Annotated in this window: 51 protein-coding genes and 1 riboswitch (1 of these 52 running past the window's edge); of the genes, 27 read left to right on the top strand and 24 right to left on the bottom strand. The window is 44.0% G+C overall.

The window, feature by feature from the left end; translation table 11 throughout:
• Positions 1–1,230, bottom strand: the 5' portion of a protein-coding gene (locus ACED60_RS14295) for a PLP-dependent aminotransferase family protein (RefSeq protein WP_371727832.1). Its footprint begins 201 nt before the window's first position; 1,230 of the gene's 1,431 nt are visible here — the first part of the coding sequence; its start codon is at positions 1,228–1,230; its stop codon lies off the left edge, out of view.
• A gap of 122 nt (positions 1,231–1,352) precedes the next feature.
• Between ACED60_RS14295 and ACED60_RS14290 the strand changes: the two genes are divergently transcribed.
• Positions 1,353–2,252 (top strand): DMT family transporter, encoded by a 900-nt coding sequence (locus ACED60_RS14290; protein WP_371727831.1) that lies wholly within the window; start codon positions 1,353–1,355, stop codon positions 2,250–2,252.
• 264 nt (positions 2,253–2,516) lie between these two features.
• Here ACED60_RS14290 and ACED60_RS14285 read toward each other — a convergent pair whose 3' ends face one another.
• Complete coding sequence (locus tag ACED60_RS14285; RefSeq protein ID WP_009846243.1) at positions 2,517–2,942, bottom strand: DUF3010 family protein; 426 nt, start codon at positions 2,940–2,942, stop codon at positions 2,517–2,519.
• 258 nt (positions 2,943–3,200) lie between these two features.
• Between ACED60_RS14285 and ACED60_RS14280 the strand changes: the two genes are divergently transcribed.
• On the top strand, positions 3,201–4,838 hold the full coding sequence (locus tag ACED60_RS14280; protein ID WP_371727830.1) for a methyl-accepting chemotaxis protein: 1,638 nt from the start codon (positions 3,201–3,203) through the stop codon (positions 4,836–4,838).
• Positions 4,839–5,158: 320 nt separating this feature from the next.
• Positions 5,159–6,028 (top strand): LysR family transcriptional regulator, encoded by an 870-nt coding sequence (locus ACED60_RS14275; RefSeq protein ID WP_009846245.1) that lies wholly within the window; start codon positions 5,159–5,161, stop codon positions 6,026–6,028.
• Between the two features lie 98 nt (positions 6,029–6,126).
• On the opposite strand, the gene ACED60_RS14270 is transcribed toward ACED60_RS14275, so the two are convergent.
• Positions 6,127–7,788, bottom strand: coding sequence for a methyl-accepting chemotaxis protein (locus ACED60_RS14270; RefSeq protein ID WP_371727829.1), 1,662 nt, complete (start codon positions 7,786–7,788; stop codon positions 6,127–6,129).
• A gap of 272 nt (positions 7,789–8,060) precedes the next feature.
• Here ACED60_RS14270 and ACED60_RS14265 point away from each other — a divergent pair, with 272 nt between their 5' ends.
• The gene (locus tag ACED60_RS14265) at positions 8,061–8,573 is read left to right on the top strand and encodes an RNA methyltransferase (RefSeq protein ID WP_009846247.1); all 513 of its coding nucleotides are present in this window, start codon (positions 8,061–8,063) and stop codon (positions 8,571–8,573) included.
• Positions 8,574–8,684: 111 nt separating this feature from the next.
• Here ACED60_RS14265 and ACED60_RS14260 read toward each other — a convergent pair whose 3' ends face one another.
• A complete protein-coding gene (locus ACED60_RS14260; RefSeq protein ID WP_371727828.1) occupies positions 8,685–10,745 on the bottom strand; it encodes an alpha-amylase family glycosyl hydrolase in 2,061 nt (686 codons plus the stop codon).
• A 278-nt stretch (positions 10,746–11,023) separates the two neighbouring features.
• On the opposite strand from ACED60_RS14260, the gene ACED60_RS14255 reads away from it, so the two are divergent.
• The 11 genes from ACED60_RS14255 to phnE (ACED60_RS14205) all read left to right on the top strand — a co-directional run bounded on the left by ACED60_RS14255 (position 11,024) and on the right by phnE (ACED60_RS14205) (position 24,142).
• On the top strand, positions 11,024–11,860 hold the full coding sequence (locus tag ACED60_RS14255; RefSeq protein ID WP_371707766.1) for an SGNH/GDSL hydrolase family protein: 837 nt from the start codon (positions 11,024–11,026) through the stop codon (positions 11,858–11,860).
• Positions 11,861–11,979: 119 nt separating this feature from the next.
• Positions 11,980–12,885 carry a LysR family transcriptional regulator gene (locus ACED60_RS14250; protein WP_371727826.1) on the top strand — a complete coding sequence of 302 codons (906 nt, stop codon included), beginning with the start codon at positions 11,980–11,982 and terminating at the stop codon, positions 12,883–12,885.
• Between the two features lie 91 nt (positions 12,886–12,976).
• A complete protein-coding gene (dgcN, locus tag ACED60_RS14245; RefSeq protein ID WP_371727825.1) occupies positions 12,977–13,984 on the top strand; it encodes an N-acetyltransferase DgcN in 1,008 nt (335 codons plus the stop codon).
• Positions 13,985–14,041: 57 nt separating this feature from the next.
• Positions 14,042–15,028 carry an N-acetyl-D-Glu racemase DgcA gene (gene dgcA, locus ACED60_RS14240; RefSeq protein ID WP_371727824.1) on the top strand — a complete coding sequence of 329 codons (987 nt, stop codon included), beginning with the start codon at positions 14,042–14,044 and terminating at the stop codon, positions 15,026–15,028.
• A 382-nt stretch (positions 15,029–15,410) separates the two neighbouring features.
• On the top strand, positions 15,411–17,384 hold the full coding sequence (locus ACED60_RS14235; RefSeq protein ID WP_371727822.1) for an ATP-binding protein: 1,974 nt from the start codon (positions 15,411–15,413) through the stop codon (positions 17,382–17,384).
• Positions 17,381–18,733, top strand: coding sequence for a sigma-54-dependent transcriptional regulator (locus tag ACED60_RS14230; RefSeq protein ID WP_371727821.1), 1,353 nt, complete (start codon positions 17,381–17,383; stop codon positions 18,731–18,733). Before ACED60_RS14235 ends, ACED60_RS14230 begins: the two co-directional genes overlap by 4 nt.
• A 331-nt stretch (positions 18,734–19,064) precedes the next feature.
• The gene (locus ACED60_RS14225) at positions 19,065–20,285 is read left to right on the top strand and encodes a glycerophosphodiester phosphodiesterase family protein (protein WP_371727820.1); all 1,221 of its coding nucleotides are present in this window, start codon (positions 19,065–19,067) and stop codon (positions 20,283–20,285) included.
• Positions 20,286–20,585: 300 nt separating this feature from the next.
• Entirely contained in the window at positions 20,586–21,626 is a 1,041-nt protein-coding gene (phnD, locus tag ACED60_RS14220) for a phosphate/phosphite/phosphonate ABC transporter substrate-binding protein (RefSeq protein WP_004732989.1), read from the top strand.
• A 130-nt stretch (positions 21,627–21,756) separates the two neighbouring features.
• Complete coding sequence (phnC, locus tag ACED60_RS14215) at positions 21,757–22,527, top strand: phosphonate ABC transporter ATP-binding protein (RefSeq protein ID WP_004732991.1); 771 nt, start codon at positions 21,757–21,759, stop codon at positions 22,525–22,527.
• Positions 22,515–23,339, top strand: coding sequence for a phosphonate ABC transporter, permease protein PhnE (gene phnE, locus ACED60_RS14210; RefSeq protein ID WP_371727819.1), 825 nt, complete (start codon positions 22,515–22,517; stop codon positions 23,337–23,339). Before phnC ends, phnE (ACED60_RS14210) begins: the two co-directional genes overlap by 13 nt.
• Positions 23,339–24,142, top strand: coding sequence for a phosphonate ABC transporter, permease protein PhnE (gene phnE, locus ACED60_RS14205; protein ID WP_004732994.1), 804 nt, complete (start codon positions 23,339–23,341; stop codon positions 24,140–24,142). Before phnE (ACED60_RS14210) ends, phnE (ACED60_RS14205) begins: the two co-directional genes overlap by 1 nt.
• Positions 24,143–24,298: 156 nt before the next feature.
• Here phnE (ACED60_RS14205) and ACED60_RS14200 read toward each other — a convergent pair whose 3' ends face one another.
• The 4 genes from ACED60_RS14200 to glgC all read right to left on the bottom strand — a co-directional run bounded on the left by ACED60_RS14200 (position 24,299) and on the right by glgC (position 27,612).
• Positions 24,299–25,093, bottom strand: coding sequence for an HAD-IIB family hydrolase (locus ACED60_RS14200; RefSeq protein WP_017103530.1), 795 nt, complete (start codon positions 25,091–25,093; stop codon positions 24,299–24,301).
• 96 nt (positions 25,094–25,189) lie between these two features.
• Positions 25,190–25,345 carry a DUF3012 domain-containing protein gene (locus tag ACED60_RS14195; RefSeq protein ID WP_004732998.1) on the bottom strand — a complete coding sequence of 52 codons (156 nt, stop codon included), beginning with the start codon at positions 25,343–25,345 and terminating at the stop codon, positions 25,190–25,192.
• Positions 25,346–25,631: 286 nt separating this feature from the next.
• Positions 25,632–25,988 (bottom strand): ribosome hibernation-promoting factor, HPF/YfiA family, encoded by a 357-nt coding sequence (gene hpf / locus ACED60_RS14190; protein WP_009846260.1) that lies wholly within the window; start codon positions 25,986–25,988, stop codon positions 25,632–25,634.
• 403 nt (positions 25,989–26,391) lie between these two features.
• On the bottom strand, positions 26,392–27,612 hold the full coding sequence (glgC, locus tag ACED60_RS14185; protein ID WP_371727818.1) for a glucose-1-phosphate adenylyltransferase: 1,221 nt from the start codon (positions 27,610–27,612) through the stop codon (positions 26,392–26,394).
• Between the two features lie 400 nt (positions 27,613–28,012).
• Here glgC and ompW point away from each other — a divergent pair, with 400 nt between their 5' ends.
• Positions 28,013–28,660 (top strand): outer membrane protein OmpW, encoded by a 648-nt coding sequence (gene ompW / locus ACED60_RS14180; protein ID WP_012601085.1) that lies wholly within the window; start codon positions 28,013–28,015, stop codon positions 28,658–28,660.
• 217 nt (positions 28,661–28,877) lie between these two features.
• Here the strand turns inward: ompW and ACED60_RS14175 are convergent, their stop codons facing one another.
• Complete coding sequence (locus ACED60_RS14175; RefSeq protein WP_009846263.1) at positions 28,878–29,597, bottom strand: SDR family oxidoreductase; 720 nt, start codon at positions 29,595–29,597, stop codon at positions 28,878–28,880.
• Between the two features lie 210 nt (positions 29,598–29,807).
• Between ACED60_RS14175 and ACED60_RS14170 the strand changes: the two genes are divergently transcribed.
• On the top strand, positions 29,808–30,713 hold the full coding sequence (locus tag ACED60_RS14170) for a LysR family transcriptional regulator (RefSeq protein ID WP_009846264.1): 906 nt from the start codon (positions 29,808–29,810) through the stop codon (positions 30,711–30,713).
• Positions 30,714–30,760: 47 nt separating this feature from the next.
• Here ACED60_RS14170 and ACED60_RS14165 read toward each other — a convergent pair whose 3' ends face one another.
• A complete protein-coding gene (locus ACED60_RS14165; protein WP_004733017.1) occupies positions 30,761–31,099 on the bottom strand; it encodes a helix-turn-helix domain-containing protein in 339 nt (112 codons plus the stop codon).
• A 105-nt stretch (positions 31,100–31,204) separates the two neighbouring features.
• Between ACED60_RS14165 and ACED60_RS14160 the strand changes: the two genes are divergently transcribed.
• Positions 31,205–31,972: an SDR family NAD(P)-dependent oxidoreductase gene (locus ACED60_RS14160; RefSeq protein WP_371727817.1), complete on the top strand. Its 768-nt coding sequence runs from the start codon at positions 31,205–31,207 to the stop codon at positions 31,970–31,972.
• 134 nt (positions 31,973–32,106) lie between these two features.
• A complete protein-coding gene (locus ACED60_RS14155) occupies positions 32,107–32,760 on the top strand; it encodes a cupin domain-containing protein (protein ID WP_371727816.1) in 654 nt (217 codons plus the stop codon).
• A gap of 77 nt (positions 32,761–32,837) precedes the next feature.
• On the opposite strand, the gene ACED60_RS14150 is transcribed toward ACED60_RS14155, so the two are convergent.
• Complete coding sequence (locus ACED60_RS14150) at positions 32,838–33,476, bottom strand: NAD(P)-dependent oxidoreductase (RefSeq protein ID WP_371727815.1); 639 nt, start codon at positions 33,474–33,476, stop codon at positions 32,838–32,840.
• 154 nt (positions 33,477–33,630) lie between these two features.
• Here ACED60_RS14150 and ACED60_RS14145 point away from each other — a divergent pair, with 154 nt between their 5' ends.
• Positions 33,631–34,527, top strand: coding sequence for a LysR family transcriptional regulator (locus tag ACED60_RS14145; protein WP_009846268.1), 897 nt, complete (start codon positions 33,631–33,633; stop codon positions 34,525–34,527).
• A 120-nt stretch (positions 34,528–34,647) separates the two neighbouring features.
• On the opposite strand, the gene ACED60_RS14140 is transcribed toward ACED60_RS14145, so the two are convergent.
• The 6 genes from ACED60_RS14140 to ribB form a co-directional block, all read right to left on the bottom strand.
• Complete coding sequence (locus ACED60_RS14140) at positions 34,648–35,511, bottom strand: hypothetical protein (protein ID WP_009846269.1); 864 nt, start codon at positions 35,509–35,511, stop codon at positions 34,648–34,650.
• A gap of 402 nt (positions 35,512–35,913) precedes the next feature.
• Positions 35,914–37,374 carry an ABC transporter ATP-binding protein gene (locus tag ACED60_RS14135; protein ID WP_371727814.1) on the bottom strand — a complete coding sequence of 487 codons (1,461 nt, stop codon included), beginning with the start codon at positions 37,372–37,374 and terminating at the stop codon, positions 35,914–35,916.
• Positions 37,371–38,249, bottom strand: a complete 879-nt coding sequence (locus ACED60_RS14130) for an ABC transporter permease (RefSeq protein WP_371727813.1) — start codon at positions 38,247–38,249, stop codon at positions 37,371–37,373. The genes ACED60_RS14135 and ACED60_RS14130 overlap by 4 nt, the downstream gene beginning before the upstream one ends.
• Positions 38,246–39,280 carry an ABC transporter permease gene (locus ACED60_RS14125; RefSeq protein WP_371727812.1) on the bottom strand — a complete coding sequence of 345 codons (1,035 nt, stop codon included), beginning with the start codon at positions 39,278–39,280 and terminating at the stop codon, positions 38,246–38,248. Before ACED60_RS14125 ends, ACED60_RS14130 begins: the two co-directional genes overlap by 4 nt.
• Positions 39,273–40,808: an ABC transporter substrate-binding protein gene (locus ACED60_RS14120; protein ID WP_102258231.1), complete on the bottom strand. Its 1,536-nt coding sequence runs from the start codon at positions 40,806–40,808 to the stop codon at positions 39,273–39,275. The genes ACED60_RS14125 and ACED60_RS14120 overlap by 8 nt, the downstream gene beginning before the upstream one ends.
• A gap of 354 nt (positions 40,809–41,162) precedes the next feature.
• The gene (gene ribB, locus ACED60_RS14115; RefSeq protein ID WP_004733029.1) at positions 41,163–41,819 is read right to left on the bottom strand and encodes a 3,4-dihydroxy-2-butanone-4-phosphate synthase; all 657 of its coding nucleotides are present in this window, start codon (positions 41,817–41,819) and stop codon (positions 41,163–41,165) included.
• Between the two features lie 348 nt (positions 41,820–42,167).
• A riboswitch (FMN riboswitch) is annotated at positions 42,168–42,318 on the bottom strand.
• A 383-nt stretch (positions 42,319–42,701) separates the two neighbouring features.
• Between ribB and ACED60_RS14110 the strand changes: the two genes are divergently transcribed.
• Entirely contained in the window at positions 42,702–43,448 is a 747-nt protein-coding gene (locus ACED60_RS14110; protein ID WP_371727811.1) for a phosphatase PAP2 family protein, read from the top strand.
• A 178-nt stretch (positions 43,449–43,626) separates the two neighbouring features.
• On the opposite strand, the gene ACED60_RS14105 is transcribed toward ACED60_RS14110, so the two are convergent.
• The 3 genes from ACED60_RS14105 to ACED60_RS14095 all read right to left on the bottom strand — a co-directional run bounded on the left by ACED60_RS14105 (position 43,627) and on the right by ACED60_RS14095 (position 48,083).
• Positions 43,627–45,531, bottom strand: coding sequence for a methyl-accepting chemotaxis protein (locus tag ACED60_RS14105; RefSeq protein WP_371727810.1), 1,905 nt, complete (start codon positions 45,529–45,531; stop codon positions 43,627–43,629).
• A gap of 390 nt (positions 45,532–45,921) precedes the next feature.
• A complete protein-coding gene (locus ACED60_RS14100; RefSeq protein WP_009846277.1) occupies positions 45,922–46,647 on the bottom strand; it encodes a sulfite exporter TauE/SafE family protein in 726 nt (241 codons plus the stop codon).
• Between the two features lie 224 nt (positions 46,648–46,871).
• Entirely contained in the window at positions 46,872–48,083 is a 1,212-nt protein-coding gene (locus ACED60_RS14095; RefSeq protein WP_371727809.1) for an MFS transporter, read from the bottom strand.
• A gap of 639 nt (positions 48,084–48,722) precedes the next feature.
• On the opposite strand from ACED60_RS14095, the gene ACED60_RS14090 reads away from it, so the two are divergent.
• Positions 48,723–49,337 carry a YitT family protein gene (locus ACED60_RS14090; protein WP_371727807.1) on the top strand — a complete coding sequence of 205 codons (615 nt, stop codon included), beginning with the start codon at positions 48,723–48,725 and terminating at the stop codon, positions 49,335–49,337.
• A gap of 126 nt (positions 49,338–49,463) precedes the next feature.
• Here ACED60_RS14090 and sigZ read toward each other — a convergent pair whose 3' ends face one another.
• Together sigZ and ACED60_RS14080 are read right to left on the bottom strand one after the other, a co-directional pair.
• Positions 49,464–50,078 carry an RNA polymerase sigma factor SigZ gene (sigZ, locus tag ACED60_RS14085; RefSeq protein WP_371727806.1) on the bottom strand — a complete coding sequence of 205 codons (615 nt, stop codon included), beginning with the start codon at positions 50,076–50,078 and terminating at the stop codon, positions 49,464–49,466.
• Positions 50,062–50,358 carry a helix-turn-helix transcriptional regulator gene (locus tag ACED60_RS14080; RefSeq protein ID WP_017097976.1) on the bottom strand — a complete coding sequence of 99 codons (297 nt, stop codon included), beginning with the start codon at positions 50,356–50,358 and terminating at the stop codon, positions 50,062–50,064. The genes sigZ and ACED60_RS14080 overlap by 17 nt, the downstream gene beginning before the upstream one ends.
• A gap of 233 nt (positions 50,359–50,591) precedes the next feature.
• On the opposite strand from ACED60_RS14080, the gene ACED60_RS14075 reads away from it, so the two are divergent.
• The 4 genes from ACED60_RS14075 to ACED60_RS14060 all read left to right on the top strand — a co-directional run bounded on the left by ACED60_RS14075 (position 50,592) and on the right by ACED60_RS14060 (position 55,804).
• On the top strand, positions 50,592–51,692 hold the full coding sequence (locus ACED60_RS14075) for a permease (RefSeq protein WP_029223953.1): 1,101 nt from the start codon (positions 50,592–50,594) through the stop codon (positions 51,690–51,692).
• A 413-nt stretch (positions 51,693–52,105) separates the two neighbouring features.
• Entirely contained in the window at positions 52,106–53,461 is a 1,356-nt protein-coding gene (locus tag ACED60_RS14070; protein ID WP_371727805.1) for a diguanylate cyclase, read from the top strand.
• Positions 53,448–54,764: a glycosyltransferase gene (locus tag ACED60_RS14065; protein WP_371727855.1), complete on the top strand. Its 1,317-nt coding sequence runs from the start codon at positions 53,448–53,450 to the stop codon at positions 54,762–54,764. The genes ACED60_RS14070 and ACED60_RS14065 overlap by 14 nt, the downstream gene beginning before the upstream one ends.
• Complete coding sequence (locus ACED60_RS14060; RefSeq protein ID WP_012601063.1) at positions 54,731–55,804, top strand: HlyD family secretion protein; 1,074 nt, start codon at positions 54,731–54,733, stop codon at positions 55,802–55,804. Before ACED60_RS14065 ends, ACED60_RS14060 begins: the two co-directional genes overlap by 34 nt.
• Before the next feature lie 136 nt (positions 55,805–55,940).
• On the opposite strand, the gene trmY is transcribed toward ACED60_RS14060, so the two are convergent.
• Entirely contained in the window at positions 55,941–56,540 is a 600-nt protein-coding gene (gene trmY / locus ACED60_RS14055; RefSeq protein WP_009846285.1) for a tRNA (pseudouridine(54)-N(1))-methyltransferase TrmY, read from the bottom strand.
• 257 nt (positions 56,541–56,797) lie between these two features.
• On the opposite strand from trmY, the gene ACED60_RS14050 reads away from it, so the two are divergent.
• On the top strand, positions 56,798–57,322 hold the full coding sequence (locus ACED60_RS14050; protein WP_009846286.1) for a DUF3087 family protein: 525 nt from the start codon (positions 56,798–56,800) through the stop codon (positions 57,320–57,322).
• A 153-nt stretch (positions 57,323–57,475) separates the two neighbouring features.
• Here ACED60_RS14050 and ACED60_RS14045 read toward each other — a convergent pair.
• Positions 57,476–57,671 (bottom strand): hypothetical protein (locus tag ACED60_RS14045; protein ID WP_371727803.1); only part of this gene is annotated, 196 nt, incomplete at its 5' end.

Below are 57,671 nucleotides of genomic sequence, written 5' to 3'. Positions count from 1 at the left end.
TAACGTGATCCAGTTTAGAAAAGATCCCTCAGGCTTTGACAGATGGTAGCGGCCAACAAGGTGTTCATAGCTATCAAGCGCTTGTATTAACAGGCTTTGGAATTGCTTTTGATTGGTTTGGTAGAGCCGCTTCATTTTGGATAAGTGGCTGCGATATTTACCGGTAGTGAGAAATTGACCCACCGCGGATTGCATTAAATTGGAGCTGCCCATGTTGTCGCATAACAGGTATTTTTCAACTTGAGCTTGGTAACGACCTGAGAGTAACCAGCCAATACGCAAGCGAGAATCTAAGGTCTTGGACAAAGAGTTGACGTAAATGACTCGATCTTGGTCATCAAGCTCTTTGAGGCTGGCAATGGGTGTGTCGAATGCCAAGCTACCGAACACATCGTCTTCGATAATCGGTAAAGCTCCTGTGATTTCCAGTAATGCTTTTCGGTTCGCCAATGGCATCCGTGAACCGGTTGGATTGGTAAAGTTTGGCGTTAGTAGCAAGGTTTTCACTTCCCATTTGTCCAACGCACTCTGTAGTGAAGGAATGTCGATTCCGTGGCTGACGCTGCTTGGTATTTCAAGGGCTTGCAAGCCAAGTGATTCAAGTAAAAGTAGATTACCGAAATAACAGGGCGACTCGACCGCCACGATGTCTCCCGGTTTGGTTAATGCACGTAAAGCCAGACTGATCGCCTGTTGAGCACCATGTGTAATTGCAATTTCATTCGATCCCGCAGGCACGCCTAGATCATGGGTGATCTTTAGCAACTGCTTTACTAATTGCTCATCGCCGGGAGGTAATTGGTAATAACCGGGAAGCTGAGTTTGTAAACGGCTATGGCGACCGATTTCGGCGTACAAGCTACGAATGGCAGGGTTATTAATGTTCGGGTGTGCAGAACCAGCAAGCAGTTTCAAGCGGCCTTTCGGACGGGAGAGTACAGATTTGGTGACCGACAAGAGGTCGACTTTTTGAGGCTGGCTCGGTGCATCCCAGATGGTGGTGTTCGGTGTTTTCACACGATAGCCTGATTTAGGCACAGAATAAACCCAGCCCGTCGCTTCCAGTTCTTGATAAGCGCGAATCACGGTGTTTTTGCTCACACCGAGTTGTTCACTGAGTTGACGAATGGAAGGCAAGCGGTCGTCTGGGTGAAAGAGCCCTTTATCGATTTGAGCCTTAATATGTTGTTCTATCGCGAGATATTTATTGCCGCTGAGTTCTGCTTCCACGTTTTCTCCTTGTTACTCACACTTAATCTGTAACCATTTAAAGTGTTATATCTGTATCTTTATTAGTTATCTGTACCCAACTAAGGTAACAGCATTGATGAAGAGTTGACCAGAGGTTTGTAATGCTGATTAAAATGATTCCGTTTGTGTTTGTACTATTGTGGTCGTCAGGCTTTGTTGGCGCCCGTCTTGGTGTTGAATACGCTGAACCCGCAACGTTACTTTCACTTAGGATGGTAGCCAACGTGGCGCTATTCTTGGTTTTGATTTCAATCCTTAAGCGTCGTATTCCTCGTGGTCGAGCATTTTTCCACGCTTGTGTGGTGGGTATCTTGATTCATGGCTTCTACCTTGGTGGCACTTATCTCGCGATTGATATGGGTATGCCTGCCGGGTTGAGTTCTCTGCTTGTTGGCTTACAACCGATTCTGACGGCATTGATAATGATCAGCTGTACCTCGCAGCGTTTTAACGTCGCACAATGGCTAGGCTTAGCCCTTGGTTTCGCAGGTATTAGTTTGGTGCTAATGGGCAATATTGAGTGGCAGTCAGACGACCAAAAAGGCTTGGCAACGTTATTATGTTTGGTTTCTTTGGTGGGTATTACGGTCGGTACTTTGTATCAGAAGCGCTTTTGTCAGGGTACAGATATGGTCGGTGGCGCGATGGTGCAGTACTTGGCAGCAGCAGCATTGTTCTTACCTTTTGCAATGCGCTACGAAACTATGCAGGTGAACTGGACTGTTGAGTTCACGTTGACTCTGGCTTGGCTAGTGATTGTTTTATCGTGCATTGCTATTCTATTGCTGCTTTACATGGTAGAGCATGGCGCTTCTTCAAGTGTGGCATCGGTGTTTTACTTAGTTCCACCCACAACAGCCATCCAAGCGTGGCTCATTTTTGGAGAGTCATTCGACATTTATGGCGCAATAGGCTTCGCGTTGTCAGCGACCGCTGTTTATCTGGTGGTGAAAAAGCCTGAGTTGATTAAGTTCCGTAGACGAACAGCATTAGAGAGGTAATGTGTCAACCAAAATTATACCAATCGTAGTAACTAACTGGTCACCCTAGCTTGTTAAAAATCTCGATAACTTCGTTAGAATTTTTGATTGTAGAATAACTACTTATCGAAAAATGCTGCCTTGTTCTCAAGCTTTTTTCCTACGCTATTTTTGATCACTTACTTACTGTGATTGGTATAACTCGACTTGAAATAGATTGCTAGAAACAGAAAGAGCCTGAATATTCAGGCTCTTTCGGTATCAATATTGGCTAGCGACTAGTTATTAGCGCTGCATTAAACAAGCGTAAGCCGTGGTAAACGGTGCTTCTTGGTACTGCTTAAGGCCTGTTTCTTTGAACTTCATCATAAGAGGGTTGCGCTTAAGGCTTTCTTTGATTTCATTCGGAGATACAACGGTTACGTCTAGGCCGTCGATCAACTGAATTGCTGCTTCTAGTTTGAAGCCGAAGCCACCGCCAGCAAATTTGCCTTTAGTTTGGCGTTGACGAATTACCACTTTTTCTACTTGGTAATCTTCCATTAACTTTGCAAAAGAAAATTGAAAATCTTTCATATTCTGTGTGTCGTTTGCGTCACTAATAGCAACTTTAGAAACTCGGCAATCAGGAATGTTAAATACACCGTCTGATAGAGATAGAAGACAGATGACTGCATCGTTACCTTTGATTTCAACACCACAAATTTTCATGTTCTTACCTACTTATTTTAGAGCCCTATATTATGGTGTTATTTCGACGACTTCTCCAGTAATAGAACATGTCTAAGGTAAATAAATTCAATATTGTCCACTTTAACTTTTTCAGGTTGACGTCTGGTTAAATGCGAAGCACTCGTTTTCATCGTCTAGTTTTATATGCAATTAGATTCAAAAAACTATAGCTGGCTTTTTTATCGATACTGTATATTATGCGCGCGTCCCTATTTAATGTGTGGTTATAAACCCTCTATGAATATCAAAAACCTTTCTATTAAGAGTAAAATTGCGATCCCTCTAATGGTTATCGTGATTGTTTTCTCAACGGTTACTGTGCTTAACGTGATTAAATCTAACGCGCAAGCAGCGATTAACCATGAGCTCAATAATGTGGTTCAACCGGTTCTCGACAACCTAGAAGATGGGTATCGAGATATCTATCAAGTCATTGCATCTGCCCAAGGTCTGTTGCTGGCGAAAGATCAAAAGGCAATTGAATATCAACAATTCGAATTCAAAGACAACGCTTACAAAGCCGTCCCACGCTTTGAAAGTGTTCAAACCCTATATACAGCAGGTGTCTTAGACTCATCTTCTCAAGACGAGCTAGCAAAATTGGTTAAGGCGATGAAAAAGTGGGTAGCGCTGCATGAGCCAATGTTTGCAGACCCTGCCAATGCTCTTCAATATAACCTCGATTACTCGCCAGCGTTAGACGCTGAGTTTTCGATCATTCACGATCAACTCGGCTATATTAGAGAGCTGATTGCAGTCAAACAAAAAGAGCTTCGCCAGCAAGCTAATGACTCGATTGAAGAAAGTAAGCTGATCATCGAAGTAGGTATGGCCGTGGCGGTACTTGCGGCTTTGTTTTCGATGTGGTTATCGAACCGTTTTATCGTTCAGCCGATTCAGAGCGTAGAGAAAGCGATGAATGAAATCGCATCGGGTGACGGTAACTTGGATCAGCGAATGAAAGTTGAAGGTTCTGATGAGATTGCTCGCTTAAGTTCAGCGTTTAACAAGTTTGTTAGTAAGATACATACCACTGTTGAACAAGTGATTCTGACATCAAATGCCGTACGTGCAGAGATGGAAAACATCAAATCAATAACGCAGAATGTGGCTGAATTTTCTTCGAATCAACAGAAAGAAAGTGAAGTAGTCGCGGCTGCCGTTCATGAAATGCAAGCGACCAGTGAAACGGTAAGTGGTAACGCGTTAGATGCGGCAACCGCAAGTAACGTTGCGAACAATGAAGTGGAATCAGCAGACAGCACTTTGGGCTTAACCGTAACTTCCATTGAACGCCTTGCGCAAGATATCGAGAATGCAGGTGGTGTGGTTCAGGAATTGGATACTGATGTGAAGAACATTGCTTCTATTCTTGGAGTGATTAAAGGCATTGCAGAGCAAACCAATCTATTGGCATTAAATGCGGCGATTGAAGCCGCGCGAGCTGGTGAACAAGGTCGTGGTTTTGCGGTAGTTGCTGATGAAGTCCGTGCGCTTGCGAGCAAAACTCAAGACAGTACGGGTGAAATCCAATCAATGATTGAACGCTTAGAAGTTGGCGCTAAACATGCCGTTGGCGTGATGACAGAAAGCAAGGCAAGTGGCGAGAAAACCATTGTTCAAGCGGGCACTGCAGCTTCATCATTGAGCGAGATTCGTAACTCAATCGGCAAGATGAATGAGATGAATACGCAAATCGCAACAGCGGCTTCTCAGCAGTCTCAGGTGTCTGAAGAAGTGAACCAGAATGTTCAACGTATCGCGGAAAGCACCATGAAAATGGTTGAGATGGCAAACAATGCAGAGAACGCATGCATCTCACTAGCAGAACAGTGTGAAGCACTTGATAGCCTAGTTTCTCAGTTTGAAGTGTAATCTTTGAGACTGAACAGGCAAAAGTGAGTGGCTAATCGTTTCTAGTTTTAACCCTCACGCATCTGTAATAGACAATAATAAGGCCCGTACTCAATGAGTGCGGGCTTTCTTTTTTGGTGCGAGTATTTTTTGATAACAGTATTTGTAATACAAGGTCGGTTCGAACTTTGTAGATTAGGTCGATAGGAGCCTTGTGGGGAATGAGATATTAGCTTCAATGAAGGACTTTGTATGTGCATGGCGCATATTAAGCTAGGTGACACTGATCTATATCTTCAATACACTGTATGGGTAACCATAGTTCAAAATAGGGTAGAGGCATGGCCAATTGGGAAGGGGTAAGTGAGTTTGTTGCAGTGGCAGAGCGCGAAAGCTTTACTGGTGCCGCACAGAAACTCGCTACGTCAGTGGCTCAAATCAGTCGTAGAGTGGCAAATCTCGAGGAACGCCTCGCAGTAAAACTACTCAATCGAACGACTCGTAAGGTTTCTCTAACAGAGGCTGGGCAACTCTATTATCAGCAATGTAAGTTGTTGGTCGAGGGTTTAGAAATTGCTGAGTTAGCCGTCACGCAGATGCAATCCACGCCAAAAGGTTTACTGAAAGTAACGGCACCTGTGACTTATGGTGAGCGTCAACTCGCCCCGATACTTCATCAGTTCTTAAAGCTCCACCCACAAGTCGAACTTGAGCTGATGTTGACCAATCAAAAGCTCGACCTTATTGATTCGGGTGTCGATGTCGCGATTCGTCTTGGTCGCTTAGAAGATTCGAGTCTTGTGGCAAAGAAGCTGTCTCAACGCCAACTCTACGTGTGCGCCAGTCCTGAATATATTGAACGTTACGGTGAACCGCATACGCTCTCTGAGTTGAGCAATCATCAATGTTTAGTCGGCGGCTTTGAGCATTGGCGTTTTAAAGAAAATGGGCGACCTCGCTCAGTTCGGGTTAATGGACGCATTAAATGTAACAGTGGCTTAGCCTTACAAGACGCAGCGAAACAGAGTATTGGCTTAGTGCAGCTACCAGAATATTACGTGAGTGAAGATCTTGAGTCTGGCGAATTGGTTGAGGTGTTATCTGATTACCGAGACGATAAAGAGGGGATTTGGGCGCTTTACCCACAGAACCGTAATTTGTCTTCAAAGGTTCGCTTGTTAGTCGACTTCTTGTCTGAGCAATTAGACTAGTTCTATCTGGCAAGACACTATGGACAAGAAAATGGGCTTCAAAACAAAGATTCTGAAGCCCATTTTTATTGATGTTCTATTCTTTTACTTGCTAAGCATTAAACCGTGAAGCGATCAACCAAGTGGTACAACTCGTTTGCTCGGCTGTTTAGGTTTTGGCTACCTGTACGGTTTTGGTTTGCTAGCGATGCCGATTGAGAACTTTGGTCTGAAATCACAACAATGCGTTGAGATATCTCTTGGCCAACAATATTCTGTTGTTCAGTCGCCGTCGCAATCAGTGAGTTCATGTCCATAATGGTATCAATCGAATCTTGAATTTTAGCAAGTGCTGCAGCTGCTGCATTTGCTTCTTCTACCGTTTGAGCACTTCTGCTTTGGCTCGAATCCATTGCTTTCACCGCGGCATCTGAAGCGGATTTTAGCTGTTGGATCATTTTGTGAATGTCGCCCGTGCTCTCTTGTGTGCGGCTTGCAAGCTTACGAACTTCATCCGCAACTACCGCAAAACCTCGGCCTTGATCACCAGCTCGCGCGGCTTCAATCGCGGCATTTAGTGCTAATAGGTTGGTCTGTTCCGCTATATCTTGAATGACAGTCAGTGAAGATGAAATGTTCTGTACATCTCCTTCAAGGCGAGATACCACAGTGTTTGCTTCTGATACTTCACTTGCAAGGTCTGCTACGGAACCTGCAGCAGCATTGACTATTTGCTGAGCTTCTTTTGCATTGTTCTCTGCAAGTTTAGCTGAGTCGGCGGCTTGGCTTGCGTTGCTTGAGATCTCTTGCGCAGTTGTCGTCATCTCGGTCATCGCCGTTGCTACTTGTTCTGTCTCTTCACGTTGACCTGTTGCTATCTCGTCGACCTGAGCTGCGCGAGAAGACATGCTGCTCGTTTCTGATACAACTTGCTGACCCACATCGCTCACGCTACGAATGATGGTCTGTAGGCTAGCAACAAAGGCATTAAAGTTCTCACTAAGTTTGGCGAACTCAGGCGCTTTGAATGTTTCCATTCGAGCAGTTAGGTCGGCCTCACCACTTGCAAAGGCACTGATCGAACGGTCAAATTGCTCGAGTGGTTGCATGATTGTACGGTTCACTGCAACAGCGAAAACCGCTACCACTAAGGCAATCAAGCCACAGAAAATTGCAATGGCAGTCAGTGAGCTTTGTAGCGCAGCATTCGAGCTCTCTTTCATGTCACTGATCACGGCGTCAATATCATCGGTATAAAAACCCGTGCCGAGCATTAAATCCCATTGTGGAATAAAGATTGAGTAGCTGAGTTTTGGTAACGCAATGGATTGACCTGGCTTGGGAAAGTAGTAAGTGGTGAATTCCCCAATTTTTGAGTTCTTAATCAGGTCTTGGATTAGGTAATTGCCTTGTTTGTCTTGAAGGTCGTAGTAATTTTTACCAATGCCATCGGTACCTTGTCCGATGACGATTCTTACACCCTTAGAGCTGTAGCCAAAAATATAACCAGATTCACCATATTCTAGAGTTTTTAATGTGGGTAATGCTTCTTCAAGTGTGGCACCTTTTTCTAAGAAAGGAGTTATCGAAGACTTAGCCATTTGCAGGTACGCTTTGAGTTCCTTTTCTTTCATCGCCATCATATTGCTACGCGTCGATTCTACTTGTTGTGCGGTTAGCTCAGTGCTCTTCATATACGTCACGCTCATCATCCCAATTGCCATTAGTAGCAAAGGGATAAAAGAGAGAATATAAAGGCGGTTTTTGATGGTGAGGGTCATTAGCACTTCCTATGTGATTGTCTCAGGCAATTTTCAACACATTATTAATGTGGTTTCGAAATGTAAACGGACTTGTTGTTGAATTGTTATCCTAAAACCTTTTTGTTTGATAAATATGATGGCGGTTAGGTTTTGAAGTGATAGGTGGTGCAACTAAGTACTTATCTGTAAAAGAGCCGTTCGTTTCGATGCTTTTGAATTTGGCGCTGCTTTGGTAGAATGCGACGCTTTGTAGCACCCTGCTATGTCTATTCGTTAAGTGAGAAAGATTCATGAACAAAAGCCATGTGACTATTGGTTTAACTAACCCAAAGAGCCCGACAAACGTTGGCGCGGTTATGCGTGCGGCGGGTTGCTACCAAGTCGACGAAGTTAAATACACAGGGCAACGCTACGACAAGGCTGCAAAATTTCACACCGATACCAAGAGTGCAACGCGCACTATCCCGCTTACTGGTGTCGAGTCGTTTTTAGATAACCTTAATTCAGAAACTAAGATCGTATGTGTGGAGTTGGCTGAGGGTGCAACACCACTGCCACGTTTTAAACACCCAGAGAACGCTATCTATATCTTTGGGCCTGAAGATGGTTCTATTTCTCAAGATGTCGCTGACCGAGCTGACCATGTTGTTTATGTACCAACGGTAGGTTGCATGAATCTAGCAGCAACAGTGAATGTGCTACTTTATGATCGCCTTGCTAAGTCAGATGAAATGGACGAGAGCAACGAGCTGATCAAGAAAAGCCGCGATAACCGTAATCACCTGCAAGTGAAGCAGGGGTAGATATCGTTCTAATCGTGTCTGGTCTCTTAATATCCAATGCAGATTAAAGAAAACCCCTTATTCGTAGGAATAAGGGGGTTTTACTTGGTTGATCTCGGCTCTTAGGTTTGGCTATTCAGCACATTTGGAAGCCATAATTTGCAGTGGTTGCCCCGCATCATCGAATTGTAAGCTCCATACATACTGCCCAGCATTACGAATAGTGATAGCGGTATCTTGTCCGTAACCACCTTTAATTAATGAGTTAAGCTGTCCTAACTTTAGGTTAAGCCCATCCGCTGTGAACTGAGGTGACCAAGCCTTGGATGCATATTGCATGCGATAACTGCCCGGTTTTTCAGTGGTGACGACTTGGTAAGTGTTGTCACCTTTATATTCAAACTCTCGTTGACCCACGTGTTTCCAACCTGAATCAGCAAAGTTGCCAACCACATAAAGTGGGCTCGAAATAGGGCCTTCAGCTTTTATTGTTGGATTGTCACATTGAGCCATGAAGCCTTGTCCGACTTCATTTCCTGTCGCTAGTATTGCCGCAATTGGCCCTTTTTCACTTGGCTGTGTTATCGACAAGAAACGAGCTTCAAATGGACTTAGAACGATAGAGTAGTGACCATCAATAGCTGAGATCGATTGCTTGGATTCAATATCCTTCAGATCAGCTATGGAGCCTGCTTTTTCTTTGGTTAGATTTATGGTTTGTTCTTTGTTGGTAACGTTCACTACGTAGACAACAGCATCGCCTTCATAGGCTTTGTGATCGACATAGGCGACATCATTGGCCATCAGGTTTGTACGTTTACCTTGTGATAGAGCGGGGTGCGTTTCTCTCAGTTTCATCAAGTTTGTCACGTATTGCTTTAAGTCTTTTTCGTGCGCATTGAGTTGAGCTGTGACACCTTCTACTTTACCGCTAGTACGGGCTACGTGATCATCACACAGACCATTAATTGCACAGTCATCAGTCCATACTTTGTCTGCAAAACCTTCTAGCTGATCGCCTATTTCGTCCCCATAGTAGGTGGTTATTGGGCCGGTATAAGCTGCTTGGAATGAAAATGCCGCTTTATAGCGCTGCCAATACTCTTTGTCTTGTGGAGAAGCGATATCACCGCGCTGTAATAAGTCACCAAAGCGCACAAGGTCATGGTTACCGATCATTAAATTTGGCTTCGCGTGGTCTGGGTATAACGAATGTAAAGACATGCCTTCTGCAAGCCACTCTCCACCTTTGTTCCCCACGCCAGCTTCGTTTACAGCAAAGGTTTCCGTCAGGCGGTAGCGCATCGGGAAATCAAACGCAGAACATAAGGCCGGTGCTTCATTTGAACCGTAGCCTGTTTCAATAATGCGGTTCTCGCCTGCCCAAATTTCCGCGACCATATAACCCAGAGGGTTCACGGTTTTACCTTCGCTGTTTACGTATTCGACTTGAGAAGATGCGGTGTCTACCGTTTCTCTGATTTGACTCCAAGCTTCTTTTGGCACTTGATAAGCTTGATCTAAGCGCCAACCATCAATTTTGAGTTCTTTGATCCAATACTCGGCAACTTCTTGATAGAAGGTTAGGCTCTCAGGGTATGAGACTGGATTATCCTCTCCTAGGGGCAGCTTACCTGTTGGTGACGGCACTACGTTTTTTTTGTGGTGGCCAAATACGCCATCAAAGAAGACATAAAGCCCTCGAGCATGAGCTTCTTCAACTAAGGTTTTAGCTTCTTCCATCGTGCCGAATCTCGGATCGATATTGAAATAATCGGTGGCAAAATAACCGGTAGCATCCAGTCTATCAGCCCAATGGTCTTGGTTTTCGATAGGCTCTGAATTAAAGATTGGGGTTAGCCAAATGCCGTTCATGCCAAGAGATTCAATGTAATCAAGTGAGTCGATAATACCTTGGATGTCTCCGTTATGGTGACTAGTTCCGTAGCCTGTCCCATGACCAATTGAGTCATCGCCACTGACAAAGCTTTCGACCATCACTTGATAGATCCTCAAGTCATTCACGTCGGCATTGGTATTCGTTTGGCATTGGTATGCTGTTGGTTCTTGAACTGATTCAGGTGCAGATTGGCAACCTGCAAGTAGGATGGCGGTAACGGCCAACGCGGTATTGGATAGAGAAAGTTTCACGTAAAGGTCCTTATTATTATGATTTAACCTATTATTCACCATCCTGACATTCTATAAATCCTCCGTTAAATAGTGGCAATAGGAGTAGACGGTAGGCTGAGAGACTGAGGTCACAATATGTGGCTAATTTCTTATACATATTATGATGAAGTGCTGATTTTTGAGTCGGAACGAGATTTGTACAGGAAGATATTTTTATGCGGTATGTAACCTGCCTTGTAGAGATTAAGTCATTCTCTGTTTCTAATGTTATCTATCCCGTAAGCAATCGGATATTATCTTGGGTTCATCATTAGATAATTGAAGGGTTAGATAACACCATGGAAGACAAGCAATTACTTGCCGCGCTGCAGCAACACCCTGTCCTCGATCTCTATCAGTTATTCCAAGAAGTTGGTCAAAACCGCTCTCTGTATGCATTACTAGAGAGGTTATCTTCCCTTAAAGAACACCACCAACTGAGCACTCGTCTTAGCCCTTTTAAGCCTCACATCGAAGGGTTGCTGGCTCAATTTGATAGCACTACACCGGACAGTGATATTCTCAAAGCGGTTGCTCTTCAGTCTGAGATTCAGCAACGAGGCCACAGTATGAGTCGTTACATCATGACATCGGACAATCACCGCCATTTTTCCCCAAATGCAGACCTAGTGATGTTTGGTGATTCGATCACCGAATGGGCACCTTGGGCGGATATCTTTCGCGATGTTTCGATGGTCAACCGTGGCTTAGCGGGTGACACCACAACTGGCATGTTGCGCCGTATTGATACCACGTTGAATGTGAAGCCAAAGCTGGTGTGCTTTATGGCTGGGATAAACGATTTGGCTCAGGGTTATGATGTCGAACATATCTACCAGAATTACATTGATATGCTTGAGGTGTGGCAAGAAAACGATATTCGAATCTTGGCGCAATCAACGCTTTATGTTGGCTCTAAACTGCAAGGTTTGAATTCGTCGGTTGAACTACTCAATAGCAAGATAAGCGAGTACTGTTCTCTGCAAGGCATTGCGTTCTTAGATGTGAATTCAGTATTGTCACCGAATAAGCTTTTGTCGAATGAGTACTCGTGTGATGACTTACACTTGAATGCGAAGGCTTACCAAGCTTGGGCTGAGGTGCTTCAACCTACGATAGCTGAGTTACTAAAATAAACTCACGCAAATAGCTAAATAGCCAAGTAGATAAATAAACAGCTAAACCGATAAACAGCTTAGCTAATACAAGAAAAGCCAACCCCTAGATTTGTTTCGCGAACCATAAGGACATCAATGTGAACTTAAGACAGTTGGAAGTCTTTTACGCCATTATGCAAACCGGAACCGTATCTGGGGCTGCGCGTAACCTGCATGTGTCACAACCTAATGTGACTCGTATTTTGGCGCATACAGAGCAACAACTTGGGTTTGGATTGTTCGAGCGTGTCAAAGGTCGGTTGGTGCCAACGGTCGAAGCGAGAACCTTACTGCCCGAAGCGGAAAAGGTCTATCAACAGCTGGGTCAATTTCGATCTCTGACCAACAAAGTGAAGCAAGGACATCAGCATTTACGTATTGGTGCACCACCGATACTGGCGACCAAATTGCTGACTCCGGTAATAGCCCAAATGTCTCGCGAACAATATTCCAGTAAACAAGAGCTCTCTTTTGAGTTGCTGACTGCAAACCGTGATGAACTGTGTGCTGGGCTGTTAAAGCATGAGCTTGATATTGCTATCGCATTTGGGGACGAAACACCGCCTGCCATATTAAGTGAAACGCTCTTAACTGAATCCCTCAAGGTTCTGGTTCCATCCCACACTGTTGAACAGTTACCGACGGAATTAACCCTTGATGACCTGATCAATTATCCCTTACCAATCATCGGGCTTGATAGCCGCGATCCATTAGGCCTCCTGTTACATCAAAGCCTTATTGCGCGAGATGAGCATTATCACCATCCGATATCTGTGCGTGGATATAGCGCGGCGGCGGAACTGGTGAAGCACCAAGCGGGGTTTGCGATTGTGGATCCGTGGACGGCAGAACAGTATCAAAATGACGATGCGGTCTGTGTGCTTTCACTGCAGCCGGATATCCAATTTTCGGTCTCGATGCTTTGCGCAGAGCACACCCCTCAGTCGATTTCCGTTAAGCAATTTATCGTTTCATTGAAGAGCCACACTCACCCTATAACTTAAGGTTATAGGCTCGTCATAAATAGGTATTCGGCAGCTTCTAAGTTCTTAATTAAAGTAAACCCATACAAGGATTTATTAATTAGGAATACTCATGTCTATCGCTCAACCTTACCTTCTTTTTCTTGGGGACGTTACTGACCCACTTGCCGCAAAAACAGCTCGCGGTATTCATCAATGGCGACCAGAAATTTGCCTAGGTCAGCTTCGTTTAACAGACGTTACCGTTTCACTTGGTTTAACGGATATGACCTTACAAGAGGCGCAAGCACAGGGCGCGAAAACGCTAGTGATTGGCACAGCAAACCCAGGTGGTGTTATTCCTGACTCTTGGCAGCCAACCATAATGGAAGCTGCAGAAATGGGATTTGAGATTGCATCTGGCATGCACCAACGACTGAGTGAATTTTCACCGCTTGCTGACATGCGACAACAAGGATTGACTAAGCTTCATGATGTACGTCATTTTGACGGTGTTCTTAATGTTGGTAACGGTAAGCCTCGTCAAGGTAAGCGCCTGCTTACTGTCGGAACAGATTGCTCAGTCGGCAAAATGTTTTCAGCTTTAGCTATCGAAAAGTCGCTTAAAGAGTCAGGTACATCCGCTCAGTTCAAAGCGACAGGGCAGACGGGTATCTTGATTGAAGGCTGCGGTATTTCGATTGATGCTGTGGTTGCGGATTTTATTTCTGGCGCAGTTGAAGCGATTAGCCCTGATTTTACCGACCACGATTGGGATATCATTGAAGGGCAAGGCTCTTTGTTCAACCCTTCGTTTGCAGGCGTGAGTTTGGGTCTTTTACATGGCGCACAAGCGGATGCCTTAGTGCTGTGTCATGAAGTTGGGCGACCTCATATTCGTAACCTTCCTCATGCTCAATTGCCAAGCATAGAACAGACGATTGAAGCCAACTTGCAAGCAGCGCGACTGACCAATCCAGATGCGAAGTTGGTGGGTATCTGCTTGAACACATCGGCGATTAGCATTGAAGATGCTGAGATATTGTGCCAAGAATGGACCACACTCTATCAAGTGCCGGTGACGGACCCTGTGCGCTTTGGTGTACAACATATTACTGATCATTTGCGACATTCACTTTAACGACTTCATCATTTCTACGTTTCCATTTGTTAAAGCGAACATCAACCGAGTGAAATTATGAAGATTACAGCAGAACCCATTACTATCGCGATGCAAACGCCTTTTCGCATCTCTCGTGGCAGCCGAACAGAGTGTCACGTTGTTCGTGTCTACATTGAGCATGATGGCAAACAAGCTCAAGGCGAATGCACGCCTTACCCACGATACGGCGAGTCATCGGAGTCTGTATTAGCGCAAATCCAACAAGCGTCTAGTGCTCTTGAAGGTATGTTTGAGCGAGGCGTTACCGATCCGGCAGAGCTAAGAGATCATCTTCAGTCTTTATTGACCGGAGGGGCAGCGCGAAATGCGGTCGATTGTGCGCTTTGGGAGCTTGAAGCCAAACAACATGACCAGGTCTTCCCAAATAGCCTGTTTGAGTTACCCAATCAAATCGTGACAGCGATGACCGTCTCGATTGGTACGCCAGAAGCCATGGCGACTCAGGCTCGAGACTATGTCGAAAATGGGGCAAAACTCCTGAAAGTGAAGCTTGATGGCGAGCAAGTGGTAGAGCGTGTTCGCGCGGTACGAGAAGCGGCGGCAGATGTTCAGATTGTACTGGATGCCAATGAAGCGTGGACGGGGCTGAATCTCGAAGAGTTGTTTAATCAATTAACAGAGTTTGATATTGCGATGATCGAACAACCTCTTCCACAGCAGCACGATGCGTCACTGGCACACATCAATCACCCGATCCCACTGTGTGCTGATGAAAGCTGTCATACCACTTCGCAACTTTCATCTTTGTTAGGCAAGTATGAAATGGTCAACATCAAGCTCGATAAAACGGGCGGTTTGACCGAAGCCTTGGTACTTGCTGAAGAAGCTCAAAGGCTAGGGTTTACTTTGATGTCGGGTTGTATGTTAGGCACCTCATTGGCGATGCGAGCGGCGCTGCCTATTGCGGTTCAATCTGAAATCGTCGACCTTGATGGTCCTGTATTACTCGGACAAGATGTTTCGCCTTCGCTGACTTATCGAGATGGGATGATTATTCTCTAAGTTCGCTGAACCTCGGGTTAGTCGATGGACATGACATAAATGAAATCGCATGAGCGAAAGCTTGTGCGATTTTTTAGATCTCTAGTCCTTAACTTATTAAATAATCGAAGGTTTTTACTGCTTGATTGAGCGCGCTATTCGTATGATTTACGGGCGTATTGATAAAGTAATCACGTTTCTGTCGGTGCGGTCACTTTCTATTATCGCAAAACAGACAGCTCAAGCTTTATAAAATAATTGTTATGATATCTTATGTGAAATGTTAATGATTACTCTTCATTTAATAGTTTCACTAAAGCTATTCGATGCAAGCCCAAGTAAGGCTCACACCCTAACTGATTGAATCATTGACAGTTCCTGTTGATTATTTGATGAGAAGAAGGTGGGGCGAGTGAGTAGTCATGTCTCCGAGGTTGTAGAAAATAAGGATAGTTTCGAGCGCCCGTTCTCGATCAAAATCCCACGTCGTAAGTGGTTTGGTTGGAAAGGTATTGAGCTGCGCTTGGTACTTGCGTTAGCCATGCTATCGATGACCACCATCTTTCTGTCAGTTGTATCGAGCTTCACCTTTGACGATTTAAACCAACGCCTTGTCGAATTAAAAGAGAGTGAAATCCCCGCCTTAGATAACGCTGCACGCCTCAATGATATGGTGCGTGTGATTATCACGACCTCATCTCAGCTCAGTGACGCTGAATCGAATATAGAACGTAAGCAGGCGATGCTTAAAATTGAAGAGGCCATTTCAGTGATGAATAGCGTTATGGTTCAATTTCCTGATTATCACGCCTATTTTAAAGATCTTATCGCCCAAGTTAATAATAGTCTGAGCCTGTTATATCAAAGTGAGATTGAGTCAGAACAACTCAATCAAGAACTTCGTAATTTACTTGAGGGCTTTTATCCTCTATTGCAACAAGCCAGTGATTCTCTCGATAGTTTACCTGAATCAGCTAAAGATCAAATCCAATATACTCAGTTGAAATCTCTGCTTTATTACCAATTAGGCTTGGTAGAGAAGCTGTATAACGACTCAAGCTTTAATGAGCTCGATTACACTAGCTACCGTCTAGAGCAAGTCGGGGAAGAGTGGTGGAAGCTTTGGGTCAGTGGTGATTTAAGAAGTGATTTTCCTGAATTAGATCATCAACTCACGGTGATTTATAACCTCGCTTCAAGTGATAGCAGCTTATATGGACTCAAAAACAAAGCGCTCGATCATCTCTACCAAGAGCAATACTTCCTGCAAAACAGCCGAGAACATTTGAATCAGTTAACGGTGCAGATCGAAAGTAATACCAGCAAGGTGAATAGCAATATTGATCAATCGATTCAGCAGGCGCAGCTGTCTTTACAATCGAACCAACAACTCTCTCTTTTTCTTTCTCTGTTTAGCGTGTTGGCTGCCGCTGCCATTTCATGGTTCTACGTGCGTAAGAGTATTTTAGAAAGGCTTTTACAGCTCAAAGACAACATGTTCGCGATTTCTACCGGTCATCTAGATACCGAAGTTTCTATTCGTGGCAAAGACGAAGTGACGCAAATGGCCAAGTACCTAAAGGTATTCCAGACCACGGCCAAAGTCGTTAAGCAAACCAATCGAAAATTAGAGGCTGAGGTTGAAGAGCGAACCTTAGCCGAAGCCAAGCTACGTGTTACTCAAGATGAACTCATTCAAGCCGGAAAATTAGCCGCGTTGGGACAATTAAGTGTCGGGATCACGCACGAGATCAATCAACCTCTGACGGCAGTAAACAGTCATGTTCGAAGTGCTCAATTATGGTTAGGCAAGCAAAGGCCTGACAGGGCACAAGAGAATCTGAAAAAAATCGAGGTCTTGTTAGATAAAGTGGCTGCGATTACTCGTCACCTAAAGGCCTTCTCACGTAAGAGTGATGGAAAGATTGATAACGTTGAATTGAATAAGGTGATTGGTGATGCGATTGACCTGTTTGAAACCAGACAAAGCTCAGTATCGATTCAGTATTCACCACAAAGCGACCAGATGGTTCGAGCTAACAACATTCGCTTAGAACAGGTACTGGTGAATTTGATCAGCAATGCTCTGGATGCCATCGAACACAGAGAGCAACCGGAGCTCAGCATCTCTACTCAAGAGCATTCGAATACCATTCAGATTTTGGTGATGGACAACGGGTTAGGGATACCTGAAGAGGACATTCCGCATTTGTTTGATCCATTCTATACCCGCAAGACAACAGGTAAGGGGCTTGGGCTCGGTTTGTCTATCGCATACAACATCATAAAAGACTTTGGCGGCTCGATTCACGTGGAATCAGTTGAACACCAAGGCACCACCTTTATCGTCACTCTACCAAAAGGCATAGCCTCATGACTGCAGAAAAACACATAGTTCTTATCGATGATGAAATCGATGTTGTTGAAGCCGTGAGCGAGATGTTGGAGCTAGAAGGGTTTAGCGTCACCACTTTTACCGACCCTAACCTTGGCCTTAAATCGCTCAAAGCAAACAGCCAGTCGGTTGTATTGTGTGATGTACGAATGCCACAGGTGGATGGGCTTACGCTGCTGAGTTCAATTCAACATAGAGCCACTAACGTCCCTGTATTGTTGATGAGTGGCCATGGCGATATTCCCATGGCGATAGAGGCAATGAAGCTAGGGGCGTTCGACTTTTTAGAAAAGCCACTGAATGCGAGTGAGCTGGTAGAGAAGCTCGATTTAGCGTTGGCACAGTCTCAGCACAATTGCCCAGCAGCTACAGACGGTGATGAGGAAGCTGAGTTACCGATTGAAACGGTGGTTATTGGCCAATCAAAAGCGATGGATACGATACGTAAGCAAGTGCTTGCGCTGTCTCATACTGGTGTTGATACCATCATCAACGGCGAAACAGGAACGGGCAAAGAAGTCATTGCTCGCGCGTTGCATCAATTTAGCCGTCGTAAGGCGAAGCCTTTTGTCGCGATTAACTGTGGCGGCATGACAGAAAGCATTATTGAGAGTGAGTTGTTTGGTCATGAAGCGGGTTCGTTTACCAGTGCCAACAAGAAGCGCATTGGAAAAATAGAACAAGCCAATGGCGGAACTCTGTTCCTTGATGAAATCGAAAGCATGCCAATTGCGGTGCAAATTAAACTGTTGCGCGTCATTCAAGAAAGAATGATTGAGCGCGTTGGTGGTAACGAGTTAATCCCGGTCGATATTGTGGTGGTAGCCGCCAGCAAAGCTGATCTTGCGAGCTTGAGTGAAACGGGGGAGTTCAGAGCCGATCTCTTCTATCGCCTCAATATTGCTAGCTTAAACCTTCCCGCATTGCGTCAACGCAAAGAGGACATTCAGGTGCTGTTCCGCCATTTTGTGATTCAAGCGAGCCACAAATATAAGACGCGCCCATCAACGATTTACCCTGAGCAGATACAGCAGCTATGTCGGCATGAATGGCCAGGTAACGTGCGTGAACTGCGTAATGTCGCTGATCGATTTGTGTTGGGTATCGTCGGCGATGGTTTCGATCTTCAATCGCCGATTTGTGAAGCGTCCGGAGAAGATTTCGCTTTTGAAAAGCAGATGGAGCAGTACGAACGAAATGTACTGACGGAAGCGCTAATAGAAAGCGCAGGCAACATTAACGAGGTATCAAGTAAGCTGAATTTACCGCGTAAAACCCTTTATCGAAAAATGAAGAAACACCAATTGGATAAAGAGAGTTTCAAAGCTTAATTCGTTCAGGTGTTTGTTAAATGGAAAACCAAAAGAAAAAGCAAAACGAAAGCCAAAAGCAAAACCAAAGCCAAAAGAAAAAGCACAAGACAACAATGACCCATTTGGTTTTTAGTCGAATGGCTAACTGTTTCAAGTGATTGTAATAAAAGCGCTTTAACATCTGGCATAAAGCGTGCAATCCCTACATTGTGGCGTCAGCCCACACGAGGTTATTCGGTGTTGAGTCAAAAAACATATGACGGCTATCTATATATGACAGCTATCCAACACCGAATGATCGAATAAAGGACATTAGAAAAATAATTGCTTGTTGCAAGGAGATACAAACATGAAGCAAATACTGAAAGGTTCGATTGCTCTGATATTAGGCATGAGTTCAATAACGGCATGGGCCGCTGCAGAACCAGCAAACTTAGGACCTCGTCCCCTCTTTTTAGTCAACAATATGGATGAGAGCCCTTTGAAAACTAAGCTGTTGAGTTGCAGCGAAGGACCTTTTCATCGTAGTGATTTTTCTATTGGGCATCGCGGAGCTGCGATGCAGTTTCCTGAGCACACTAAGGAATCTTATTTAGCGGCGATTCAAATGGGCGCAGGCGTTGTCGAATGTGATGTCACTTTCACCAAAGATAAGGCGTTGGTATGCCGTCACTCGCAAAGTGATCTACACACGACGACCGATGTATTAGCACACCCAGATCTTGCGAAGAAGTGCTCAACCCCGTTTACACCAGCAAACCCCGCGACAGGCGAAGATGCACAGGTTGAGTGCCGTACTTCTGATTTCACGCTGGCTGAGTTTAAGACGCTCAAAGGGAAAATGGATGGTGCGAACCCAAAAGCAACCACGGTCGAAGAGTACATGAATGGCACACCTGGTTGGAGAACCGACCTTTACAGCCAAAGTGGAACACTGATGACACACGCCGAAAGTGCGGCATTGTTTAAAGAGCACGGCGTTAAGGTGACTCCTGAATTGAAATCGGCGGCGGTTGAAATGCCTTTCAATGGCTTTAGCCAAGAGATGTACGCGCAGAAGCTGGTGGATGAACTGAAAGAGGCGGGCTTTGAGCCTTCAGAGACTTACCTACAGTCATTCAACTTGGATGATGTTAAGTATTGGGTCAATGAGACACCTAAGTTCGGTAAGCAAGCCGTTTACCTTGACGATCGTGTCTATGAGCAAGCGGACTTTGTCGCGTCTGTGGAGAACATGAAAGAACTGCACGATGCGGGTGTGAATATCATCGCACCACCTCTGTTTGCTTTGGTTGAGTTAGGTGAGAACAACGAATTGGTTGCGTCTAACTACGCGAAACTGGCTAAGGATGCAGACCTCGACATTATCGCATGGACACTGGAACGTTCTGGCCCGCTAGCGCAAGGCGGTGGTTGGTATTACAAGAGCGTGAAAGATGGCATCAACAATGATGGCGATATGATGAAAATGCTTGATGTGTTGGCACAAGATGTGGGTGTGATGGGCGTATTCAGCGACTGGCCTGCAACGGTAACTTATTACGCTAACTGCATGGACAGCGACGCATAGGCGATTCTGAGAGCGCTGTTACGTCGCTAATTATAGCGTTTGAATAGAGAGCGCTTAGCCAAAGAATAATAAGAGAAAAAGCAGTGAACCAAAGAGCCTTCGGGCTCTTTTTTTACCACTGAAATCGGCGGGACAGAAATGACCCAAATGATGGGTTTTGAGTTGGACACGAATGACTCAAAAGCAATTTGAAAGTGTGGGTTTTTATTTAAGTGACTGAAATTAAAGATATAAAAAGCTGGCATAAAGGCTGCAATAGTGAAGGTGACTTTCAACAATAAGTAAAAGTAAGGTTTGAATATGAAAATCAGTGTTAAAGGACTGTTAATCGCTAGCTCATTACTACTTCCTTCAATGGCTATGGCAAGCGACTGCTCTAGTCGTGGTGTGTTAGACGATCGATACTGTGATGAAAACCAAGATTTGGTGGCCGATTCACCAAAGAATCCAGATGAGTGGAATGACCCAAGTACGCTTGTGTTTACTTACACGCCAGTAGAAGACCCTGCGTTGTACAAAGATGCGTTTGCGGATTTCCAAGCTCACCTAAGTAAAATCACGGGTAAGCGAGTGATTTACTACACAGTTCACTCGAACTCTGCGCAAGTAGAAGCGATGCGTTCTGGTCGATTGCACGTTGCAGGTTTCTCTACGGGCCCAACAGGCTACGCAGTTAACTTAGCAGGTTACGTTCCAATTGCGGTGAAGGGCGATGAGTCTGGCTTCCAAGGCTACAACCTAATCACGATTGTGCGTAAAGACAGCGGCATTAACAAAATGTCTGATCTGAAAGGCAAAAAGGTTGCACACACTTCTGCATCTTCCAACTCTGGCAACCTAGCTCCACGTGCGTTATTCCCAGCGAAAGGCCTAGTGCCAGATGAAGATTACAAAGTGCTTTACTCAGGTAAGCATGACCAATCGATTCTAGGTGTCTTCAATGGAGATTATGACGCAGCACCTGTGGCATCGGACGTGTACGATCGTATGGTAGCAGCAGGTCGTGTTGACGATTCTGAACTGAAGATCATTTACCGTAGCCCACGCTTCCCAACGTCTGCTTTTGGTTACGCGTACAACCTAAAACCAGAGCTAGTTGAGAAGATCAACGAGGCTTTCTTTAGCTACCGCTTTACACCAGAAATGAGCGCATCGTTTAAAGGTGCCGACCGTTTCTCGCCAATCAGCTACAAAGAAGAGTGGGATGTAATTCGTGATATCGCTCATGCGACAGGTACGGCTTACACCAAAACTGGCTTGAAGAAATTGGCTGAAAAAGATGCGGCTAAACGCGCAAAGAAAAAAGCCGCTGAGCTAGCAAAACAAGCAAACAACGGCTAGTTCTTAGCTCTGTTGGAAGGCTAAGTTTTAGAAAGACTTAGCCCTTTAAAAAATACCTACTTCAACTAAATATCTATGCCCTCGCGGGTAGGGCATAGATCATTCGAAAATTCGCACAAGGAAATGCAGTATGGCCGTAGCAAGCTATGAAGGAATAAAGATAAACAACCTTTTCCACGAATACGTGGCAGGCAAGCCAATCCTTAAAGGCATTAATATTGATATCGATGAGCCGGGTATCATCGCGATTATCGGCCCATCCGGGACCGGTAAAAGTACACTTCTGCGCTGTATCAACCGACTCAACGATCCAAGCCAAGGCGAAATCATTTTTGATGGCGCAGACCTAACTCAATTAAAAGGCCAAGCGCTACGTAAACAACGTCGACACATCGGCATGGTGTTTCAAGAATATAACCTCGTGGAACGTTTAACGGTTATCGAGAACGTGTTGAGTGGCCGTTTGGGTTACATGACCGCTTGGAATGCATGGCGTCGCAACTACTCTGCGCAAGACCTAGCAAAAGCGTTCGAGTTACTTGAATTTGTTGGCCTGCAAGACTTTGCTAACCAACGTGCCGACAGTTTATCGGGCGGCCAAAGACAGCGTGTCGGTATCGCTCGCGCAGTAATGCAAGACCCATATATCTTATTGGCGGATGAACCGACTTCATCACTCGACCCGAAAACCGCGGTTGAGATCATGGAGTTGATGGAGACATTCGCAGAACAGAAAAACATTCCCGTGTTGGTTAACATCCATGATGTGAACTTGGCCAAGCGTTATGCCAAGCGCATCATCGGCATGTGTAACGGTAAAGTACATTATGACGGTAGCCCTGAAGGTATTTCAGAAGAAGACCTAAAAATCATTTATGGGGGTGAGTCATGGCTGGATTAAACCCAAGCTCGTCGCCAAGCGTTTCATCAAGCACATCGCCAGCGAAGCATGAAAATCCGTTCAAAACCTCATGGATTAACCGTGCAATTATCGCTGCAATCATTGGCTACCTGTTTTACAGTTTCTCGACGTTAGGGCTGACCTTTGATCGTTTGATCATCGGTTTTGGTGAAAGTGAGCGGTTACTATCAAGAATGTTCCCGCCAGATTTCTCGCGTACTAATCTACTGCTAAGTGGCTTAGCGGAGAGCTTACAGATAGCGATCATTTCGAGTTTCTTCGGCATCATCATTTCACTGTTCCTTGGCTTACTTGCCGCAAGAAACATGATGCCTTCGATTGTATCGACACCTATTCGTGGCTTCATCGCACTGTGTCGTTCTTTCCACCCAGTGATCATCGCAATTCTATTCGTGAAAGCGGTCGGCTTTGGTGCCCTTGCGGGGATCCTGACTTTGGTATTCGCATCGATTGGTTTTATTGCCAAGCTTTTTGCTGAAGCCATTGAAGAGATCTCTTTTAAACCGGTTGAAGCGATTAAAGCGACGGGGGCGAGCTTTGTTAGTGTCATCCTGTACGCGGTGATGCCTCAAGTGTTTACTCGTTTTATTGGCTTTGCTAGTTACCAGCTTGATTCAAATCTACGTAACTCAACCATGGTTGGCATTGTGGGTGCGGGCGGCCTTGGCGGCACGTTATTTTCGGCATTCCAACGCTTTGACTACGACTTTGTCGCCGCTATTTTGATCACCATCATCGCATTGATTCTTGTGGGTGAATTTCTTTCCAACATTGTTAGGAGAATCTTCTAATGACAACTGCATCTATCGATAAAGAGTGGCAGCGCTTTACACCAAACGAACGCGTGGCTCGATTTGCCGTTTACCTGAGCTTAGTGTGTGCGATTGTTTGGTCTTGGCAGACGGTTGAAGTGATTCCAGAGTTCCTATACGACGCGCCAGCGCAGTTTGCTGACATGTTCGAGCGTATGGTGCCAGTGGATTACGCTTTCTATCCTGAATCAATCCACGCAGCGATGATAGAAACACTGCACATTGCGACGTTAGGTACCTTGTTTACCTTGATATTTGCGATTCCGTTGGCGTTGTTGAACGCGCCGAATATCACACCTAATAAAGCGCTGAACTGGGTGGCTCAATTCTTTCTGGTGTCTTCACGCTCTGTGAACTCATTGGTTTGGGCTTTGTTGTTTATCGCACTATTTGGCCCCGGTGTTCTCGCAGGCATTATGGCAATTGCTATTCGCAGTATCGGCTTTGTAGGGAAGCTGTTAGCGGAAGCGATTGCTGAAGTGAACATGGGGCCTATCGAAGCTCTGCGTGCAACCGGCGCTTCTTGGATGAGTATCTTGCTTAAAGGGTATTGGCCACAAGTGATGCCCGCATTCTATTCCATCGTATTGTTCCGTTGGGACATCAATGTGCGTGAATCTGCGGTATTGGGGTTAGTAGGCGCTGGTGGTATTGGCGTGGTGCTAAACGATGCGCAGAATCTTTTTGAGTGGCAAAAAGTTTCGATGGTATTAGTGAGTATCTTCGCAGTGGTTATCGTTGCAGAAGCAGTGGTGATCCACATCCGTAACAAACTCATATAAACATATGGTGCAATGCAGCGTGTTTTGTGTGATGTGTCAAAGTTAAGAGCTTATCTAGCATTTTGAAGCTCACACGACCCTAGGTACTTCGGTCTACCTAGCGGTCGTTTTTTTATGTTGTTTGAATGGGCAGAAAGCTTGTTTAGACAGGGATGGTTAGCTTTTCGCTGTCTCAATTTTAAGCCTCAGAAGTGCATCCACAAATTCTGCAAACCCATAGCCACCCGGTTGTGACATCACCTTGCTTGGATGATGATCTAATTTATCCCAATAATGCTGAATGTTAGCCACGCCAACGGTGAGCTGTAGTGATTCGAACATCTGTTGATCATTCATTGAATCGCCGACATAACACGCTTGCTTGTGGATTTGTTCAAGCGATAGGCCTTTATTAGCCAGAAAACGATGTACTGCGTTTTTCTTTGAGTGCTCGCCATACCAAGCATTGATATGAATCGAACTTGCCGTCGCGTGTGCGCCTAAAGCGTGTATTCTTTCGAGTACCGCTTGAACAGTTTCAGGGTCAACAGGTTCACGGTTTTGGCCGATATCAATCGCGACCTCACACAAGCGGTAAGATTGGTCCAGAGTTAGGGATAGATCTGGGTAACTCGCCAAGATCGCTTCAACTTGTTGTTTTAGCTTGGTTTGGCTCTGGCGCACTTGCTCTAGTGGTGTTTCCGATGAAAGCTGTAATGCACCATCTTGTTTCTCTAATAAGAAGGCGCCGTTCTCTCCAAGCACAGCATCGACAGGCCATAGTTGTGCAATATGATCACACCAACCCGCACAAGCGCCAGTCACCGCGACCACTTTGATTCCATTGTCTCTTAGCTTTTGTAACGCAATCAAGGTTTCAGGAGGGAGTGAGCCTTGCCAAGTGAGCGTGTCATCGACGTCGGTTAATACCCATTCGATGTGCTTCCAGTTATTGCCTAGTTGGTGTTCCATCTAAAAACTCACTATTCCATTGATTGTGTTGCTTAGAGTGAGCAGTTCGTCGTTAAACGTCTACACTCAGTGTTGCTAATTAATGCTGAGCTGTGTTTAGAAAACACAATGCTTAGCAAAGTCACCGGCTTCATTGGCAGTCCAGTCGCCTTTCGGTTTCTCTTTCATATCAGTACACCAAGCTTCACTGCCCACTTCTGTACAGGCCATAAGTTGAGTCGCGAGAAATAGAATTAATGCAATTTTTTTCATAATAAACATTCCTTTCTTGTTTAAATCCTTGCTTATAACTGTATCAAATACTACTAGTGATTGTTATAGCAGTCAGTGACATAAGTTGGTCAAAAAGATCTAGGATTGGGCTGTGTTTTAAGGTTGGAAGCGAACGCGTGTTAGACAGTCGCGATACAAAATTAAGGTGATTAATAGGTTGATTGATAAATTGATTGAGGTGTAGATCGAAAAAGCCAGCAACGCATGCTGGCTTTGGAATTCTTGTGCGCTTCTATTCGTCAGTGCGCTTTAACTATTAGTCGAGTTATACCAGTTTCATCTCTTGGATGATGTCTGAAGCAATTTCTGGCTTCGTGCTCGTTGGTTTCTCGTGTAAGTCTGATTTCAATTGTCCCTTACGGTTACTTAGGCCTGCTTCAAGTTTCTTGAGTGCTGAAGCGATAGCTGGATACATAACGTCATCTGTAGCTTTTGCGTTTACACGTACACCTTCGTAGTTGGTGAACACTTCAACCTGGTGTTGACCATGTTCTTTTGTGATGATGATGTCGCAGCTGATCAGTGATGGGAAATGGTTAGATATCTTCTCGAATTTACCTTCGATGTCTTTGCGTGACTCGTCGTTAATTGATACATGATGTGTTTGAACATTTATTTTCATAAATCATACCTTTCCAATGACTGTGTCATTTAAACGTAGCAAACATCGGTTAGTTTAACCAACTGCGAAATAGCACATGTGTGATTCACTTCAGTGTTATCAAATAATCTCCCTTTACTCCCTTGAAAGTCCGAAGAACTGATCGCATATTATGTTTCGTGTTTTCAATACATGTTCAAAAATCCCTCACTCGCGAAGCATTCCTCTAATCTACCTTGCCAGCCTAGGTTTTATCGCCTTAACCAAACGTCAGCTCAAATACTTATTCTAGTTTAAGTTTTATAAATCACTGCAGTTGATATAAAAAGTGTGGTTTATATAAAAAAGCAAAGCTCCGTGAATGCGACTATTGAATAAGGCAACTCTTGGTTGCCTTTATAGCGCCATCTGGTTTTAGCGATAGCTATTCTTCAAATTGGTAAGAAGAGGGCACGACAATGACGCCTTGTTTCGATATGTGAAAGCGTTTAGCGTCGGCAAGGTTATCAATACCGATTTGGGTGCCATCTGGCACTTTGACGTTCTTATCTATGATGCAGTTTTGAATATGGCAATTTTTCCCAATCTCAACATCTTCAAACAGAATACTATCAATCACAATCGCGGCATTACTGACTTTCACTTTAGGAAAGAAGATAGAGTTTTGCGCAGAGCCACCTTCGATCACTACGCCATTCGCTATCATCGAGTTGATGAGTATTCCTTGGTTTCCTTCTACAGAAGCAATGGTGCGTGCAGGTGGCAGTTGCGGCTCGTAGGTGCGAATCGCCCAATCTGGTTGGTATAAATCGATAGGTGAGGCTGGCTTTAACAGATCCATATTAGACTGGTAGTAAGAGTCGATGGTACCCACATCTCTCCAGTACGCATCTTGGGTCACTCGGCCTTCTTCGTCGCCAAACTTATACGCGTAAACACTGTTGTTGCCGACCAATTTAGGAATAATGTCTTTACCGAAATCATGGCTTGAGTTCGGATCTTCGGCATCCGCCAGTAGCGCTTGTGTTAACACCTCTTTATCAAAGACGTAAATACCCATTGAAGCCATGCTTCGAGTCGGCCTACCGGGGACACATGCAGGGTAATGTGGCTTTTCGGTAAAGTTATTGATCTCTAGAGATTCATCTATCTCCATCACACCAAATTCTTTGGCTTCATCAATCGAAACCTCCATGCACGCTACGGTTAGATCGGCCTCGTTCTTTTTATGTTGCTTGAGCATTGGCGCGTAATCCATGCGATAGATATGGTCGCCTGATAACACCACTACATGCTTAGCTTCGCTACGAGAAAGCAGATACAAGTTTTGATAAATCGCATCGGCAGTACCGCTATACCAACTATCACCTGTACGCATTTGTGGGGGGACATTGGTGATGTATTCGCCGAGCTCGGGGTTAAGCACCGACCAACCATCTCTTAAATGTTTTTGTAAAGAGTGAGACTTGTACTGAGTCAGCACCAAAATTTGGCGCAGCCCAGAGTGTAAGCAGTTCGCGAGCGTGAAATCGATGATTCGATATTTACCGCCAAAAGGTACCGCAGGTTTTGCACGGTTATCGGTAAGGGGAGAAAGCCGAGAGCCAACACCGCCGGCCAGAACGATTGTAAGAGTGTCTTGCATGGTCAGAACCTCAATGTATTTATGATTATGAACATAGACTTGCAAGCGCTGAGCCAAATGTAACTCATTGAATATTAAACGAGATGAGAATGAATTCTGCGAGATTGCACCAAGTTGATGCGTACGAGGTGTTGGCTTGCTCTATTTTGATCCAAATAGATCCGGGCAAGGTGAATGGGTTAAATTAACGAAATGACGCACGGGAAAGTTGCATTACAAAACTGTCAATAAAATGAAGCAATAAAGTGATCAAGTCGATGCAAATTTACATAAGTTCTCACAAGTTTTCACAAATTGATTTCCATCAATAAAGTAGGGTTATTATATGCTACCTTGCACGCAAAATAAGAAATGATTACTCATTCACCAATAACGATTAAGCCCTCAAAAGGAAATTATAATGAAAAAAACAGTATGTGGTATTGCGGTTGTTGCGGCTCTTATGTCAACTAGTGCTTTTGCTCATAAAGAAGGTGATTTCATCATCCGTGCTGGTGCCGCAATAGTGTCTCCTAACGATAGCAGTGGAGATGTTTTGGAGACATCGGGTTCAAAATTTGGTGTGGATTCAAACACCCAACTTGGATTGACATTTGGCTACATGTTTACAGACAACATCAGTCTCGAGATTCTTGCAGCGACGCCGTTCTCCCATACAATTTCTACAAACCATGGTGGTTTAGGTGATATCGCCGAGACAAAACACTTACCACCAACGTTGATGGTGCAGTACTACTTCGGCGAAGCAAACAGTAAGTTCCGTCCTTACGTAGGTGCTGGTATTAACTACACCGTATTCTTTGACGAAGAGCTTAATGGTGCGGCTAAAGATGCTGGTTTAAGTGACTTGTCCCTTGATGATTCGTGGGGACTGGCTGCGAATGTTGGTATGGATTACATGATCAACGACGACTGGTTTTTAAACGCATCCGTCTGGTACGCAGACATCGATACTACAGCCAAATACAAGGCTGGTGGGAAACAGTACTCAACAGACGTTGATATTGATCCATGGGTATTCATGATCGGTGGTGGTTACAACTTCTAATCAACATCTTTAGTTTGTTAAAAGCGCTCAAGCTCCAGCCAGTTTGGGCGCTTTTTTCTTTTGATCAACAACGTCACAAACAACGCAAGCAAATCATGCATGAGTAAAAATTGATGTGGCGATTGCAATCATCGTTACCACCAAAACGAAAGCGCCACTACTTGTTAAGTAGTGGCGTTTTTTAGTTCATCGCTTATTTAGTAGCGATAGCAAAGGCCTATGGCTGTTGCTTAGTTGGTGCTAGAGCAATCTCACGGATACATACATTCTGTGGTTGTTGGTAAGCGTACGATACCGCGCGAGCAATATCGTCAGCAGCCAGTACGCCGCCCATGTCTTCTTTCCAAGAATCGTAACCGTCTTTGATTTCTTGAGATGTAGTGTGAGACAGAAGTTCAGTCTCTACAGCACCCGGTGCGATAGTGGTAACACGAACATTTGAAGCAGCAACTTCTTCACGAACGTTCTCAGAAATAGCGTGTACCGCGAATTTAGTACCACAGTAAGCAGCGTGGCTTGGGAATGTTTTCTTACCCGCGATTGAGCTGATGTTGATGATAGTACCTGTATTGCGTTCCATCATAGGAGCAAGTACAGATTGCATGCCGTTTAGAAGGCCAATCACGTTCACGTCGAACATTGTCTTCCACTCTTGAGCGTCTTGAGTATCGATTTGACCAAGAAGCATTGCACCAGCGTTGTTGATAAGCGCGTCTACAGGGCCAAATTTCGCTTCACCTTGTGCGATTGCTGCATCAAAAGACGCTTTGTCTGTTACGTCTACTTTTACTGACAGTGAGTTTGGTAGGTTCAGCGCTTCAAGGCGGTCAACACGACGAGCTAAAAGTAGCAGAGGGTGACCTTCATCGCTTAGACGACGAGCGATTGCTTCACCAATACCAGAGCTTGCACCTGTAATTACGATTAGTTTTTTCATTTTATTTCCTCTGTACTTTAATTGCGTCGGTTGGCTACGACGTGTTGTTTAAGTGCATTCGAATCAAGTGCTTGTTGCCTTGCTTCGTTGCGATGGAAGTATATTAAGGAAAATAACATTGTTGATATATAGCGCTTTACTTGAAACACTGTTGCTGTGGTGCAACAATAAAGGCGTCTATCTCATAACTTCATTAGTAAGCTGGTGACTATGCTCAATCAAATTAACCTGTCTGATATTCGCTCCTTCGTGCTTATCGCTCGTTTAGGTAATTTCACCAAAGCGGCAGAGGAGTTGGATGTGTCTCGTTCCCACGTATCACGCCAAGTGAGTAGCCTAGAAAAGCAGATGGGTGTAACACTGTTTATCCGCACCACTCGAACCTTGAGGCTGACGCACGCAGGGCAAGATCTGTACGCGAGATGTGAGCAAGCCCTCGATAACATAGACCAAGCTCTGATTGCTGCTGTGGACGATGTCGAAGAAGTACGTGGCGACATAAAAGTAAACTGTGTCGGTGGTTATCTTGGTGAAGTGATCATCGCGGATTTGGTCAATGAGTTCATGCAACTCTACCCAGACATCAGCATTAGCCTTGATTTCAGTAGTAACCGAGTCGACTTGATTGAAGACGCGTTTGATATCGCTTTTCGCATGGGAAGCTTAGAAGACGCGGGCTTTATCGCAAGAAAGCTTTTAGACATTGAGATGGGAACACTCGCGAGCCCTGATTATTTTGCTCGTAAAGGAAAGCCAAGCCATCCTAAGGATCTGATCCACCATGACTGCTTAACGGGATCGGTGCGTAAGTGGAGTTTTCAAGCACTGGACGACACCAAGAAAACGGTCGATGTGCATGTGACGGGCAGACTGCAATGTAAAAATGGGCGAGTGTTGGTGCAGGGCGCGAAGTCGGGCAACGGAATTATTCGTGTACCAACCATCTATTGCTTACAAGAACTGAACGACGGGCAATTACTGCAAGTGTTTGAAGAATGGGTAGTGCCTAAGGTCGACTTTTCAGCGATCTACCATCGAGACCGCTATCAACCAAGCCGAATCCGAACCTTCATTGATTTTGTCAAAGGTCGCTTTGAGCAAATGCCAGTGAGCTAAATAGTGCGTGTTATCCATTATTTGGTATTGAGCGGATTTGCTTGGGCTTACATCTCGTCGATTTCGTTTTGAAGGTTTTCCAGCTGGTCTAGAATCAACAAGAACTTCTCACCGAACGGTGTCACTTGGTACTCCACTCTTGGTGGCAGTTCGTTGAACATTTGCTTATCTAAAATCCCGAATTCTACATTTCGCTTCAAACATTCATTCAATACCTTTGTAGATAGCCCTTCTACTGAGCGCACCATTTCACCGGGGCGATTAATGCCATTTGCCAGTAATTGGTAAACCGTTAGCGACCATTTACAGCCGTAGATGGTTTCTACCATGCGAGCGGAACGCTCTGGTGCTGATTTTCTTGAAAAAAAGTTTTCCTGATTTTTCATAAAGATGTACCAATAAGTACCTACCTAACCGATTTGTACTTACTATTCATAGTGTTAGTTCAAAGCCTAAGATTACCACGTTCACATGACTTAGGAGATAACAAAATGAACTTCACTAAAAATGGTATTGCAGTAGTAATCGGTGGCACAAGTGGTATGGGCTTTGAAACAGCGAAGCAGTTAGTCGCTCAAAACATCCATGTGTTGGTTGTCGGCAATAACCCAACTAAGTTAGATAAAGCGGTGTCAGAATTGCAATCGTTAGGTCACGCTTCAGGCTGGCAAGCTAACCTTTATGATGATGCAAGTGTGTCTCGCCTTATTGCGCATTTAGAGTCGCTCGAAGAAGGCATTGGTTACCTTGTGAATGCGGCGGGTTACTTCAACCCTAAAGCGTTTATCGAGCACCAAGAATCTGATTACGAGCAATACATGCAGCTTAATAAAGCAACCTTCTTCATCACTCAAGCGATAAGTAAATTGATGATCAAGAACGGTGGTGGCAGTGTGGTTAACGTTGGCTCTATGTGGGGGAAGCAGGCAATCAAAGCGACGCCATCTTCTGCCTATTCAATGGCTAAAGCTGGCCTGCACGCATTAACACAGTACATGGCAATGGAACTGGCTGAACATAATATTCGTGTGAATGCGGTTTCTCCGGCTGTGGTTAAAACACCGATTTACGAATCTTTCATTAAACCTGAAGAAGTGGATCAAGCGCTAGAAGGTTTCAACGCATTCCATCCGATTGGCCGAGTCGGTTTGCCGAAAGACATCGCCAATAGCATCTCTTTCTTACTGTCAGACAGTGCAGATTGGGTAACGGGTGCAATCTGGGATGTTGATGGCGGTGTGATAGCTGGCCGCAATTAATTAGGCTTCTGTTAAGGTGGCTGTCGCGCAGGAAAAATGCAGCGAGATGGCCTCCTGGATGAGTATTCGCGTAGAATAAAAGCTAGAAAGATAATAAGAATAATTAAAACGATAACAAGAGTAAGGTCGCCATTATGTTCAACATGGACTTTTCAAAAAAGCTGGTTATTGAAACCGAATCATTAGGCTGGATTGCAAGCCCTGCCAAAGGGGTTTGGCGTAAGCCGCTTGAAAGAGAAGAGAAAGAATCGGGCCACACGACCAGTGTTGTGAAGTACGATCCTGAATCTTCGTTTTCTGAGCACCCGCATCCGCAAGGCGAAGAGATATTCGTATTAGAGGGTGTGTTCTCAGATGAAACTGGAGATTTCCCTGCGGGCACTTATATCCGTAATCCCCCGGGCAGTGCGCATTCTCCATCAAGCAAAGATGGCTGCACGATCTTGGTGAAGCTTAATCAGTTTGATGCGAGAGACTTAACTCAAGTTCGTATCAATACCCTAGAAACGGAATGGCTTCCGGGCATCGGTGGCTTACAAGTGATGCCGCTACATGTTTTTGAGCACGAAAATGTGGCCTTGGTGAAATGGCCCGTTGGTGAGCGCTTTCAGCCACACCGTCATTTTGGTGGTGAAGAGATCTTTGTGTTGTCAGGCACTTTTAAAGATGAACATGGCGTGTATCCAAAACACACTTGGATGCGTAGCCCTCATATGAGCGAGCATTTCCCTTATGTGGAAGAAGAGACGGTTATCCTAGTGAAAACGGGTCACTTGCCATTGGATTAAAGGAATGCTCAATATAAAGATGAGAAAGCCGCATTGTTGTGAACAAGCGGCTTTTTTAGTTTTTATATATGAATTGACTAGTAAGCGACACCAATACGTTGACGTGGGAACTTGCCAGCTTCGAGCTCATCAATCATCGCAATCGCGTAGTCGCTGACTGAAATTTTGCTGTTGCCATCTTCGTCGGTGAGCAGCTGATCACCACCTGTGCGGTAGGTTGATAGCTTATCGCCCGGGAAAATTTCTGCTGCAGGGCTAACAAACGTCCAGTTAACCTCGCTGTTCGATTGCTTGAACACTTCAAGAGCTTCACCCTGTGCTAGTGCTTCGTTTTTGTAATCTGCTGGGAAGTCAGGAACGGTCACTAACGGTACGTTTGGCGCCACTTCTAATGAACCTGCACCGCCAACCCAAAGCAGGCGCTCGATACCAATGCTTGGCAGTGTCTCAAGCAGCTTAGTCGCTGTGCTTTTTACGATGTCGTGATTACCCAAAGCACGTCCGCCAATCGAAGTGATTACTGCATCAACGCCGGATAGTACGGTTGCAAGGCTTGCTGCTTCATCTTGTAAATCAAATGAACGAACCTCAACATTGTTTATTTCTACACGGCTTGCATCTCTTACGACTGCAACCACGTCGTGACCACGAGATTGAGCTTCTTGAGCAATGTGACTACCAATCCAACCAGATGCGCCTAATACTGCAATTTTCATAATGTCTCTCCAATTATCTAATTTATTGAGTCTGTTTCTCGACAGCCATTGCAGTCTAATAGCTCACTAGGTTGCGATAAATATCGTAAAATGATGTAGATTGTATCTATACAGTTATCTAATAGGCTTGGTTAAGTCGGCAAGGGAGAGTGTGATGGACAGGTTGACGGCGATGCGTAGCTTTGTTGAAGTCGCAAATTGCGCCAGTTTTACTCAAGCAGCAGAGCATTTGGACATGAGCCGTTTACAGGTTTCACGGCATGTTCAAGAGATCGAAGGGTGGTTAAAACAAAGGTTACTGCACAGAACTACTCGTAAGGTCAGTTTGACAGCGGCAGGAGAGATTGCGCTGCAACGTTGCGAGAAGATACTCCATGAAACCGCAGAGCTAGAAGTCACTTCACTCAATCAAACCGACGATCTTTCAGGGGTAATTCGAATTGCAGCGCCGATTGGTTTAACTCAAAACATGCTGTTGGATGTGGTTGAGCAATTCACAGAGCGTCACCCTAATATCACGGTCGAGTTGTTTGCCTCAGACCGTTTTGCGCAGCTGGTGGATGAGAGAATAGATATTGCCCTTCGCTATACTGACCAACCTGACGATAGTTTGATTGCTCGAAAGCTCATGGAAATTGATTCAGTGGTGTGTGCCTCTCAAGTCTACCTAGACAAGTACGGAGAACCTGAAACGGTCGAAGCACTTCGACAGCATAACTGCTTTCGCCATTTGAGTGTTTCTAAGTGGGATTTCGTTAAGGATAACCAGCACTATTCGGTTGAGGTGTCTGGCACTATCAAGGCTAACGATGTTGGGGTATTAACTCGCGCCGCACAGCATGGAAAAGGGATTGTTCGCTTACCTTGTGATTTAGCCAATCCGTTGATTGCAGAAGGGAAATTGAAACGAATATTGGATGACTTTGTTTCACCCAGCAGTGTGCTTTGGGCGGTGTATCTGTCTCGCAGTTATCAGCTGCCTGTTGTTCGTCAGTTCATTGATTTTGCAGCAGAAGTTTGGTCTAGCGATATTAAGTCTGGTGATGTTTGAGGTTAAATATCTTAAGTACACAAGGCATAAGCAAACAAATACAAAAATCCGATATCAAAGGTGATATCGGATTTGAACTCAATCATTCAGAGTTCCACACGCTCTCCTCTCACGAAGTCTTTACACGTATCTGTGTACCGATAATCGGGTGTTTATCGCCTTATCGTTGATGTCAGGTAAAGGCTGATACAGGTTTCTAGTAATGTCGGATAATACTTGGTCGTAAACTTGCGATACGACGCTAGAAATATCACTGGTTAATTCGTATAAGCTATCTGTAGGTTGGGTTAATTCGTTGCTCGATGCGATTTCTGCGAGTGCATGCATCGCTCGAGTGCAAACTGGTGATCCACTGCTAATAGGGCAGATAATTGATAATTGGTTGAGTTTACGGTGAGTCTGAGATGCATAGAATTTGAATCTCGCATACTCCTCAGGTATTCCCGTATTCGACTTTTCTATCCCAGGGATGGCCATTCTCAACTTGGTAAGGATCTCCATGCAATCCAAGATCTGTTGCCAGTTCATGTGATACTCACGGCTCATGTCTTCTCGTTCAGACTGAATCAACCAAATGATCATCACTTCATCCATCAAGAACATGCTGTGGCGAATCGTTTTTCCATGAATCGATTGATTACGTACTAAGCTACGGTTTTGCCAGTCATTGTGCATAGCGATGAGTTTGAGATGATAAATGCGATACATCGGACGGCTGTCAAACGACACATGAGATTGAAGCAGTTCAGATACCTCAAGTATGTTGTCGTAAATCTGATTCACTTTTCGAATTGAGTCGCTCGTCAATTGATACGCCAGAGCATAATGCGTTGCCGCGCGATGTTTGCGTGATAGCAACAATAACTGTCTGAGTAGAACTAAGGTTTCAAACCGGTGTGATAGCGCTGTTTGTCTCTTCTTTGAGAAATGAAACAGCGCTGCAAGTACTAATAGGGATAAACCCACTGAAATAACGACCAACATATTCAACTCCTAATATCTGAATACCTACTTAGTGGTAGTTCACGATTTGTGCCAAAATTGATAAACATTATATTTCAACGACTTATATTTTAAGCCCGCTTGTGGATGACCAATACTGGTGCATCACCTCACCATTCGAGTGAGTGCGATAGAAGAGGTTAGAGGTTTTTATAGTTTCTAGACTTTGCTATGGCTGAAGCATAAATAGCTACAATCTGGCTAACCTCTTATGCAAGGTTAGTCAGATTGGGTTACACAGAGATGTACATTCAGTGAGTAGATAGTGAAGGTATGACTAAAGATTTACGGCGAATGTACCACTGAGAAGGCAGATAACCGCGAAGCTCGTTTAGGTCGATAGCCCAATAAGTCGATCGATCCAGAAATCAATAGCTAGATAAATCAATAGCGCGATAAGTCGATCACTTTATTGCATAGCTTACTCAAAGCCAGTTGATCATGGCTGATCAAAATTAGGCCGCAGTTAGCTTCTTTCGATACTTCAACAATTAACCTTAGCGTTTGTTCTGCAGTGATAGGGTCTAATCGTGATGAGGGTTCATCTGCAATTAACAGTTTTGGGCTCATCAGTAGCGCTCGTAAAATCGCAAACCTCTGCAATTCTCCTCCGGATACTTGGCTTGATGGACGTTTAAGCAAAGCAGAGTTAAGGCTCAATCTATCTAGAAGTACGGGTATCTTGGAGCGATTTAGCTTGTGAAGCGCACACAAGTCATCAAGCAACGTTTTTAGTGTTGTGTGAGGGGAGTGCGCACTGGGTGGATCTTGGTAAAGCTTAAGGCGTTGTCCTTTTTCGATTTTTTGAACCCAGTCGATATTGCCGGAAAAGTCGTGATGCAACCCTAGTAAAGTATCGGCGAGAGAAGATTTTCCGCATCCGCTGTCACCATAAACTCCCAGTATTTCACCGTGTGATAATGAGAACGTCAGATCTGAAAAGAGTGTTCTTTGATCGCGGTAAATAGCTAAACCTTCAACTTCAAGAAGTAGCTTCTGCCCGCTTTGTATACCAACCTCTGAGGGAGCAGCGTGACTATTTGATTCATTTGAAGGTTGCGAGGAAGCTGGCTGCTCAAGAGACCAATACTCAGGTTGCGCTTGTATTAGCGCTTTTGTGTAGGCCGCTTGTGGCTGATCTAAAATGGCTTTAGCGTCTCCCCTTTCAACAATTGCCCCTTCTTTCATGACAATGATGTCACCACCTAACATTTTAGCCAGTTTAATGTCGTGAGTGATGGTGAGCAGGCCACCGGGTTTGCCATTTTCAAGTTGTTGGCAGTGAGAAAGGAGAAGTTGCCCAACGTGATCACGTCGGCTTTCGTCTAAGCCTTTTGTGGGTTCATCGGCAATTAACAGTTTGCCTCCAGCTTGTGTCGCACATAAGTACGCAGCACGTTGCGCCATTCCGCCCGAGAGTTCAAATGGGTGTTTATCTCCATCTTTGCCCAGATCCATTTGTTGAAGTGCATGATGGGTGAGTGTGTCACTCTGGGAGCGATCTTCGTTTAAAACCAGCTTATGAACTTCGCTTATCTGCGATCCTATAGTCCGAAGCGGGTTGAGTGCTAACCAAGGTTCTTGAGGTAGCAAAGCGATTTCTTTACCCCAAAACCGTTCTCGGTTTAAAGGGTTAAGCTCATCAAACAAAGTAATGTCGCCCTCTGGTTTTAAGGCATCAGGTAATGTGCCGGTGATAGCTGCCGCGATTAGGCTTTTCCCCGCGCCTGTTTCTCCCAAAATGGTGAGCGGACGCTGAGGATATAAATCTAAACTTAAGCTCTGGACTAAGGTTTGAGTATCAGTATGAATCGACAGGTTTTCAATTTTTAACATTGCGTTCATGCTGTTACTCCCTTATCCGCTTGTTTACCTAGTTGCAGTTTTTCTTGTTTAGATCTTGGTTCATTATGCGCATGGTTTTTTGAGGATTGCGTGTGACGTTTTCCTTGAGCTAATAAATGAAAGCTTAATACCAGAAGAAAAACGGTCAGTACCGGTTGAATCAAAACCCAAGGGGCTTGGTGGTAGTAACGGAATAGTTCAACCATCATTAAGCCGAGCTCAGCTTCTGGCGGCTTGAGCCCAACATGCAGAAAGCCTAAAGACGCGAGTGCCAGTATTGAATTACCCGTACCAAAACAGAACAGGGTGAATAAATCATTTCGGCAATCTGGCCATAAGTGACGCTTGAATATATACCAGTGGTTGAACCCATAAAGCCGAGACGCTTCTACTGCAGGTGACTGAATGAGTGACAACGTTCGGTTGCGTGACACGCGGAAAAAATCCACCCACAGCATGAGCGATATGGCGATATATAGAATAAGGAATGATCCAGGAACCATTGCCGCAAAAAGTAAAACAAGAATTAAGCCGGGCATGGCGATTATCATGTTCACGTTGAATGAAAAGATTTTATCCCACCATCCTTGTTTCCAGCCGGCTATTACTCCCATTGACGTCCCTAACAACGCAGCCGTGGTAATACTGATTAATGCCATGGAAAGTGAGGTGCTGATGGCGTGGCTTAATCTCGCTAGATTACTGCGTCCAAAATGGTCTCTGCCTAAAGGTTCTTCGACAGAAGGCGTTGTGAATGCAAGGTCTAAATTTTGCTTGGCAATATCACCTTGATAGACAGTCCGTTCTAGCATGACTAGGCATAATAAAGCGGCTAAGATAATCAGACCTAACCATTGCGGTTTTGTTAAATTCATACGATCTTAACCTTCTTTTTTTCGGGTTCTGCTTGTTGTTTATTAGGCGCGAATTTTGAAAGTATAGGCGCGAATTTTGAAAATAAACCTGAAGTTTTATTCGCGCGTTGCCTTGGATCCAATTGGTAGTTAACAAGATCGACTAAGGTATTGATGACCACAAATAGAAGCCCCATCAGCAATGCTGCCCCTTGAATCATTGGAATATCTCGACGGAAAATCGCATGCGCTAACGCGTGACCAATACCCGGCCAAGAGAATAATGACTCGATCATAATGATCCCTTCAATTAACCCGGTTGCTTGAACACCAACAAAAGTAATAACAGGTAAAGCGATGTGTTTATGAGCGTGATGCTGAAAAGCTTGCGCCTCACTGAGTCCTTTTAAACGAGCGAATAAAAAGTGCGGTGCTGTGATGGCATCGTGAGTGGCGTTTCTTATAAGACGACTAGACATTGCAGCCAGCGATAGTGCCAAGGCGAGGGCGGGCAAAATGATAAACTCGACTCGACCAAAGCCTGCCACAGGAAGCCAATTCAGCTGTAACGAAAATATAATCACCAAGGCCAAACCTATTAGAAATACAGGCTGAGCTCTTAAGATGATGGAACCTAATAGCGAGAAATGGTCTGCAAAAGAGTCGGTCCGTTTTCCACAATAAATACCGATTGGGATGGCAATAAGAAGAGAAATGACGGTCGCGACGACTGCCAATAAAATGGAATGCCCGAGCTGGTGGCTGATTTCATCAATGACGGGGGTGCCACTAATCAATGATGTTCCCAAATCAAAATGGAGAAGATCCCATAGCCATTCGAGGTATAGCTGCAAGCCCGAACGATCAAGCCCTAGCTCTTGATAAACCGCTTGTGCCGCATCCGCATCCACATAATCATACCCATAGCGACCCGCTGCAATTCGAAAAGCAAAGTCGCCGGGTAACAAGCGCATTAAAATGAAAGTGAGTGTTCCGATACTCCAAGCCACAAAGCCGGCTTGGAGTACTCTTCGGATTAAGATATTAATCATTAATCGTCATCTCTGAGATGCGATAGTTGATTTCAAATGGGTCAAATGAGAAGTGGTTAACACGTTCATTCACCGCGACTAATTGAGTGTAGAAAGTCACAGGAATCAGCGGCATTTCTTCCGCTAATATGGATGAAGCCTCTTGAGTCATTAGATTATATTGCTCTTGGTTTGGTTCAACCGATAGACGTTGAAGTAAGCTGCTGAACTCATCAGAAGACCAGTTCATTGGTCCCCAGTCACTGCCTTTATGGCTAGCAAAATCTCGCATCAGTAAGGCTAGGGGATCCGCCGTAGTGCCAAAATTACGCGCCACGAGCGCCATTTCTAATGTGCCGTCTTTGTGCTTTGATGGAATTGCACTTGAGTTATCGATAGAAACATTCACTTGAATGCCGACTTCTTTAAGCTGAGCTTGAATCGCGGTAGCTACGATAGGCAGCTCTGGTCTGTCTGAGTAGGTAGTTAAAGTAATATCGAATGTTTTGCCTTCTCGCGAAAGGAGACCTTCCTCATTTTCCTGCCAACCTTGCCCTGCAAGTAATGTTTTCGCTTGGTCGATATTGCGCTGAGTTTGCTCAAGGTTATTGATGTGCCATGCGCCAAGAGAAGGGGCAAACAGTTGATAGGCTTCAGAGCCTGGAACGCGGACAATTTGTTTTGAAATACCCGTTCGGTCCAAAGCTAGACTGATAGCTTGACGCACATCTGAATGATTCAAAAGTGGGTGTTCATTATTCAACTTAATTAGGATCGTTCTTGGGATGGACTCCATCACCAATTCAACATTCTTTGCTGACTCAAGCAGGTCGATACTGGCTGGGTCGAGTGTGTAAACCAGATCGGCTTGACCGGTTTGTGCTAACAAAGCACGGCTTTCAGAGCGATGACCTGCAAGGTAGTGAACATGTTCAATCGAGGCTTTTGTGCCCCAGTAGTCAGCATTTTTGACAACATGCGCTTTATGAGGAGCTTGTAACTCTTGGATTTTATAAGGACCTGTACCACTCAGTTGTGCAACATTTCCTTGTTGATCAAACGAACTTGGTGCTGCAATCGCTGCTGTGTAATGAGCTAACACTGCCAGCAATGGTCGATAAGGTTGAGATAGTTCTATCACTAGAAGGTTGTCTGAAGCTGATACCTCTTTGATAGGTACACGCTTTAATACGCCAGGTTTTTTTAAAGCGTGAGAAAGAGAAGTTTGAACAGCTTGCGCGGTAAGCGGGGAGCCATCGTGGAACACAACGTCTGGGCGCAATGTGAATTCCCAGCGTAAATTGTTTGCGTTAGTTGTCCATTCTTTCGCTAATAAAGGGGTGACGTTGCCTGACTTATCGATAGCAGTAAGCGCTTCAACGACTTGTAACCGTGTAAATAAATAGCCGTTTTTAGATAAATCTTGGTCGGTAAATTCAAAGGGGCCAGAAATGTTTAGCGTTGTTGGTTGTGTTTCTTTTGATGGTAAAAATATCCATATGAGTAGTGCACTGATGGAAAGTAGCGCCAGTGCGGCAAGCTTTTTCATGCTTTTGTCCTAGTTACGAGTAATTATTTGCGATGTTATAACATAACAATTGCGTATTGTTAATGATAATAGTTGCTAATTGGCTCGGTTTTTTATCGGACGTGAGTATGAAAAAAGCCCCACTGAAATCAGTGAGGCTCTAATTTTTGTATGCGGTTCTGATTCTAACAGGGTTTATTGGACGGTATCAGTCAGCTGTAAAAGCTGTTTGAGTGACAGTCACTATGCCCTGTTTAAAATAAGCTTGGCTCCATTGGTGAGCCTAGATCTGTTTAGGTCAATGCGCTTGAGTTAATATCGGGATACTAAGCACTAAGCACTAAGCACTAAGCACTAAGCATTAAATATTAAACATTAAGCCAGTTTTAGGTCGAACTCAGTGCGGTACATCACCATATCTTCAATGGTCAGTACAGGCATGTTGTGCATTTTACCGAAAGCAACGATCTCTGGCGCTTTTGCCATCGTGCCGTCTGGGTTGGTAACTTCACACAGTACACCTGCCGATTGAAGACCTGCCATTTGCATTAGATCCACAGTACCTTCTGTGTGACCGCGGCGAGCCAGTACACCACCTTTACGCGCACGTAATGGGAATACGTGGCCAGGGCGAGCTAGGTCAGTAGGTTTAGCCGTTGGGTTTGCAGCTGTCTTGATCGTTGTTACACGGTCAGCGGCAGAAACACCTGTTGTTACGCCGACTTTTGCTTCGATAGTAACGGTAAACGCAGTTTGGTTTGCGCTGTTGTTATCAACAACCATAGGTGGAAGTTCAAGTTGGTTTGCTTGCTCGTCTGTTAAGCATAAGCACACAATGCCGCTGCATTCGCGGATCATAAGCGCCATTTGAGCATTGGTTAGGTGTTCTACTGAGTAGATGATGTCGCCTTCGTTTTCACGATCTTCATCGTCAAGTAGAAGTACGCCACGACCTTCGCGCAGAGCTTGCAGTGCGTTTTCAACGCGAGTGATTGGTTCGCCAAATTCGGCAAGTAGTGAAGACTGATTCATGGTTAAACTCCTAAAATATCACCAGAATCAGGGCTGTATGAGGGATCTCAACCGAGCACAACAAAGCAGACTCATTACAAGTCGACTTGTACCAATCGTAGTAAACAACTGGTCATTCTAGCTGGTTAAAACCCTTGATAACGGCGTTAAAATTTTTGACTGTAGAATAACTACTTATCGAAAAATTTTGCCTTGTTCTCAAGCGTTTTTCCTGCGCTATCTCTGATCATTTATTTACTGTGATTGGTATTAGCTCATTATGGTTTTATCCAAAACGAAATGCACCCGTCTAAGTTGGAGGCATGAACCTAATAAATAGGTACACCTTTCCAACTTAAACGAGTGTGTTTTCATTCTCTCTCATCCGGACTATGACCGTCGGCTCTGGCATCTCACCAGATCTGCTGACCTCGACGAATCGAGCGCTCGCGGGCTTATCTTTAGATTTTGCTAAGGACATACCGCCGGTGGGGAATTTCGCCCCGCCCTGAGAATAAAAATTAATAATCTATTTTGCTTTGAAAGCAGACCAGATGGTAATCCTTTCAATAGTGGATTTAAAGGACTGACAGCAAAGTTTTTCAGATTCCGGCCTTATAGTCGGGTAAGTGTTCACTTTATCAGCAGAACGTGTCCGGCAGTCTTTAGTGGGATAAGACCTTTGAATCAGCTGGTTTGAGTGGTCTTTGTTGCTCTATGAACATAAGTGGATGTCGAACATTGTTGATGCTGGCGTGGCTGTTCACCGAATCAATACTCAAGAGGTTCATCAATCGAACATTGTTAGACCATGACGGCTTAATGACCGTTTTGACATAAAATTGATATTGGCAGTGCTAAGCTGCGCTAGCATCCATCCACTTTATCCAAAAGATCTTAGTCATGACATCTCCGTTCTCTAACAAATTCAAAGGCTTATTACTGCTCGTTTTAAGTTTGTCTTCTCTCGTACCGTTTTTGATCTTTGGATCTAATTTTGACCTTGGGGCTGCGGTTTCGCCTTTCCAAGGCGCCTTCATAACGTTTGTGACTTACTCGGCGGGTAATCAAGGATTCTTGGTAACGCTAGCTGTTTTGTCTTTGGTATTGCTCACGATGAAATTTTCCAAAGCTAAGCTCGTCAGCCTTTGTCTGCAGCTCGGCTTGTTGTTGGTTCTCAGCTTTGCAGCAAAAACTTTCTTAAAGCATTCTACAGAAAGCCCGCGTCCTTATTCTGAGTATTTGGTGACGCAAGAAGTCGTTGAAATGCCAGAGCTGTTTTACGAACTGCCATTGGTAGAAAAGAACGCAGCGATTGCATCTGTGCAAGACAAGGTGAGTGAGTGGCGAACACGTCATTGGCTAGGTGAGACTGACTATTCTTTCCCATCTGGGCACATGATTTTCGTTGGCGTGTGTCTGGCGTTCTTTGGCGGCTTGTTCCTAGAAGCGAAACGTTTTTACTTAGTCGGCGGTTTGCTAGTTTGGGCTGGTGGCGTTGCTTATAGCCGAGTTTGGCTTGGTATGCACCGCCCTGAAGACTTGGCGGCGTCTATCGCCTTTGCTGGTCTTATCTATCTATTGGTGCCACTGATTCCGACGCAAAAAATAGAACCTTTGTTACCGATGTTTCTAAGAGATAGCAAATGAGTAATAAACTTGCCTAGAAGAGCAATAGTGGGGCTTTTGAGAGAGAGGAATAAAAAACCGCCTTCGGAGAAGGCGGCTATTTTAAACGATGACTGCTATTGAAAAACTATAGACGCTATTTGAAACCATAACCGCTACACACTACGAGTTTCATTTTAAATAACTGTTTTAGTATGAATTAACGCAGTTTAAACATACCAACCATTGATGCCAGTCGTTCGTTTACTTGGGAGATATTGTTGGTTTGCACCAAAGCTTGATCTCCATTTTTGTTGAGTTCATTTACAATGTCACTCAGAGCCACCATGTTACGACTAATTTCCTGAGTTACGCTGCTTTGCTCTTCTGCGGCCGTTGCAATTTGAATGCTTAGGTCATTGATACCCGTTACTTGTGACGTTAGCTCATTTAAGCTGCTGCCCACTTTCTCTGTGTTATTAAATGTTTCGTCACAAGTCCCTTTCGTCTTATTCATAGACTCTTCAACATTCTTGTTCACTGAAAGCAAACGAGTCAGCGCTTGTTCAATCTGTTGTGTACTCGCTTGTGTTCGACTCGCTAAGGCTCTCACTTCATCAGCTACTACTGCAAACCCACGACCTTGCTCGCCCGCTCGTGCGGCTTCAATCGCTGCATTTAACGCAAGGAGATTGGTCTGTTCAGCGATTTCACCAATCACTGTCAAAATATCACTGATCCCTTTAGTTTCTTGGCTCATGCTTTCTAGGTTCGATGATGTGTTCTCTATCTCAGAAACTAGTGCATTAACCTTCATTTGTGCATCACCGACAGCATTGAGTGATTGCTCCCCGATATCGGACGCGACTTTAGTTGATTGCGCCGTTTCACCTGCATTTTGGGCAACGGCGTCAGCTGTTGAACTCATTTCTTCAATGGCAGTGACAATTTGTTCAGTTTCTTGCACGTGCTGATTCAAAATGTGGTTATTTTCATCTGATTTATGTTCAAGTTGCTGCACATTTTCTTTCAGTTCAGACGATGCTGCGTCAATCTTTAGCATCAAGTCTTGTATATGCTCGATGAATTGGTTTACACCAGATGCGATTTGCCCTAAATCATCGTGTTTCTTTACTTCGAGTCTCTGAGTTAAATCACCATCACCATTTGATAGCCCTGTAATGGTTTCTTTCAACGCTAGGATGGGTTTGTAAAGAATATTGAGAATGAATAACGTGGCAACTACGCTGATCAATAGGTAGACAATCGTGATCATAATTGCTTGCTGCTGAGCGACTTCTAGCGCTGCGAATACGACGCTTTTGTCTAATCCAACAAGTAGGTACCACTCTTTGTCACCATAGCTAACCGCATGGCTGAACATCACTTTCTCAACGCTGTTGATACTATAATTAACGATTGTGCTTTCTGAATTTTGTGCTTTTTTTGCAACGTCTTTCAAAGAAGCGTAATCCGTTAATTTAGTGCCCACTTTAACCACACTGGATGTGCTAGCCAGCACCGTCATGTCATTGGTCATCATCATCGAAATAGCACCGTTGAGGTCGATTTCAGAGACAGTGTCACTTAGAACATCGAGTGGAATGTCTGCCAATACCACACCGTTACCAACATCTTTACCAATGCTCACCATTAAGGTACCTGTTGTGGAGTCTGTATATGGGTCTGTATATACAAGGCTTCCTGAACGCTTACCTTCTTTGTACCAAGCTTTACTGCGAGGGTCGTAGCTTGGTGGACTTTTGTGATTATCCCAGCCCGGGTAATCGAATGAGGCATAAGCATCACCATTGTCAAAACCTATCATTAAGTTCGCGACATCAGCACCTAATGAGCCCACGCGCATTCGCTCGGCGTGTCTATCTTGATAATTATGTTGACGATAATCAGCAGCTACTTTTGCCACTGCTTGTGTTTTAGCTTCCAGGTAAGTCTCAACCTTATTCCCTTCAATGCGAATACGGTCTTGTGTGCTCTGATAAATAGTGTCAGTGAGTGCTTCCTTCTTACTCTGATATGATAAATAGTTGGCTGAACCAACACTTATTGCGATTATTACTGATACTGCGACTAAAAGAACTTGCTTAAATCCAAGTTGTTTCATATGAATGTCCTTAATACTGAGCGTGCTCATCTGCCTGGCTAATGATTGCTCGAGTATATAGAGATATAGTGAATGCAACTACGCTCTCAATTGAACATTTAGTCTAATTTGAACAGTCTCAGCTCTGTATACAAAAAGCTCATGAAAAAAGGGTTTATGCAGTAATGGTTCATTGATGCTGAATGAGAGGGAATCGTGACCGCCAGATAGAGATGTTTACGACAGTGTGGTATTGACTTTAAAGCTTAAATAAGGCGCCGCATTAGGGTATTTGAGCATAATGGATAACGTCACTAGTCAGTCATATGAGCTTGCTTATCGAGATGAGTGAGCTGTCATCAAAATAGTTACAAAACGTAAGCAACCTTCAGTACTTACGTTATCTCTATACTAACCAGCTAAGCCTTGCCAAATGGCAGTAAAGCCACTGATAGAACATAACAGTAAAGAACCAATACGTATCTTCTCTTTAGGAATGCTTTGCGTGGTCATTAACGCCACTTTGTAACCCAACCAAGCAGCAGGCAGCAAAGGTATAGTGATGATCAAATGGTGCATAGTGAAGAAGCCAATTGGGATCTGAACAATCAACGAAATGATTGAACTAAAGACAAAAAAGGCAGACAAGTTGCCACGAAGTTGATTGGCATCTTGGTGCTGTAGCAGTAGCGCCATCGGCGGGCCACCAATACCTGAACTGGTGCCAAAGAATCCTGAGAAAAATCCCGCGATGCCCATTTTGGCAGGCGTCGGCTCTAACCTAAATGGAAGCAAGCTGACAATCACTGCAAATACCACTAATAAACCTAACCAAAGTGACAACACGCTCGTTGAAACCATCACCAACAAGGCACCGCCTGCTAGTGAGCCTGGAATGCGTCCTAGTAATGCGATTTTTAATCCGCCAATAGAAATGTTTGCACGGTGTTTAAAGGCGTTGAATAACGAGATGAACAGGCCAACTAAACAGATGGGCGCAGGTACATAGTCTGGTGAAACCAAAAACAACAGTGGGGCAGCCACAATGGCCAAACCAAAGCCGATTGCAGTTTGCACAAATGAGCCTGCAAAAATGAGTGCCATTGCGATAAGGGCGGTCTGATCTAGGTATTCCATAAGCCTGCGGATTAGTTTTAAAGGAGCAAGTGAATACTATAAATTAAAACGAAAAGAATAGTCTTATTATTCAGTGAGGTTTATGCAAGTTTCGCTAGTTATAATTTCGATTATAACGGCCAATAAAAAAGAGAGCGAATATCTCAGGATGTGCTCCTTTCAATATCCACTCTCTTATTGGATTGCTTATCGATTTTTGCTGTTGGGGGAGTCAGCGTTAAACGCTAAGCCATTGCCAATTTCAGTCGCTCAATCGGCTTGTCATTGATAGGTAAATGGATAAGCGCTGCTGCAAATGCGAGTACCACCGTTGACCACCAGATTGGCTCGTAAGAACCGTAGTAATCGTAAATACGACCACCAACCCAAGCGCCTAAGAAGCTACCCACTTGGTGAGTAAAGAACACCAAACCGTACAACGTTGACAGGTAACGAGCACCGAAGATCTGACGAACTAAGCCAGAAGTTAGCGGAACCGTACCCAACCAACAAAAACCAATCGCTGCACCGAAGATTGCCGCGGTTGACTCAGTAACAGGCAAAGTGACAAAAGCTCCGATAACCACGGTACGCACTAAGTACAGTGCCGACATTACATGACGCTTGCTGAACTTATCACCCATCACACCCCAGAAGTAAGACCCGAAGATGTTGAAGATGCCAACGTAAGCCAGTGCCATTGCTGCGCTGCTCGCCGGTAGGTTTTTGTCTGCTAAGTAACTTGGTAGGTGCGTCGCAATGAACATTACGTGGAAACCACACACGAAGAAGCCCGCGTGAATTAACCAGTAACTTTTGTTCACAAACGCCTCAGACAACGCTTCTTTTAGCGTTTGGTTCTCTTCAGCTTGCGCTTGTTTGTTTGAGGCTGCTTTAGGCGCTCGCATAAACAGCGCAAAAGAGATCATGAAACAACAAAGTACGCCAAAGACTTGCATCGCACTCTGCCAGTCAAATTCGTTCAACATGTATTGCGCGCCCGGAATTACCGCGAACATACCAAATGAACCTGCTGCTGTGGTTAAACCAAATGCCTTAGCCGCGTGCTCTGCAGGTACTACTTTTGCTACCGCGCCTAGCACGATCACATAGCTCGTCGCACTCAATCCAAGGCCAACTAATGCGCCTAGTGAAACGTAAAGCATGCTTGATTCGGTAGAAATAGAGGTAAGAAGTAAACCCAAACCGTAAGCACATGCACCTGCAATAATGATGCGTCTTGCTCCCCATTTGTCAGCGGCCATGCCCACAAAAGGCTGGAACGCACCGAACAGCAGGTTTTGTAGAGCAATGGCGAAGCTGAAAAACTCACGGCCGGTGCCGAAATGCTCTGAAATTGGCATCATGAAAATGCCGAATGATTGTCTGATCCCTAGACTGATAATAAGTGTGCCGATCCCAAGCCATACCAGTAAAGGAAAACGGAAAATGCTCATTCTAATACTCTTAAATTAATGGTGGTGATGTGAGTGGTCTTGCGCTGACATGTGTTGGTCAGTCATTTTATTGTGGTGTTCGTGCCCGGAATGCTCATGCGCTGACTGCTGGTGGCATCCACTGCTAACGGCATGCTGAGCCAAGAGATCGATCAATGGCTGATTGTGATGCACAATTACCAAACTAATGACAAGGAATAGCGTCATTCTGGCGAGTTGGGCAAAAAGAGATTGTGAAAACATAAGGTGTTTACATGCGCTCAATGTTGTAAGAAGTCGCGCATCATAATGACGAGTAGGGTATGTATCAAATGACCTTTTGTGATTTAGTCTATGCGTTTTATGCATAGATTTAAGCATCGCTGGAGTTGGAATGAAACGTAGCTAATAAATAGGAAAACACGAAGCTCGCTGATTATGTGGTAGAAGCGGAGAATTTAGGATGGATATTTAATTTTTTAGATATAACTGCTTGCTTTAGTGAAGTATTTTAAAGCCTGTAAAAACTAGTATACAAATTAATCACTCAGTAACACTGCGCATTTACTCGACTTATCTGTTAAACATCGTAAATTTGTACTTCAATCGTTTCAACGGGACTGAAACGCGATGTTAAAAGATTCAGGGAGAGTCATTCACATGGATAAAGATCATAACCTTCGCGAAAACTTACTGGCACTGATCTTAGGTAGCGCGCTAGTGTCACTCGGCGTTATCTTTTTCAATCAAGTCGGTTTGCTCTCCGGAGGCACGGCTGGTCTAGCGATCTTCATTACCAAAGTGACAGATTTGAGCTTTGGCCAAGTGTTCTTCGCACTTAACTTACCTTTCTATATTTTGTCGGTTGCTCGTATGGGCTGGCGCTTCACCATCAATACGTTTATCGCGGTTTCGATTGTTTCGTTCGCCGTGGATCACTTGTATCACGTGATTCAAATTGCCGAAATTCATGCATTGTATGCAGCTTTACTTGGTGGTGGCTTGATTGGTACCGGCATGTTGGTGATCTTCCGTCATAAAATGAGCTTAGGTGGCTTCAACATTCTGGCGCTGTTCTTACAAGAACGTTTTGGGATTCGAGCGGGTAAGGTTCAGATGGCACTAGATTGTACGATTGTTGTGCTTTCACTGTTTATCGTTGATGTGTCGCTGGTTCTTCTGTCTGTACTGGGTGCGATAGTAACCAACTTGATTTTGGCGATGAACCATAAACCGGGACGCTATCAACCGGTCGTAAAAGCGGAAGCGGCGTAGTTCGGTACGATCAAGCACTAGGTTCGCTTAAGTACTCGATTCGCATAAACAAAGCGTGATTTGCAGATTATGAAAACAACAAAGCCAGCATCAACTGCTGGCTTTGTTCTATTTTAGGGATGGCTATTAGCACTTACTGCAATCGTTATCTGGTTTGAGCTCGCAGTCAATCACATTGCCTTGTTGATCAAGTGACAGGTTACAGCACTCTTCAAACAAGTTCTTAAGATCCCCGCGGCTTTTCTGAACACGAGACTTAACGGTTGAGTAGCTGATGTTTTGAGCCTCTGCGATCTCTTTTTGGCTTTGACCTTTGATATCGACAGCAAGCAGTAGCGATGAACTTTGTTCTGGCAGTGCCTGAATAAAAGGTTCAATACACAATGAGAGCTTCTGCTTAAATTCAGAGTCGTGGTCTAAATCGGTAAACCACAGATCTTCAGCATCAATTTGGCTATCACGTTGTTGGCGTGCATGTTTACGGTAGAAGTCGATAATGGTGTTGTTGGCTAACTGGAACAGCCAAGCCTTAACACTGCTCGCATCTTGTACCTTGTCTAAGTTCTGATAGGTCTTAATCAAGATATCTTGGAGCAAGTCGTCTACATCCGCAGAATTGTTGACCTTTGAATGCAAGAATGACTTTAATGCTTGCTGATACTCGGCCCAGACTTGTTCGAGCTTTAAAGGTGCCTTATTCAAAGGTGCCCCGTTCAAAGGTGCATCAGTTGCACTGATCATTTACGCAACACTCGTCTTGTAAGAAATCAATCACACCTTCTAGGCATTCATACTCCGCCACGCAGAATAGAGTTCTCCCTTCTCGTCTTTGGCTGATTAGGCCCGCAGACGCCAAGCTTGATATGTGGTGAGACAAGGTAGAACCGGGAATGCCTAGCTCTTCTTGTAGGCCGCCAACTGCAATGCCTTGGTAGCCAGCTTTAACGACACTCTTATAAATAGTTAGACGAATAGGATGTCCTAACTCTTTAAGTGCTTTCGCAACGACTTCTAAGTTCATATTAACTCCTCAAGATTTAATTTCGATGTTAGTCGAAATGTATGTCGAATTCAAATTAAAAAACGATAGCTGTGTAAGTCATTGAAAAACTGTGTTTTCGAAAGTCATTTCGATTTTTACCGAAATAAATGTTGATCTGAAGCTGTTTATTTCTATAATTCGAGAATATTCGAAGTTAAGGGTTGGTTACTTTTCTCATAGAGTCTGACCTTCAATCCAGTTTGGAGTTAATTATGAGCAATGAAATGTTAACAATGCTAAAAGACGCACTTGATATGTTCGCTTTCTTAGCAGTAGAGCTAATTATCCTTTTCTTAGCGATCAGCTACATTGTTGGGATTCTGCAAGAGTTTCTTACGCCAGAGAAGATTCAATCGATTCTGAGCTCGCGTAATGGTAAGGGTTATGTGGTTGCAGCACTATTGGGCGCAATTACACCTTTCTGTTCATGTTCGACCATTCCTTTCTTAAAAGGATTGCTGCGTGCAAGAGCGGGTTTCGGTCCAATGATGGTGTTCCTATTTGGTAGCCCGCTATTGAACCCAGTGATCATTGGTTTGTTTGTGATTACCTTCGGTTGGCAAGTCGCGGTGTTCTACTTCCTTGTAGCAATGACGGTGTCTGTAGTCGCTGGTTACGCACTTGAGAAGTTAGGTTTTGAACGCTACGTCAAACCTGAAGCGTATGAATCGACAGGTTCTGCTTCAAGCTGTGGCACTAGTTGTGGTGACTCTACTCCTAAGAAAGCAGCAACGGCTAAAGCGGAATCTTCATGTGGTACAAGTGCATGTGGTGAGCCTGCGCCAGTAATGGCGAAAGAGACATCTTGCTGCGATTCTAAAAAAGAAGAGCCACAAGTAACGGTTTCATGCTGTTCAGCGGATGGAAGCGCAACAGCTGAAATCGTAGAGAAGAAAGAACCTAGCCGTTGGATGAGAATTTGGTTCTCAACTTGGAAAGACTTCAAACAAGTTTTCCCTTACCTAATGATGGGTATCGCGATTGGTTCATTCATCTACGGCTTCATTCCTACAGACCTAATTGCACAGTACGCTGGTGAAGGTATGTGGTATGCGATTCCAGTAGCAGCCGTGATTGGTATTCCACTGTACATTCGTGCTGAAGCGGTAATCCCATTAAGTGCTGCTCTAGTTCAGAAAGGCATGGCGTTGGGTTCGGTAATGGCATTGATTATTGGTAGTGCAGGTGCAAGTTTAACGGAAGTTATCCTGCTTAAATCAATCTTCAAGAACCAAATGATTGCAGCATTCCTATTCGTTATCCTAAGCATGGCGATGGGGGCAGGCTTCCTATACAGCTTCATCTTTGGTTAATCGGGTCTGATTCCTAGATAACTCCATTGATAGCAAGATATAGATAATAAAAAAAGAGCTCACTTAGTTGAGCTCTTTTTGTGTTTAGGCGGTCAAAAAATCATGGGCATTAGGCTTAATTTGTTTGAGAACGCTATTATTCCGGAAGTGCTGCTATCGAAAATAACACTCATCAACCCCTACTTTTAGACTTGAATGTAACCGCTTTGATGCCAAGTATTAACAATATTCATGTTTCGTAGGTGTCAATTAATTGGTGAGCTTATTTAATCTTTTTGGCTGATTATTGGACGGTTTTCATATCGATATCTAGTATTTATGTAAGGGTGAATAATGAAATAGCATCGTTCAAAATTAACGTTTGTTTAGCTTTAATTCAACGATGACAGCGTCAAAAGACTTGGAGTTAATGAATGAAAGATAAGTTGAAAATTTACTGCCTTGGAACCCCTACACTTGAAACCAGAGAATCATTTGAGCTCGTGCCAGTCAGTGACATTAATCAACTCCCTGAATTATTGGGCGGCGTCATAGTTCTAAATGGCGATCTTAGTTCGCAAGACGACGTGATGAGCCAACTCCACCGTAGCAGGAAATTTTGGTCTTGGAAGATTTATGTTTTAGACGATAGTGCATTATCAGAGTGTTTATCAGACGGCACTTTAAATCCAGAAAGTGTTGAAGAAGAGGTGATTCAACACCGCAGAACGTTAGAAAGTATTATCGACACATCGGATACATTAGACCCTCTTGTTGGGTGGTTAGGCTTGGATCAAAGACGTCGATTATCACCTCACAAATATTTGTCTCATAAATCGATATATTCCTATCCGTTAGTGGAGCTTTACTATCCGGAGTTAAGTTCAACTTATCGTTTTGTATTATCAGAGACTAAGCGAGACACTTTTGAAATTGAGGATTTAATCGATCGAGTAAGAGTGTGTCATGAATGTGCCAGTGCCCACTTAAACTACATCGAAGCGTGTCCTTCTTGCAAAGACATTGATATTACTGAGCGTACCTCTCTCCATTGTTTCACGTGTGGCCATGTTGCTGAACAAGGGCTTTTCAAACGCAATCAAAAATTAGAATGCCCGAAATGTTTGACTCAGCTTCGACATATTGGAGTGGATTATGATCGCCCTTTAGAAACTCATACATGTAACTCATGCTCTCACTCTTTTTCTGAGGCGGAGACATTAGCTTCTTGTTTCGAGTGTGGTACAAAAAACGATATTTCAAAGTTGGTTGTTAGGAAGATTTATTCGCTGAAACTTGGAGTTCAGGGAGAGTATATATTCCGTCATGGAGTGAAGCTATCGGCGCCTGAACTGACCTTAACCGGGAAAGTAGACGGCGGGTATTTTTCTAATCTTCTTAGCTGGGTTAATAGGATTGCACTTCGCCACGAAGAAGAGCACTTATTATTGGGGTTACACCTGCCTGATTTAGCGCAGTATGTGTCTAAAAATGGAGACGCAAAAATGTTTGCTTTGATCGAGCAAATTACAGAGCGTTTAAACGGATTGTTTAGAGATTCTGATATTTGTTGTCAGTTTAAAAGCGATGTTCTTCTTGTATTTATGCCTAAAGCTAAGATTGAACATATAGAAGTATTACGCGGGAAAATAGAAGCACTTTGTTCTCTAATCGAAGATGACGATTTCACGCTGAATGTCTTTGCATGGGGTATACCCGATCCAACAATGAAAGAAGATGTTGGTTATTGGTTAGAAAGTAAAGTCAGTGAAATCTATGCTGTCAGTTAGCCTTGATCTCCAACAGTACTTCTGGGGGATGCTTTTAGAGAACTCTGAGCTTTGGCTGATGCTTTTCCCCATGATGATTATGGTGGAGCTCCCACTCTTTCTGCTTGTGTTAAGTGGAATCTTTCGCTGGTCTTATTCGGCCAGTGATATAGAGATAAAAGAATACCCAAGCATCTCGTTTGTAATTACTTGTTATGGAGAAGGAGATGCAATTGAGATAACGATCGACACGCTTGTTGAACAGCTTTATCCCGGAAAGATTGAGATTTTAGCCGTAGTCGATGGAGCAACTCAAAATGAAGATACCTACTTAGCTGCAATGCGAGGGGAGCAAAGACATAAAACGGTAAGAAACAGAGATGTTCGTGTCATTCCTAAGTGGCAAAGAGGAGGTCGCGTATCAACGTTAAATGCTGGTTTAGATAACGCTACTGGTGACTTTGTTATTAATGTTGATGGTGATACTTCTTTTGATAACGACATGGCGTTACAAATGATGAAGCAATTTACTGATAAGAATGTGATTGCTTCTGGAGGTGCTTTACGCGTTAGAAACTGGCAAGAAAATTTGCTTACGCGAATGCAGTGTCTTGAATATATGTTATCAATGCAAGCGGGTAAGACGGGGCTATCCAACTGGGGTGTTCTCAATAATATATCAGGAGCATTTGGTGCCTTTCGAAAGAACACTCTGAAGCAAGTTGGAGGGTGGGATACTCATACTGCTGAAGATCTCGACTTAACGATGAGGCTCAAACAGTACAAGAAAAGACATCCAAACAATCAACTCGCTTTTACACCTAAAGCTGTGGGCCATACTGATGTACCCGATACACTGAAAGGGTTGGTACAACAAAGGCTAAGATGGGATGGAGACTTATTATTTCTGTTTTTAAGGAAACACAATGAAGGTCTAACCCCTAGATTACTCGGTTGGGGAAACTTTATATTTACTTTAGTTTATGGCGTTCTACAAAACGTATTGCTGCCCATTCTAGTTTCGCTATTCATGTTTTACATATTTTGGGCTTACCCCTTCGATTTTGTTGCTGCACTTCTGATCCTTATCTACTGCGTCTATTTGTCGACAGTGTTGTTGTTTTTTACTGTCTATATTGGGTTGGTTTCCGAAAGAGCGAAAGAAGATCTTAAGATGGCAAAATGGCTAATCTTATATCCGTTTTATCAGTTCTTTATGCGGTTGATTACGGCGTTCTCTATGGTGAATGAGTTATTTAGAAGAAGTCATGAAGAATCCAGTATGGCTCCTTGGTGGGTATTGAAAAAAGGCAAAAGGTTTTAACAATGAAAGTGAAATTTCATCTTGATAAAAAGAATAACCCTCAATCGGATGATGGTGTCAAAGTTGCTTACGGACAAGCGAAAAGAGGAGGCTACCGCTTTCGTTGGTATTTAATCTTAAGCTTAGTGGTTAGCCCTCTATTATTCGTAGCGTATTTTTTCTTAAAGACAAATTTTCTGGTTATTGCTCCGGCAATCATTACCTCGCATCCTGTAACCTTAACCTCTAAAGTTGCAGGAGTAGTCGGCCCAATTCCAGTAGACGATGGAAGTCAAATCCTAAAATCAGAGACAGCGATTCAGTTGACTAATATGGAAGTGGAAGCGCAAATCGAATTTCTTCATGCTGAGTTATTAGATTTAGAAATCAGGTCTCCTGATGATATTGGCTTACTGCACTTGAAAGGCATTGAAGAAACGCGCAGTAATTTAAACACGGTACAGCAAATTCAAACGCGATATGAAGAATATAGGAAAAAAGGTCAGGTATCCGATGTGGACTACGCAAGTATAGTGGGAATGAGTAACTCACTTAATAATCAGCTTAATGGACAAAAACTTGATTATCAAAATGCGAAATTAGCTGAACAAGAAAGAGAATTAGCGGGTCCGGTTAGTCAGGCTCGACGTGCTTTAATGAAAGATCTAGCACTTAAACGTGTTGTTGAACAAGGATTGGCGATTAAGTCTCCCTATGAAGGTCGCGTTGTCGATATCCATGTCGTTGAAGGACAGAGAGTGTTCGAAGGTGACGAGCTTGTAACGATAGCGAAGAATACCATCCCGCAAGTGGTCGCGTATTTAGACCCTAAATATTTAGAGAATGCGATAATAGGAGCTCATACCAAGGTAAGGTTTCCTAATGGTAGTACTTTTGAGGCTGAGATTGCAGATTCGGTAGAAATCGTCAGTAAGTTGCCGACTCAATTAGCAAGCCCTTTTGAAGGGCAGCCAGCATATCTCAAAGTAGCATTGAACTTTACGGCTGATTTGCCTAGAGAATATTGGATTGAAGGGATGACCGTCGAAGTGCGTTTTTAATTAGCACGCTAGTTTGACCATAAATGGAGCGTGTATCGCTCCATTTATGGTTTTAGGGCTAGCTATTTTTATAGCGAACTGTTGTTTTTGAGTGACCTTCTGCTTTAGAGATAACTATCGTAGAGAGCTGTGGATATCAAAAACCACGTACATCCAGTTCATTGTTGATCAACACAACACACTGAGAAGCAAACAGCATGTTTGGACCTAAGCTGATTTTCTCTGTCCCTAAACGCTTCAAGCTGTTGTAGCTTTTCTTCGGCATAGGGATATGGTCAGTTAGAAGGAAACATGGGTTTTCCGCAATCTCTGCGTCACGGATAAAGTCGCCTTTCTTATCCATCATGTACAGCTGGTGGTCTTCAGCCAGTTCTTTAACCAACTTTTCAAAACTCATAGTACGAACAGTGATGCCCGGTTCAACCTGACGTGTCTGTTCTTTTATCATGCCTTGAGAAGCATCAACCGCTCTTACTACCGCTGATAACAATGCCGATTCATGAAAGCCACCAATGTTAGTGATCTCATTTGAATCGAAAGTGATCGTACGTGAAAAGTCTTTAGTACTTTCTAATACAAGGTGCACGGTGACATTCTCACGGTGTGATTGAGCAACGAAGATCGTGTTCATCAGAGTATGAGCCAGAATCTCAGTATGAGCGTCTTGCCCAACACCTTCTAAGATAAGTTTGCTCTCTGTAGGGGCTGCGCGAGCGCGTAATACAAATGAACGCATGGAATGTACCTTGTCAGTATGTGATAAAGCGAAACAGACTTTATCAACATGAATTGATGAATAACTAAAAATTATGGCGGTATGTAACTCTTTTCTATTAATGAAGTCAAATGGAGTTATGTATAGTACTGACCACAAGAACTATACGTATTAAATAGAGAGTGACCACATTACAAGATGGTAAAGGTTGAAGAGAGACAAGGTTTACATAGATAGTATGCGCAAATTATTAGGTGACTTACATAAGGAAGTAGTCGATGAAGTTACAGAAGATTAATAAAGAAGAATATAGAAAGAAGATGAACCTACTGTTGGTTTCATTGGTTGGGTCACTAGCCTTGTTTGCCATTGTATTTGGTAGCATTCTGATTGAGCTTTTTGGTTCAGCTGGCTCCGTTACAGGGGAAGCGACGGGTAATTTCCATTTGAATGTACTCGGGGTGATTTTATCAGTCGCCTTGAATGCGTTTATTGCGAGCCGTGTGAAAGGGCATGATTACTTTAAAGAAGCGCTTTATGTGTGGAACCTGAAACAGATTCACAATCAAATCTATCGTAAGCTAAAGCGTATTCAACCAAGAGCTGAGCAAGGCGACCGAGAAGCATTAACTATCCTTTACTTCTATTACACCACGCAAAAACAGGTATACGACCTAGATAACAATACATTGACGATAAAAACGGTTCAGAAATCTCTAGATAACATAATGGAGCTTAGTGAAAAGTGGAGTATCGAACTGGATATAGAGACATTCTCGAAAGATCTAGTCGCGAAATTCTAAGTTATATGCTCTTGATTGTATGAGCTTTGGCCTATGAAAGAGGGTTTTGACGTAAAAGTAGACGCTTAAGCAATTTTTTTGAATTTTTATCAAAAAAGGGGTTGCCATGTTTTCGATGATCTCTATAATGCCGCCTCACTGACACGGCAGACGCTACAAGGCTTCAGCGGAAATCAGTAAGACGGAAAGTTCGAAAGGAATTAATTTTAAAAAGTGTTTGACACTTAAAATTAAATCGCTAGAATTCACGTCCGCTTTCAAGTGTTTCTTTGTAAAAAGAAAGTTTCGACAAGCAAAGCTCTTTAACAATTTAAACCTATCAATCTGTGTGGGCACTCGTTGATGAATA

The organism is Vibrio sp. 1F279 (assembly GCF_041439815.1).
Classification (GTDB): Bacteria; Pseudomonadota; Gammaproteobacteria; order Enterobacterales; family Vibrionaceae; genus Vibrio; species Vibrio tasmaniensis_A.
This window is presented reverse-complemented; position numbering and strand designations above follow the sequence as displayed.

Coding starts and splice junctions, on each gene's coding strand:
- ACED60_RS14105 (WP_371727810.1), bottom strand. CDS start 45,531: ATGAAACAACTTGGATTTAAGCAAGTTCTTTTAGTCGCAGTATCAGTA.
- glgC (WP_371727818.1), bottom strand. CDS start 27,612: ATGCAAGACACTCTTACAATCGTTCTGGCCGGCGGTGTTGGCTCTCGG.
- ACED60_RS14230 (WP_371727821.1), top strand. CDS start 17,381: ATGACTGCAGAAAAACACATAGTTCTTATCGATGATGAAATCGATGTT.
- ACED60_RS14100 (WP_009846277.1), bottom strand. CDS start 46,647: ATGGAATACCTAGATCAGACCGCCCTTATCGCAATGGCACTCATTTTT.
- ACED60_RS14265 (WP_009846247.1), top strand. CDS start 8,061: ATGAACAAAAGCCATGTGACTATTGGTTTAACTAACCCAAAGAGCCCG.
- ACED60_RS14095 (WP_371727809.1), bottom strand. CDS start 48,083: ATGAGCATTTTCCGTTTTCCTTTACTGGTATGGCTTGGGATCGGCACA.
- dgcA (WP_371727824.1), top strand. CDS start 14,042: ATGAAGATTACAGCAGAACCCATTACTATCGCGATGCAAACGCCTTTT.
- ACED60_RS14255 (WP_371707766.1), top strand. CDS start 11,024: ATGGAAGACAAGCAATTACTTGCCGCGCTGCAGCAACACCCTGTCCTC.
- sigZ (WP_371727806.1), bottom strand. CDS start 50,078: ATGATCAGTGCAACTGATGCACCTTTGAACGGGGCACCTTTGAATAAG.
- ACED60_RS14065 (WP_371727855.1), top strand. CDS start 53,448: ATGCTGTCAGTTAGCCTTGATCTCCAACAGTACTTCTGGGGGATGCTT.
- phnE (WP_371727819.1), top strand. CDS start 22,515: ATGGCTGGATTAAACCCAAGCTCGTCGCCAAGCGTTTCATCAAGCACA.
- ACED60_RS14175 (WP_009846263.1), bottom strand. CDS start 29,597: ATGAAAAAACTAATCGTAATTACAGGTGCAAGCTCTGGTATTGGTGAA.
- ACED60_RS14280 (WP_371727830.1), top strand. CDS start 3,201: ATGAATATCAAAAACCTTTCTATTAAGAGTAAAATTGCGATCCCTCTA.
- ACED60_RS14075 (WP_029223953.1), top strand. CDS start 50,592: ATGAGCAATGAAATGTTAACAATGCTAAAAGACGCACTTGATATGTTC.
- ACED60_RS14285 (WP_009846243.1), bottom strand. CDS start 2,942: ATGAAAATTTGTGGTGTTGAAATCAAAGGTAACGATGCAGTCATCTGT.
- ACED60_RS14170 (WP_009846264.1), top strand. CDS start 29,808: ATGCTCAATCAAATTAACCTGTCTGATATTCGCTCCTTCGTGCTTATC.
- ACED60_RS14110 (WP_371727811.1), top strand. CDS start 42,702: ATGACATCTCCGTTCTCTAACAAATTCAAAGGCTTATTACTGCTCGTT.
- ACED60_RS14290 (WP_371727831.1), top strand. CDS start 1,353: ATGCTGATTAAAATGATTCCGTTTGTGTTTGTACTATTGTGGTCGTCA.
- ACED60_RS14140 (WP_009846269.1), bottom strand. CDS start 35,511: ATGTTGGTCGTTATTTCAGTGGGTTTATCCCTATTAGTACTTGCAGCG.
- ACED60_RS14150 (WP_371727815.1), bottom strand. CDS start 33,476: ATGAAAATTGCAGTATTAGGCGCATCTGGTTGGATTGGTAGTCACATT.
- ACED60_RS14200 (WP_017103530.1), bottom strand. CDS start 25,093: ATGGAACACCAACTAGGCAATAACTGGAAGCACATCGAATGGGTATTA.
- ribB (WP_004733029.1), bottom strand. CDS start 41,819: ATGAATCAGTCTTCACTACTTGCCGAATTTGGCGAACCAATCACTCGC.
- ACED60_RS14275 (WP_009846245.1), top strand. CDS start 5,159: ATGGCCAATTGGGAAGGGGTAAGTGAGTTTGTTGCAGTGGCAGAGCGC.
- hpf (WP_009846260.1), bottom strand. CDS start 25,988: ATGAAAATAAATGTTCAAACACATCATGTATCAATTAACGACGAGTCA.
- ACED60_RS14120 (WP_102258231.1), bottom strand. CDS start 40,808: ATGAAAAAGCTTGCCGCACTGGCGCTACTTTCCATCAGTGCACTACTC.
- phnD (WP_004732989.1), top strand. CDS start 20,586: ATGAAAATCAGTGTTAAAGGACTGTTAATCGCTAGCTCATTACTACTT.
- phnE (WP_004732994.1), top strand. CDS start 23,339: ATGACAACTGCATCTATCGATAAAGAGTGGCAGCGCTTTACACCAAAC.
- ACED60_RS14130 (WP_371727813.1), bottom strand. CDS start 38,249: ATGAATTTAACAAAACCGCAATGGTTAGGTCTGATTATCTTAGCCGCT.
- ACED60_RS14160 (WP_371727817.1), top strand. CDS start 31,205: ATGAACTTCACTAAAAATGGTATTGCAGTAGTAATCGGTGGCACAAGT.
- ompW (WP_012601085.1), top strand. CDS start 28,013: ATGAAAAAAACAGTATGTGGTATTGCGGTTGTTGCGGCTCTTATGTCA.
- ACED60_RS14050 (WP_009846286.1), top strand. CDS start 56,798: ATGAAGTTACAGAAGATTAATAAAGAAGAATATAGAAAGAAGATGAAC.
- ACED60_RS14155 (WP_371727816.1), top strand. CDS start 32,107: ATGTTCAACATGGACTTTTCAAAAAAGCTGGTTATTGAAACCGAATCA.
- ACED60_RS14090 (WP_371727807.1), top strand. CDS start 48,723: ATGGATAAAGATCATAACCTTCGCGAAAACTTACTGGCACTGATCTTA.
- ACED60_RS14070 (WP_371727805.1), top strand. CDS start 52,106: ATGAAAGATAAGTTGAAAATTTACTGCCTTGGAACCCCTACACTTGAA.
- ACED60_RS14195 (WP_004732998.1), bottom strand. CDS start 25,345: ATGAAAAAAATTGCATTAATTCTATTTCTCGCGACTCAACTTATGGCC.
- phnC (WP_004732991.1), top strand. CDS start 21,757: ATGGCCGTAGCAAGCTATGAAGGAATAAAGATAAACAACCTTTTCCAC.
- dgcN (WP_371727825.1), top strand. CDS start 12,977: ATGTCTATCGCTCAACCTTACCTTCTTTTTCTTGGGGACGTTACTGAC.
- ACED60_RS14260 (WP_371727828.1), bottom strand. CDS start 10,745: ATGGTGAATAATAGGTTAAATCATAATAATAAGGACCTTTACGTGAAA.
- ACED60_RS14135 (WP_371727814.1), bottom strand. CDS start 37,374: ATGAACGCAATGTTAAAAATTGAAAACCTGTCGATTCATACTGATACT.
- ACED60_RS14080 (WP_017097976.1), bottom strand. CDS start 50,358: ATGAACTTAGAAGTCGTTGCGAAAGCACTTAAAGAGTTAGGACATCCT.
- ACED60_RS14165 (WP_004733017.1), bottom strand. CDS start 31,099: ATGAAAAATCAGGAAAACTTTTTTTCAAGAAAATCAGCACCAGAGCGT.
- trmY (WP_009846285.1), bottom strand. CDS start 56,540: ATGCGTTCATTTGTATTACGCGCTCGCGCAGCCCCTACAGAGAGCAAA.
- ACED60_RS14225 (WP_371727820.1), top strand. CDS start 19,065: ATGAAGCAAATACTGAAAGGTTCGATTGCTCTGATATTAGGCATGAGT.
- ACED60_RS14125 (WP_371727812.1), bottom strand. CDS start 39,280: ATGATTAATATCTTAATCCGAAGAGTACTCCAAGCCGGCTTTGTGGCT.
- ACED60_RS14270 (WP_371727829.1), bottom strand. CDS start 7,788: ATGACCCTCACCATCAAAAACCGCCTTTATATTCTCTCTTTTATCCCT.
- ACED60_RS14145 (WP_009846268.1), top strand. CDS start 33,631: ATGGACAGGTTGACGGCGATGCGTAGCTTTGTTGAAGTCGCAAATTGC.